This is a genomic window from Rhizobium sp. BK049, from assembly GCF_014193135.1.
Classification (GTDB): Bacteria; Pseudomonadota; Alphaproteobacteria; order Rhizobiales; family Rhizobiaceae; genus Rhizobium.
The window spans coordinates 57,337-114,581 of record NZ_JACHYV010000004.1 but is presented as its reverse complement, the minus strand read 5'-3'; the positions used below and the strand labels follow the sequence as shown (position 1 = coordinate 114,581).

The 57,245-nt window shown below is 60.0% G+C and carries 53 protein-coding genes, 1 tRNA gene, 3 pseudogenes and 1 riboswitch (2 of these 58 only partly in view); of the genes and pseudogenes, 31 read left to right on the top strand and 26 right to left on the bottom strand.

Features of this window, described 5'->3' with window-relative positions; genetic code table 11:
- From FHT70_RS05770 to FHT70_RS05755, 4 genes and pseudogenes are all read left to right on the top strand, one after another.
- A pseudogene (locus FHT70_RS05770) lies at positions 1-701 on the top strand (cellulose biosynthesis cyclic di-GMP-binding regulatory protein BcsB); it begins 1,728 nt to the left of the window's first position.
- Positions 698-1,744 (top strand): glycosyl hydrolase family 8, encoded by a 1,047-nt coding sequence (locus FHT70_RS05765; RefSeq protein ID WP_183699499.1) that lies wholly within the window; start codon positions 698-700, stop codon positions 1,742-1,744. The pseudogene FHT70_RS05770 and the gene FHT70_RS05765 overlap by 4 nt, the downstream one beginning before the upstream one ends.
- Positions 1,741-4,101 (top strand): cellulose synthase, encoded by a 2,361-nt coding sequence (locus FHT70_RS05760; RefSeq protein ID WP_183699497.1) that lies wholly within the window; start codon positions 1,741-1,743, stop codon positions 4,099-4,101. Before FHT70_RS05765 ends, FHT70_RS05760 begins: the two co-directional genes overlap by 4 nt.
- A gap of 77 nt (positions 4,102-4,178) precedes the next feature.
- Positions 4,179-4,847 (top strand): HAD family hydrolase, encoded by a 669-nt coding sequence (locus FHT70_RS05755; RefSeq protein WP_097598412.1) that lies wholly within the window; start codon positions 4,179-4,181, stop codon positions 4,845-4,847.
- A gap of 250 nt (positions 4,848-5,097) precedes the next feature.
- Here the strand turns inward: FHT70_RS05755 and FHT70_RS05750 are convergent, their stop codons facing one another.
- A complete protein-coding gene (locus FHT70_RS05750; protein WP_097598411.1) occupies positions 5,098-5,478 on the bottom strand; it encodes a hypothetical protein in 381 nt (126 codons plus the stop codon).
- A 367-nt stretch (positions 5,479-5,845) separates the two neighbouring features.
- Here FHT70_RS05750 and FHT70_RS05745 point away from each other — a divergent pair, with 367 nt between their 5' ends.
- The gene (locus FHT70_RS05745; RefSeq protein WP_176536257.1) at positions 5,846-6,169 is read left to right on the top strand and encodes a hypothetical protein; all 324 of its coding nucleotides are present in this window, start codon (positions 5,846-5,848) and stop codon (positions 6,167-6,169) included.
- A tRNA-Pro gene (locus FHT70_RS05740) sits at positions 6,160-6,236 on the top strand. The genes FHT70_RS05745 and FHT70_RS05740 overlap by 10 nt, the downstream gene beginning before the upstream one ends.
- An 81-nt stretch (positions 6,237-6,317) precedes the next feature.
- On the opposite strand, the gene FHT70_RS05735 is transcribed toward FHT70_RS05740, so the two are convergent.
- Positions 6,318-6,950, bottom strand: coding sequence for a class I SAM-dependent methyltransferase (locus tag FHT70_RS05735; protein WP_085777731.1), 633 nt, complete (start codon positions 6,948-6,950; stop codon positions 6,318-6,320).
- Between the two features lie 541 nt (positions 6,951-7,491).
- Between FHT70_RS05735 and FHT70_RS05730 the strand changes: the two genes are divergently transcribed.
- Complete coding sequence (locus tag FHT70_RS05730) at positions 7,492-7,713, top strand: hypothetical protein (protein WP_097598409.1); 222 nt, start codon at positions 7,492-7,494, stop codon at positions 7,711-7,713.
- 80 nt (positions 7,714-7,793) lie between these two features.
- On the opposite strand, the gene FHT70_RS05725 is transcribed toward FHT70_RS05730, so the two are convergent.
- Positions 7,794-7,973 carry a DUF982 domain-containing protein gene (locus tag FHT70_RS05725; protein WP_183699706.1) on the bottom strand — a complete coding sequence of 60 codons (180 nt, stop codon included), beginning with the start codon at positions 7,971-7,973 and terminating at the stop codon, positions 7,794-7,796.
- 237 nt (positions 7,974-8,210) lie between these two features.
- On the opposite strand from FHT70_RS05725, the gene FHT70_RS05720 reads away from it, so the two are divergent.
- Entirely contained in the window at positions 8,211-8,423 is a 213-nt protein-coding gene (locus FHT70_RS05720) for a hypothetical protein (protein ID WP_064801730.1), read from the top strand.
- A gap of 54 nt (positions 8,424-8,477) precedes the next feature.
- Here FHT70_RS05720 and FHT70_RS05715 read toward each other — a convergent pair whose 3' ends face one another.
- Both FHT70_RS05715 and FHT70_RS05710 read right to left on the bottom strand, forming a co-directional pair.
- A complete protein-coding gene (locus FHT70_RS05715; RefSeq protein ID WP_097598408.1) occupies positions 8,478-8,771 on the bottom strand; it encodes a helix-turn-helix domain-containing protein in 294 nt (97 codons plus the stop codon).
- Positions 8,772-8,841: 70 nt separating this feature from the next.
- A complete protein-coding gene (locus FHT70_RS05710) occupies positions 8,842-10,023 on the bottom strand; it encodes an ROK family transcriptional regulator (RefSeq protein ID WP_183699495.1) in 1,182 nt (393 codons plus the stop codon).
- Between the two features lie 359 nt (positions 10,024-10,382).
- On the opposite strand from FHT70_RS05710, the gene FHT70_RS05705 reads away from it, so the two are divergent.
- Complete coding sequence (locus FHT70_RS05705) at positions 10,383-12,140, top strand: glycogen debranching protein (protein ID WP_183699493.1); 1,758 nt, start codon at positions 10,383-10,385, stop codon at positions 12,138-12,140.
- Between the two features lie 32 nt (positions 12,141-12,172).
- Here the strand turns inward: FHT70_RS05705 and FHT70_RS05700 are convergent, their stop codons facing one another.
- Positions 12,173-12,775: a GNAT family N-acetyltransferase gene (locus FHT70_RS05700; protein WP_183699491.1), complete on the bottom strand. Its 603-nt coding sequence runs from the start codon at positions 12,773-12,775 to the stop codon at positions 12,173-12,175.
- Between the two features lie 166 nt (positions 12,776-12,941).
- On the opposite strand from FHT70_RS05700, the gene FHT70_RS05695 reads away from it, so the two are divergent.
- The 3 genes from FHT70_RS05695 (at position 12,942) to FHT70_RS05685 (ending at position 16,141) form a co-directional block, all read left to right on the top strand.
- Positions 12,942-14,288: an extracellular solute-binding protein gene (locus FHT70_RS05695; RefSeq protein WP_085777737.1), complete on the top strand. Its 1,347-nt coding sequence runs from the start codon at positions 12,942-12,944 to the stop codon at positions 14,286-14,288.
- Positions 14,289-14,413: 125 nt separating this feature from the next.
- The gene (locus FHT70_RS05690; protein WP_183699489.1) at positions 14,414-15,295 is read left to right on the top strand and encodes a sugar ABC transporter permease; all 882 of its coding nucleotides are present in this window, start codon (positions 14,414-14,416) and stop codon (positions 15,293-15,295) included.
- 12 nt (positions 15,296-15,307) lie between these two features.
- Positions 15,308-16,141, top strand: a complete 834-nt coding sequence (locus FHT70_RS05685) for a carbohydrate ABC transporter permease (protein ID WP_183699487.1) — start codon at positions 15,308-15,310, stop codon at positions 16,139-16,141.
- A 20-nt stretch (positions 16,142-16,161) separates the two neighbouring features.
- Here the strand turns inward: FHT70_RS05685 and FHT70_RS05680 are convergent, their stop codons facing one another.
- Genes FHT70_RS05680 through FHT70_RS05665 form a run of 4 tightly spaced genes read right to left on the bottom strand, consistent with a single transcriptional unit; the run spans position 16,162 to position 20,766 of the window.
- Complete coding sequence (locus tag FHT70_RS05680; RefSeq protein WP_097598402.1) at positions 16,162-17,406, bottom strand: O-antigen ligase family protein; 1,245 nt, start codon at positions 17,404-17,406, stop codon at positions 16,162-16,164.
- Positions 17,403-18,965 carry an undecaprenyl-phosphate glucose phosphotransferase gene (locus FHT70_RS05675; protein WP_183699485.1) on the bottom strand — a complete coding sequence of 521 codons (1,563 nt, stop codon included), beginning with the start codon at positions 18,963-18,965 and terminating at the stop codon, positions 17,403-17,405. The genes FHT70_RS05680 and FHT70_RS05675 overlap by 4 nt, the downstream gene beginning before the upstream one ends.
- Before the next feature lie 55 nt (positions 18,966-19,020).
- Positions 19,021-20,187: a glycosyltransferase gene (locus FHT70_RS05670; protein ID WP_183699483.1), complete on the bottom strand. Its 1,167-nt coding sequence runs from the start codon at positions 20,185-20,187 to the stop codon at positions 19,021-19,023.
- Positions 20,188-20,190: 3 nt separating this feature from the next.
- Positions 20,191-20,766 carry a polysaccharide biosynthesis/export family protein gene (locus tag FHT70_RS05665; protein ID WP_183699481.1) on the bottom strand — a complete coding sequence of 192 codons (576 nt, stop codon included), beginning with the start codon at positions 20,764-20,766 and terminating at the stop codon, positions 20,191-20,193.
- Between the two features lie 188 nt (positions 20,767-20,954).
- Here FHT70_RS05665 and FHT70_RS05660 point away from each other — a divergent pair, with 188 nt between their 5' ends.
- Entirely contained in the window at positions 20,955-23,120 is a 2,166-nt protein-coding gene (locus tag FHT70_RS05660; protein WP_183699479.1) for a Wzz/FepE/Etk N-terminal domain-containing protein, read from the top strand.
- 29 nt (positions 23,121-23,149) lie between these two features.
- Here FHT70_RS05660 and FHT70_RS05655 read toward each other — a convergent pair whose 3' ends face one another.
- Positions 23,150-24,391 carry a GNAT family N-acetyltransferase gene (locus tag FHT70_RS05655; protein ID WP_097598397.1) on the bottom strand — a complete coding sequence of 414 codons (1,242 nt, stop codon included), beginning with the start codon at positions 24,389-24,391 and terminating at the stop codon, positions 23,150-23,152.
- Between the two features lie 118 nt (positions 24,392-24,509).
- On the bottom strand, positions 24,510-24,719 hold the full coding sequence (locus tag FHT70_RS05650) for a DUF2842 domain-containing protein (RefSeq protein ID WP_097598396.1): 210 nt from the start codon (positions 24,717-24,719) through the stop codon (positions 24,510-24,512).
- A gap of 114 nt (positions 24,720-24,833) precedes the next feature.
- Between FHT70_RS05650 and FHT70_RS05645 the strand changes: the two genes are divergently transcribed.
- Positions 24,834-25,937 carry a COX15/CtaA family protein gene (locus FHT70_RS05645; RefSeq protein ID WP_097598395.1) on the top strand — a complete coding sequence of 368 codons (1,104 nt, stop codon included), beginning with the start codon at positions 24,834-24,836 and terminating at the stop codon, positions 25,935-25,937.
- A 22-nt stretch (positions 25,938-25,959) separates the two neighbouring features.
- Here the strand turns inward: FHT70_RS05645 and FHT70_RS05640 are convergent, their stop codons facing one another.
- The 7 genes and pseudogenes from FHT70_RS05640 to FHT70_RS05610 form a co-directional block, all read right to left on the bottom strand.
- Complete coding sequence (locus FHT70_RS05640) at positions 25,960-26,751, bottom strand: sulfite exporter TauE/SafE family protein (protein WP_183699477.1); 792 nt, start codon at positions 26,749-26,751, stop codon at positions 25,960-25,962.
- A gap of 4 nt (positions 26,752-26,755) precedes the next feature.
- A complete protein-coding gene (argC, locus tag FHT70_RS05635) occupies positions 26,756-27,688 on the bottom strand; it encodes an N-acetyl-gamma-glutamyl-phosphate reductase (RefSeq protein ID WP_183699475.1) in 933 nt (310 codons plus the stop codon).
- 61 nt (positions 27,689-27,749) lie between these two features.
- A complete protein-coding gene (gene speB, locus FHT70_RS05630) occupies positions 27,750-28,712 on the bottom strand; it encodes an agmatinase (RefSeq protein ID WP_097598392.1) in 963 nt (320 codons plus the stop codon).
- 207 nt (positions 28,713-28,919) lie between these two features.
- Positions 28,920-30,102 (bottom strand): annotated as a pseudogene (cml, locus tag FHT70_RS05625) (CmlA/FloR family chloramphenicol efflux MFS transporter).
- A gap of 306 nt (positions 30,103-30,408) precedes the next feature.
- Positions 30,409-30,876, bottom strand: a complete 468-nt coding sequence (gene rpsI / locus FHT70_RS05620) for a 30S ribosomal protein S9 (protein WP_011424897.1) — start codon at positions 30,874-30,876, stop codon at positions 30,409-30,411.
- A gap of 2 nt (positions 30,877-30,878) precedes the next feature.
- A complete protein-coding gene (gene rplM / locus FHT70_RS05615; RefSeq protein WP_011424898.1) occupies positions 30,879-31,343 on the bottom strand; it encodes a 50S ribosomal protein L13 in 465 nt (154 codons plus the stop codon).
- A 292-nt stretch (positions 31,344-31,635) separates the two neighbouring features.
- A complete protein-coding gene (locus tag FHT70_RS05610; RefSeq protein WP_183699473.1) occupies positions 31,636-32,535 on the bottom strand; it encodes a LysR family transcriptional regulator in 900 nt (299 codons plus the stop codon).
- Positions 32,536-32,606: 71 nt separating this feature from the next.
- On the opposite strand from FHT70_RS05610, the gene FHT70_RS05605 reads away from it, so the two are divergent.
- Both FHT70_RS05605 and FHT70_RS05600 read left to right on the top strand, forming a co-directional pair.
- On the top strand, positions 32,607-32,837 hold the full coding sequence (locus FHT70_RS05605; RefSeq protein ID WP_183699471.1) for a DUF1127 domain-containing protein: 231 nt from the start codon (positions 32,607-32,609) through the stop codon (positions 32,835-32,837).
- A gap of 82 nt (positions 32,838-32,919) precedes the next feature.
- Positions 32,920-33,747, top strand: coding sequence for an enoyl-CoA hydratase (locus tag FHT70_RS05600; RefSeq protein ID WP_097598390.1), 828 nt, complete (start codon positions 32,920-32,922; stop codon positions 33,745-33,747).
- Here FHT70_RS05600 and FHT70_RS05595 read toward each other — a convergent pair whose 3' ends face one another.
- Together FHT70_RS05595 and FHT70_RS05590 are read right to left on the bottom strand one after the other, a co-directional pair.
- A complete protein-coding gene (locus tag FHT70_RS05595; RefSeq protein WP_097598532.1) occupies positions 33,748-34,584 on the bottom strand; it encodes an EamA family transporter in 837 nt (278 codons plus the stop codon).
- Positions 34,585-35,057: 473 nt separating this feature from the next.
- Complete coding sequence (locus FHT70_RS05590; RefSeq protein WP_097598389.1) at positions 35,058-35,381, bottom strand: hypothetical protein; 324 nt, start codon at positions 35,379-35,381, stop codon at positions 35,058-35,060.
- A 116-nt stretch (positions 35,382-35,497) separates the two neighbouring features.
- Here FHT70_RS05590 and FHT70_RS05585 point away from each other — a divergent pair, with 116 nt between their 5' ends.
- Both FHT70_RS05585 and FHT70_RS05580 read left to right on the top strand, forming a co-directional pair.
- Positions 35,498-35,926, top strand: coding sequence for a CoA-binding protein (locus FHT70_RS05585; protein WP_097598388.1), 429 nt, complete (start codon positions 35,498-35,500; stop codon positions 35,924-35,926).
- 119 nt (positions 35,927-36,045) lie between these two features.
- Positions 36,046-37,329 carry an O-acetylhomoserine aminocarboxypropyltransferase gene (locus FHT70_RS05580; RefSeq protein ID WP_183699469.1) on the top strand — a complete coding sequence of 428 codons (1,284 nt, stop codon included), beginning with the start codon at positions 36,046-36,048 and terminating at the stop codon, positions 37,327-37,329.
- Between the two features lie 158 nt (positions 37,330-37,487).
- On the opposite strand, the gene FHT70_RS05575 is transcribed toward FHT70_RS05580, so the two are convergent.
- Together FHT70_RS05575 and FHT70_RS05570 are read right to left on the bottom strand one after the other, a co-directional pair.
- A complete protein-coding gene (locus FHT70_RS05575) occupies positions 37,488-37,997 on the bottom strand; it encodes an NUDIX domain-containing protein (protein WP_210282739.1) in 510 nt (169 codons plus the stop codon).
- A gap of 139 nt (positions 37,998-38,136) precedes the next feature.
- Positions 38,137-38,379, bottom strand: a complete 243-nt coding sequence (locus FHT70_RS05570) for a BON domain-containing protein (protein ID WP_097598385.1) — start codon at positions 38,377-38,379, stop codon at positions 38,137-38,139.
- A gap of 625 nt (positions 38,380-39,004) precedes the next feature.
- Here FHT70_RS05570 and FHT70_RS05565 point away from each other — a divergent pair.
- From FHT70_RS05565 to FHT70_RS05535, 7 genes are all read left to right on the top strand, one after another.
- Complete coding sequence (locus FHT70_RS05565) at positions 39,005-39,199, top strand: hypothetical protein (protein WP_064711990.1); 195 nt, start codon at positions 39,005-39,007, stop codon at positions 39,197-39,199.
- Positions 39,200-39,301: 102 nt separating this feature from the next.
- Positions 39,302-39,526 carry a hypothetical protein gene (locus FHT70_RS05560; RefSeq protein ID WP_085777758.1) on the top strand — a complete coding sequence of 75 codons (225 nt, stop codon included), beginning with the start codon at positions 39,302-39,304 and terminating at the stop codon, positions 39,524-39,526.
- 416 nt (positions 39,527-39,942) lie between these two features.
- Entirely contained in the window at positions 39,943-40,449 is a 507-nt protein-coding gene (locus tag FHT70_RS05555; RefSeq protein ID WP_183699467.1) for an AAA family ATPase, read from the top strand.
- Between the two features lie 93 nt (positions 40,450-40,542).
- Positions 40,543-40,929 carry a VOC family protein gene (locus FHT70_RS05550; protein WP_183699465.1) on the top strand — a complete coding sequence of 129 codons (387 nt, stop codon included), beginning with the start codon at positions 40,543-40,545 and terminating at the stop codon, positions 40,927-40,929.
- A 246-nt stretch (positions 40,930-41,175) separates the two neighbouring features.
- Positions 41,176-41,487, top strand: coding sequence for a DUF982 domain-containing protein (locus tag FHT70_RS05545; RefSeq protein WP_097598381.1), 312 nt, complete (start codon positions 41,176-41,178; stop codon positions 41,485-41,487).
- 255 nt (positions 41,488-41,742) lie between these two features.
- Entirely contained in the window at positions 41,743-42,096 is a 354-nt protein-coding gene (locus FHT70_RS05540) for a cupin domain-containing protein (protein WP_097598380.1), read from the top strand.
- 233 nt (positions 42,097-42,329) lie between these two features.
- Positions 42,330-44,456, top strand: a complete 2,127-nt coding sequence (locus tag FHT70_RS05535; RefSeq protein WP_183699462.1) for an EAL domain-containing protein — start codon at positions 42,330-42,332, stop codon at positions 44,454-44,456.
- 61 nt (positions 44,457-44,517) lie between these two features.
- Here FHT70_RS05535 and FHT70_RS05530 read toward each other — a convergent pair whose 3' ends face one another.
- Complete coding sequence (locus FHT70_RS05530) at positions 44,518-45,762, bottom strand: cytochrome P450 (protein ID WP_183699460.1); 1,245 nt, start codon at positions 45,760-45,762, stop codon at positions 44,518-44,520.
- A 144-nt stretch (positions 45,763-45,906) separates the two neighbouring features.
- On the bottom strand, positions 45,907-47,160 hold the full coding sequence (locus FHT70_RS05525; RefSeq protein WP_183699458.1) for a GGDEF domain-containing protein: 1,254 nt from the start codon (positions 47,158-47,160) through the stop codon (positions 45,907-45,909).
- 390 nt (positions 47,161-47,550) lie between these two features.
- Here FHT70_RS05525 and clpP point away from each other — a divergent pair, with 390 nt between their 5' ends.
- The 6 genes and pseudogenes from clpP (at position 47,551) to FHT70_RS05495 (ending at position 56,716) form a co-directional block, all read left to right on the top strand.
- Positions 47,551-48,180 carry an ATP-dependent Clp endopeptidase proteolytic subunit ClpP gene (gene clpP / locus FHT70_RS05520; protein WP_038688182.1) on the top strand — a complete coding sequence of 210 codons (630 nt, stop codon included), beginning with the start codon at positions 47,551-47,553 and terminating at the stop codon, positions 48,178-48,180.
- 302 nt (positions 48,181-48,482) lie between these two features.
- A complete protein-coding gene (gene clpX / locus FHT70_RS05515) occupies positions 48,483-49,760 on the top strand; it encodes an ATP-dependent Clp protease ATP-binding subunit ClpX (RefSeq protein ID WP_004680013.1) in 1,278 nt (425 codons plus the stop codon).
- A 402-nt stretch (positions 49,761-50,162) separates the two neighbouring features.
- A complete protein-coding gene (gene lon, locus FHT70_RS05510; protein ID WP_085777766.1) occupies positions 50,163-52,580 on the top strand; it encodes an endopeptidase La in 2,418 nt (805 codons plus the stop codon).
- Positions 52,581-52,786: 206 nt separating this feature from the next.
- Positions 52,787-53,062, top strand: a complete 276-nt coding sequence (gene hupB / locus FHT70_RS05505; RefSeq protein WP_003558438.1) for a DNA-binding protein HupB — start codon at positions 52,787-52,789, stop codon at positions 53,060-53,062.
- 117 nt (positions 53,063-53,179) lie between these two features.
- A riboswitch (FMN riboswitch) is annotated at positions 53,180-53,332 on the top strand.
- 192 nt (positions 53,333-53,524) lie between these two features.
- Positions 53,525-54,424, top strand: a complete 900-nt coding sequence (locus FHT70_RS05500; protein WP_183699456.1) for a DMT family transporter — start codon at positions 53,525-53,527, stop codon at positions 54,422-54,424.
- Between the two features lie 92 nt (positions 54,425-54,516).
- Positions 54,517-56,716: pseudogene (locus tag FHT70_RS05495) on the top strand (esterase-like activity of phytase family protein).
- A gap of 226 nt (positions 56,717-56,942) precedes the next feature.
- On the opposite strand, the gene FHT70_RS05490 reads toward FHT70_RS05495, so the two are convergent.
- On the bottom strand, positions 56,943-57,245 hold the 3' portion of the coding sequence (locus FHT70_RS05490; RefSeq protein ID WP_183699454.1) for an aldo/keto reductase. Its footprint extends 684 nt past the window's final position; the window shows 303 of its 987 coding nt (coding positions 685-987); its start codon lies beyond the right edge, outside the window; it ends in the stop codon at positions 56,943-56,945.

Here is a 57,245-nt window from a genome sequence, read left to right as displayed (position 1 = left end):
GTCATCCGATCGCCCTCGAAACCGTGGCCTCGCCGAATACCATCGGCGATCGGGACGCCATCTTCATCGGCTCGATTTCGCAGATGCCGGCAACCGCGTTGACGCAGGCCAACATCTCGACGGCGAGCCAAGCCTCGTGGCGTCCGGTGGCCGACACGCAGCCAGGCGTCGTCGATACCGGCACGGCCTTCGAGGAGTGGAATTCCAAGGTGAGCGGCGGTATCTTGCGCAGCCGCATCACTGCCTTCCGTGAATGGCTGGGGCGCAATTTCGATATCACCCGCAGTTCGCTGCAGTTTATCCCCGGCGCCGAGAAGGTCTTCACCCCCTCCAACGCCGACACGCTCGTGATTGCGCAGGGCTCCAGCCCTTTGGGAGAGGGTACGTGGACCGTGGTGGCGGCACCCTCGGCGAAGGATCTGCGCGAAGGGTTCGAGGTGCTGACCGGTCAGCTGAACTGGCCGCAGATATCAGGCCATATCACCACCTATTCGAGCAAGACGGGCAAGATCGATACGGTGCCCGTCACCCGCTTCGATTTCGTCCCGTCCACGCCTTGGTCGATCGCCAATTACCGCTTGATCGCCGCCAATTGGTTGTCGACGAATATCCTCTCCTATGCTTCGCTGCTCGTCGTCTTCGTGCTGCTGATCGGCGTCGCTACCTCGCGCATGCTCAAAACGCTGGGCCGGTCCAAATGAGGTGGTGGCGCGTGCTTCTGCTTGCGGCGACGGTTACATTCGCCTCCGTAAGCCCGTCCGCCGCTGCACAGCAGGCGATGATCAATGCCGATGCGTGGTCTGCCTATAAGGCGAAATTTCTCGATGCGAGTGGCCGGATCATCGATAACGGCAATGGCAATATCAGCCATAGCGAAGGACAGGGCTATGGCATGCTGCTCGCTTATCTCTCGGCGAGCCCCGCGGATTTCGAGCAGATCTGGTATTTTACCCGTACCGAGCTGCTGTTGCGCGACGATGGCTTGGCCGTCTGGAAATGGGATCCCAACGTCAAGCCGCACGTGACCGACACCAATAATGCCACGGATGGCGACATGCTGATCGCCTATGCCCTGGCGCTTGCCGGCACCGCATGGAAGCGCAACGACTATATCCTCGCCGCCTCCCGCATGGCGCAGGCGTTGCTTGCGAAGGCCGTCGTCCACTCGGCGGGCCGGACGCTGCTGATGCCGGGCAGCGAAGGTTTTGGCGCCGCCGATCGTGACGACGGCCCCGTCGTCAATCCTTCCTACTGGATTTACGAGGCAATGCCTGTCATGGCAGCGCTTGCTCCCTCCGATGCCTGGAAAGAGCTGTCGGACGATGGCGTGGCGCTGTTGAAGACGATGCAATTCGGTCCGCGCAAGCTTCCTGCCGAATGGGTCAGCCTCAGTGGCCCACCGCGACCGGCAGAGGGTTTCGACGCCGAATTTGCCTATAATGCCCTTCGCATCCCGCTCTATCTCGCGCGCGGCGGCATCACAGACAAGGCGCTGTTGAACCGCCTGCGAATGGGGATGTCGCAGAATGGCATTCCGGCCACGATCGATCTGACCACAGGCCGGCCGAAGACCGTGTTGCTGGATCCGGGTTATAGAATTGTTAACGATGTTGTGGCCTGTGTAGTCGACGGGACCAGGCTGCCGGTCTCGGCTCTGCAATTCGCACCCACGCTCTATTATCCGGCCACGCTTCAATTGCTGGGGCTGGCCTTTATCGGGGAGAAGCATCCGGAGTGTCTGTGAAAGCTTCTCTCGTGGCGATGTCAGCGGCAGTCGTGGTGGCGACCCTCGTCACCGGACTGAAGGATCGTGGCGCCCTGCAGCAAAAGCTCGGCCTTGGCTCCGCAGACAGGCCGGGGCCGGAGCTGTTGATGATGGGCCGCATCAAGCCGGACGACGCTCCCGCGGGCAATTCCGAATTCAATGCCGAAACCGTCGCCGACAGGATCGAAGCGATCACTTCGTCACCGGCACCGGGCAGCGGTGAGTCGAATGTCGCTGCAGAGCAGCCGGCAGCACCGCAACCCGATGCGCCTCAGACAGCTGCGGAGCCGGCCCCGGTCGCGCCGCCGATCGTTTCCGAGCCGCCGGCGCCTCAAAAGGCTGCGGCGTCCGCGCCGCCTGCCGTCGATGAAAGCGCGCTTCGCTATTTTGCCAGCCGGGGCGACAAAGTGCGCCTGCAGGCCGAAATCTCTCGGCTTCAGGCGCTTTATCCCAACTGGGTTCCGCCGGCCGATCCGCTCGCCGTGCCGCAAAACGGCGACAAGCAGCTCGAGGCCATGTGGAAGCTTTATTCCGATGGCCGCTATGCCGAGTTGCGCAAAGCGCTCGCCGACCGTCAGGCCGCCGACGCCGGATGGCAGCCGCCGGCCGATCTGCTCGAGCGGCTTGGTGTCGCCGAGGCCCGCTCCCGCCTCATCAACGCTTCGGATCTCAGGCAATATGCGACCGTGGTCGATATCGCCGCGGCGACGCCGAGCCTGCTCACCTGCAGCGAGGTCGACGTGCTCTGGCGTGTCGCCGAAGCCTTCATCCGGACGGAGAGGGCGCAGCGCGGGCAGGATGCTTATGCCTATATCCTGAAGAACTGCACCGACGCTGCCGAACGGCAGGCGACGGTCGAAAAAGCCTCGACCCTGCTCGACTACCAGCCGATGCAGGCGCTGCTGGCGCTGGAAAAACCAGCTGTCGACGGCAGCAGGGAATTCGATGCAATCCGCGACAACCTTGCCCGACGTTTCGTCGCTGAAAGTAACGACGATCCGAAGCTCGCCATTGCGCCGAACTATATCGCTCACCTCGAAAAGCTTGCCGAAAGCCAGGGACTGGCCTCCGATGCGCTGCTGCTCGGCTGGCACCAGCTTCGCCGCAACAACCCTGCCGATGCCGAAAAGTGGTTTCGTGCCGCCCGCGACAGGGAGGATACGGCGGCCGCCTCGCAGGGGTTGGCGCTGGCGCTGATCGCCCGCAAGGCGCCGCGGGAAGCCGAGGACGTGATGTTCCGCTGGCGCGCCGATTCCGATGATGCGACCGCGACCTATCTTGCCGCCACCGCCAACCTGATGGCGCTGCAACCGCCGGCCGATCTGACCGAGGAAGTGCTTCATCGGATCGCAGCCGAAGTCATCGCCCGGAAATATGTGCCGACGGCGCAGCAGTTCGGCTGGTATGCCCGTTCTCTCAACCAGTTCCAGACCGCCGCGCGCTGGTTCGAGACCGCGCTGGCCTGGAAACCTGACGACGAACCGTCCGCCTATGGCCTTGCCGTCACGCGTGAGCAGCTGAACGACCGCAAGGGTGTCCTCGACCTCCAGCGCGGCTGGGCCGGCCGGTCGGCGCGAATCGCCAATCTTCAGGACACTTCCTTGCCGGCGTCGAGCGCCGATACGCAGCCCGCAAAAGCGCCGCTCGCGGCGCAGCAGCCGGGCCAGCCGGCAGAGCCGCAGCGTCCGGCAGCTTCCACGGCGCCGGTTCCGACTGAGCCGCCGACTGTGCGGCAGCCGGAACCGGAGGTCGCCATCCGCGCCGCAAGGCCGGCGATGCAGACGGTGACTGTCGAGCGCGGTCCGCGCCAGGCGCGGGACTGTTCGACGACCATCGACGCCGGGCGATTGGGGCCGGGCGAGGCGCTGTCGCGCGGCTGGTGCCTGATGGATATCAACCGGCCGATGGAGGCGGTCTCGGCCTTCGAGACGGCGTTGCAGAGCCCGGTCCGCAAGATCCGCGAAGACGCAGCCTATGGTCAGAGTCTCGCCTATCTGCGCGCCGGTCTTTCCAGCAATGCCGCCGTCGCGGCAACCAGGGCGCCGCAGAGCCGCCAGCGCGCTACCGAACTGCAGGTGGCGATCCTCGCCGATCGCGCCTTGTCGGCCTTCGACGCGGGACGTTACCGTGAAACCCTCATCTATCTCGATCAGCGCGCCCAGTTGCAGCAGGAGCGCATCGATCTGATGGTTCTGCGCGGTTACTGCTATCTCAATCTGAAAATGTATGATGACGCGATGCGGATCTTCGAAGCCGCCGCCGCAACCGGCAATCGCGACGCCGCACGTGGTCTGGCCGATGTTCGCAACGTCACGCATCCCGATGTCAACGACTGACGTTGACGCCGTCGCCGCTCTCGGCTACTCGCCTGCCGGAGAGGCCCGGGCTGCCTCGTGCTCGCAAGGAAACACCCGTGTCCGGTCACCACGACGTCCTCGACAGATCCTATGACGCCTTCCTCTTCGATATGGACGGAACGCTGCTGAATTCCATTGCCGTCGTCGAGCGCGTCTGGAGTGAATGGGCAAGACGCCATGGTTTCGAGCCGGAGGTTTTCCTGAAAACGATTCACGGCATCCGTGCCTCCGACGTGATCCGCGGCCTCGGCTTGCCGGGTGTTGATCCGGCGCACGAGGCGGATCTGCTGCTGGCCGAGGAGATGGAGGACGTCGCCGGCATCGTCGAAATCCCCGATGCCGTCCGCTTCCTCAACGCTATCCCCGACGGCAGATGGGCGATCGTCACCTCGGCGCCGATCGAACTCGCCAGGCGCCGCATGGCTGCAGCTGGCATTCCGATGCCAAAGGTGATGATCAGCGGTGAAACTGTCAAATCGGGCAAGCCGAGCCCAGAAGGTTATCTGCTCGGTGCAAATCGCCTCGGCGTCGATCCCGTGAACTGCCTGGTCTTCGAAGATGCAGTTGCCGGCATTCTTGCCGGCGAGGCCGCCGGCGCCGATGTCACCGTCGTCACCGAAACCCACGCCACGCCTTTCGAAACTCCGCATTTTTCGGTTGCCAATTATCGGGCGTGGCAGCCTCGCCAGACCGCCGAAGGCCGGCTGAAGGTCGTCGCAATCTGAACGTTACCGGGCGAACTGATGTCAGTGGAATCATATTGACGTAAGAGACTTCCGCCTGATTGACTTGCAACGGTGGGTTGAGTTCGGTTTAAAAAGTCGGTCGCGATCCCGACCAGGGTGGTCCTGTGCAGCCCTCGGCGCTGTGCTCCATGTTAGCGTCGATCAGCACCCCAGCTACCGGCGTCGCTTCGAAGCGAAGCGCAGTGTCCGGCCTGGCGGGATTGCCATCATGCCGAGCACGGCGCCCGTCCTATTTCTCAGCGCGGTTGAGGAGAATGCGCATTTCGTCGAAGCGGCGCTTGCGGTCACCGTCATCGGCGTTCGGTGAATAGCACGTGCTCGACACGCAGAAGCCCGCCAGGTTGTGCGGCTTGTCCGCCTTGTCGAACTCGCATTCGAATATGTCGGTCATTTCGGCCGGCGCGGTTCCCTGCCGCGTCGAATAGGACATGCGGACACCCGGCGGCTTCAACTCGGGAAAGGATTGCACGGTGCCGATAGCGAGCTGATCGGTCATGAAGAAACTCTTTGCCACGGATTTGCAGGTATCCTCGAGCTCAGGCGACTGCGCCATCGCATCAGCGGGTAGGGCGAACGCGGCAAAGGCAAACAATATGATCGGCTTACGCACTGCGACTTCCTCCACTGTCTCTGTCGATTGAGGTAGAGCAGTGAGACCAAAAGCAAATGGTGGTCTGACCGCGGTGAATCAAACAACCCCACCATGTCCGCATGTGGTGACATCGGACTTCAGGCTCGGTTTCGCGATTGTTTTTCGACATCAAGAGTCTGTTGGCGATCAATAGCCTTTAGCCGAGCCATTATCTGCAAACAGCTTCTTCCTGGCATACCACTCGCATTCGAAGTTTTGCGAACCGGCGAGAAACACGTGCACATGATGCTCCGCACCGCCGGTTTCCACCTCGACACCTCGCGTTGGATTTGTGAATGTAACTCCGGTAGGCGCATCAGTCGCACGACACAAGCGCGAGCATCGGTTGGCGGTAGTCAAAGCCATCGCTGATGAAAAGAAAGCTGCAATCGCCAAAGGTCGGGCGCAGATTGCAAATGAGCTCGCTTCTACTGCAGACGACGAGACTCCGTCATTGAAGGCTGAGCACGCCTTGCGTTTCAAATGGAAAGGGTGGTCAACGAATTCGCCATCGGAAACATCGCGTGGGACTTTCGGGGGACTGTTTGCGCCGATCTGTGCTTTTCGACGGCTTCCGTTCTATTTTTATTCCACGACCCTCATTTTCCCCTTGCGCTATGAAGGCCGATTTCATAAAGCAATCAAGCCGTTTCGGCAGGTCGGGGCGTAGCGCAGCCCGGTAGCGCACTTGACTGGGGGTCAAGGGGTCGCTGGTTCGAGTCCAGTCGCCCCGACCATTTATCCCCTTGAAATCCCAGTCAGAACATCACGATAAATGTGAGTGCAGCGCGTGCGTGGCTGCGGTAGAGAACGGGCCGTCAGTGCGGTTTCTGCGCGATTGCAATCATCGATTTTGCCAGAAGCGGAATTCTTCCGACATATTCGAAGTCGACGTCTTCGAAACCTGTGTCGAGCAGCAGCGTGCTGAGCGTCCCCGGGGACCAGAATTTGATGTGGCCATGCTCTTTGAGCGGCATGAAATGGTCATCCATCTTTCCGCTTACGGCCAAAGCCAGATTTTTCCAGTAACCGTGAAAAGGCGTCGAGACGACCGCAATGCCGCCCGGTTTCACCAGATCGTACATGGTTGCCGAGAAAGCCTTCGGGTCGTAAACATGCTCCACCACCTCTATGCTGATCACCGCATCGAAGGTCCCGTAGCGGCTGGAAAGATCGTCGTAGCCGGAACCGATTTCCAGCGGAAGATCGGGATGGACCGCTTTCGCTTTCGCAATACCGTCCTCCGACGGATCGACGCCCACGACGTCGTAGCCTTTCTCCACAAGCACCGAGGCAGCGCCGCCGGTGCCGCAGCCGAGATCAAAGACCGCCGTTTCGCTAGCCTCGTGGAAAGTGTTTTCAAGAACATCGACAACGGTCGGCAGGATATAGGAATGAGCAGTCGTCGGCTTGGCGTGAACATAGGTAGTAGCGTCCAGTTCGATAGACATTTTACCTCCTGAAAAAATTGCACGTGCCGAGGCAATGGTACGGCGGACTTTGACGGCAGTGTGGTGCCGTTATGGTAATAAGGTGATCAACGCCGGTCGGCATTCGCCGCATCCTCCGATGCCCGTCGGCCGAACCGCTTTAAGCTCCTCTTCACCACGATGCGAGTGATGGTCATGCTCGCGGCGGGAATATCCCGGAGCTGATTGACAGTTGAACGCGAAGATGCTGAAAACGGCCGGACTTCGGATCCATGTCATCAGGTGGAGAAAATCGTCAGTCTATCTGGTTTGATTTTGACCACGTGAAGTAAATCATGTGATGAAATGCTGCCTTGACGGGAGTGGTCGAAAAATAGCTTTTCTGGTTATTTTTGAAACCCATCAATAGACGGACGAAAAGCTGTCTATTTTGTTAAGACTGTACAGAGTTTTAGGCCGACAGGCTTGGTTTTGAATTTCAGAGAACCTTTTAGCGTTTCGCATTTTTGCGAATATGTGTAGATTAGGACTGTTCCTCTCAGAGATTGCCTGGTGCGAGCGCATGGTGGATATGAACCAGACTCTAACTTGCAGGCAGGCCCTTGCCGGTGCTTTCCAAGCTCTGTCGGACGAGGCGGTCAAGGCCGGTTGGTCGGAGGGCGACGTCGCCCTCGCGCTTGCCGAACTTGCCGAGGAACGAGTGATGGAGCTGACCGCTAAGGTGATCACCGAAGGCTTCATCGATCCGCCGTTCATCGCCGCTGGCGGCCGCTGCAAGGGCTGAAGCACGTTACGGCAACGCCGGGATCAGGATCAAGCCGCGAACAGCGAATTTGAAAAAAGCGCAACACGCCTGAGCCGCTCTCACACCGATAATCCTGTGGCCTTCGCCGCTGTGACAAAGGAAACTCCTGTGGCGTGCGGGCTGCGCAGCCGATCGAGCGCATCAGGACAATATTGGAGCTCAACGCGATAATCGCGCCCCCGCTTGCCCGGCCATCGGTTCAGATATTCGACGGCGTCGCGGGCGGTGGAAACGATCAGGCTGGTGGCTGGAGATAAGACTTGGACGGGGAGGGAAAGTGTTTTTTACTCAACGTTGCATTCGCAGATCCCTCCTGCAAAACACGCTGCACGCGCGGGGAGGAAAATTTCTTCCGCAGGAATTTGCGCAGTTGCTAAAGTTAGGACCCTCACGCATAATAACTTCATTGCCGGTTGCGGAGGGCGGCCGGCGATGCAAGCGTGTAGGCGTTTGCCCTCGGAGGGAAGTGCGGCGTGATGTTACGATCATCAATTCATCCGCATGATCTACCGCTCTTTTCGGAAGATCTCGACCTGCTTTCGCAAGTGCTCGACAAGGTCTGCGACGAACGCGGCCTGGTCAGAACGACGCCGGAAGCCGAGAGGATCGGTGCGGTTATCATTCAGCTTTACAGGCAGGGCGTGAGAGACGGCGGCAAACTCGCCGACCTTGCCAAGACCTATCTCTGATACCTGGTTCCCGCAATAAAGGATGGGACCGCGAAACCTGACGGATAGATCTGGTCAGTCATCATTGGCGGCATTGAGATTTTCCGGCCGGATGCCGTCATCGGTTGATGTGCGTGCCCGCAACCGGATGCCGGGACCGCCTTCATCTTGATTGCCGCTCGACAGGAAGATGATGCCATGCGCCTCGAGGGTACTGCGCACGTCGAACAGCGCATGCGGCTCCCCCTCAAACTCGCCCTTTTCCAACGCCGTCACGATCTCGACCGGCAGGCCGCTTGCGGCGGCGAGCTCTTCGATGCTCATTCCGATCATGGCGCGCGCGCCGCGTATCTGCGTTGCTGTGATCATGGCGCAAAATCTAGCGCATTTGCCGCGCTTCGCAAGTGGCGCAGCGGCCGATTGCGACCTGCCGTAATGTTCAAGCCTCCCGCAATTTTACACCGAACAGATCGTCATGCATGCGCTCGACGGCGATCCCCATGCCTCCCATGAGGGCGGCGCGGTTGCCGAAGCGGCTGATCTCGATGCGCGGCGGGTAGGGGGTGCAACGCGGCAGAAAACCGCGGATGGCGTTTACGAGTTCCGGCCTTGCACCAATGCTGCCGCCGGTGATCACCAGCTCGGGGTCGAGAGTTGCTCCGATGGCGGCAATAGCGATGGCCACCAGCCTCGCCGTTTCTTCGATTGCGGCGATAGCGCTCGTTTCGCCTGCATTGAACGCCGCGAAGAGGTCGGCCACGGTAGAAGCGTTGCGGCCGCCGAAACCGGTATAGCGCCGCAGCATCGCAACGCTGCCGACCGCGCTCTCGAAGGTTCCCAGTGTAAAACCGCCGGGATCAAAAGCATCGCCGCCGAGTGGAAGATAGGCGATTTCGCCGGCCGCGCCACGGGCACCACGCAACAGCGCGCCATTGGCGATAATGCCCATGCCGACGCCGGTGCCAAGCGCCACGAAAGCAAAATTGCCGACATCGACGCCGTGTCCCCGCCATCTCTCCCCTTGCGCGGCGAGGTTGACGTCATTTTCGATGATCACCGGTATGCCCATCTTGTCGCTGAACGATTGCCGCAGATCCATCGCGTCCACGCCGGGAATATTCGGCGCCACATTGATATGTCCGGTAGCCGGATCGAGAACGCCGGGACTGCCGAGAACGACGAGACGCAGCTTGTCGGCAGTCGTCCCTGCCGCAAGTGCGAGTTGAGTGATCAGGTCGCTGAACTGGTTGACGAGATGCGGTCCACCGCGTGGATCGGTGGGCATTTTGGTTTCCGCAACGACGTTGCCCAACAGATCGCAGATAGCCGCAGCGATCTTGGTGCCTCCGAGATCGATGGAGACAGCCAGGCCCGCGCTTGCGTTGATTTCATAGATGATCGCATTCCGGCCGCGACGACCATCGGTCTGCCCGACAGCTTTCAGCCACCCTTCATCCTCAAGATCGCGCACGACATCGGAAATCGTCTGTTTCGATAAGCCGGTCAGCTTGGCAATATCGGCGCGAGAGATCTTCCCCTTGGCCAACACGGTCCGGATCACCGCGTTGGTCGAGATTTTTCGTGCGATGGGAGTCTGTACGATAGAAGAGGTCGTTGCCATCCGGCTGCTCGTTCCAATTAGTTCGAGGTGTATCCCTAATGTAAGGTCGGTCCGGTTCTCAACCATCGCGAAATGGCGGGTTTAGTCCTCAACCCTCGTTTCGTTAGCCGAGTTCAGTACACGGAAGTCGACAATTTGTCTACGTCCTTGACAAAAGAGGAGCCGCCTGTAGGCTGGGGATCAACGCGTAATCACATGCGCGATTGAAGAGGGTCGTGGACAAGTATGCACCATACATATTGTCTGGGTCAGCGCGCACGCGCCAAGATCGCCCGAAGAGGAATCGGCTCAGGCTGGTTCGGCTGTTTCTCCGTTTCGCGTTCTACGGGTTCCTCAACGCGGCTGTCGGGGACCTGTGTATGATAAAGCCCTCGACGGATGGACAGCTTTCAGCCGACGCCGGCGTATTGCTACCTATAATGGCGCCACGCCTTCAGGCGGATGTTCATCCGGACGGATATGCCGATCTTGCCCTTTGGGGTGCCGGCAGCTTGGGGCGCGTGCGGTTTTCTCCGATCGCCGGCCCATATAGTTACGCTCCGAACCGGCTCGTCTCGAAACAGGGCGGTGTTTTCGTCGCGCAGTCGCTGCCGGTGATGCTGATCAAAGGAGTGAGCCTGCAGGGCGTCTATCCAGCGCGCCGTTGCGCCTGGTGGCACGAGCCTGATGGGCGAGACGCGAAAGCGAAGGTGTCCCGCAGCGGCCATCGGCAGATTTTCGAAATGGGCTGGGGCGCCCTTATCGTGGAAGCTCAAGAGTCCGATCTGCGGATTGCCGGCGGTGCCTCGAGAAATGAAGCCGAGAGAGCGCTCGATCTCACCAGTGAAGCCATTATCACCGAAGCCGAGGAATATGTGGCGCGTTGCGACATGATGCCTGAGGCCGACCCGCTGATGCGCAGCATGGTCAGCCAGGGCATACATGCGGCCCTTTCCAGCATAAGGCGCGACGAAAACGGCGCCTTCGCCGGCCTTGCCGCCGGACAGGCCTATAGCGCTCCGGCGCGGACCTATTACCGCGATGGCTATTGGACGATGCAGCCTCTTCTGACGCTTGCTCCGGAGGCGGTGCGCGACGAGATCCGGCTGCTCGCCAAGGGAATCCAGCCCGACGGAGAGGCCCCGAGCGGCGTTATTCTGACGGGACCGGCGCAATCAGATGCCTGGCAGAGCTTCGTCGCTGACTGCAAGGCCAATCCCAAAAACCACAAAAGAGCAGTTCCGGAGTATCATAATCGTTCGCAGGATTGGTGGAGCGACCACTTCGACAGTCCGCTTTTCTTCATTCTTTTTCTGGATGATTATTTCGGCGTTACGAAAGACGTGGCCGAGGTGCAGTTTCATTGGCCGACAGTGAGGGCGATCATGGATCGCTATGTCAGTCTGGCCGGTCCCGACAGCGTTCTGCCGCTGAAGCCGCGCAACGACCGAGATTGGGCCGACAATGTCTTCCGTGACGGCCTTGTCTCCTATGATCTCGGCCTCTTCGTCGGCGCGATGGATGCGGTGGCGAGACTGGGCGAGGGGCACGATGCGAGCCTTGCCGAACATGCGCGCAAAACCGCAATGCTTGCTCGCCGGGAAATCGAAGCCAGGCTCTTCGTGCCGGCAACGGGAGGATATCTCGACTACGGAACGCCTGGCTCTTTTGTCGAGGATCATCTGGCTCTCGACAGCCTGACCTTGTCGCGATTTAGTGCTATTTCAGAGGAGAAGGCTGTCGGTCTCCTGAGAGCGTTTGAAACCAGACTGGAAACGCGTAACAATCAGGAACAGCCCTATGGCAGTTGGGGTGTGATGTGCGCCTATCCACCATTCAAGCGGCAAAGTGATTTGCGATCCAAGACCGCCTTTCCCTACCGCTACCATAACGGCTCGGACTGGCCTTATTGGGACGGCGCCTACGCCGAAGAACGCCTTCGCCACGGACTTGGAGGCGCGCGCTACGCATTGACGCGCTGGTGGGAAACCTGCCTCGACAACGGCTGGATCGGCGCGGTGGAATATTTCTCGCCGCCTTACGGGCGCGGCTCGCTGCTCCAGGGCTGGAGCGCCATGCCGGCGGCGGTGGTTCTCAAATATGGGCTGGACGCCGCAAATGCGGAGCCGATGTCATGAACTCTACGGCGTCGTCGGCTCTAGCCGAATCCCTAATCGATCAGCATTGCGAAGGCGACGCCGCCATCCCGTTCGAATTCCGAAAAGCCGAGGTGGCGGTAGAAGCCCCTGGCGCGTTCGTTGTTCGGATCGACGCCGAGATGTACAGCTCCGACCCCATGATCCTTGAGCGCCTGAAGCTCGGTGCTGATCATCCTGCGTCCCCAGCCGGCTGCCTGACGCCCGGGAAGAATATTGATGTGGAGATGCGCGGGGTACTTGTCTTGAAGCCACGCCGTTCCGCTGCGGGGATTGTGAATTCGCTCGATCACGTCGGCGTCGCGCGGAAGGGCGGGCGTCAGTCCCGCGATCTCCCGGCGCACGAACGGCCACCAGTTCGCCTGCAAGTCTCTGTCGAACGCGCTGGTATCCGGAGTGCCGACGACATAGCCGACCGGGCGGTCGTTCTGGACGAGAACAAAGGCGAAGTCTTTGGCGAATTTGAGATAGGGTACCGACCAGATGTAGCCGGGCAGATGCGGGTCGCTGTAAAGCGCGCTCGCATCGTCTCCGCCATTCGCGGTTTTCAGGCAGATGTCGAAAAGGGCGTCGATATCCGCATCAATCGCCGGACGGATGAAGCAATTGGTGTCCATCACATTGCCACCTCCTGCGGGGCTTTGTCATTTCAGGCCGCGAGAAGGCTGATGCATTGATGATTACCTCAGATTCGCCAGCCCGGCAAAGCTCTGAGGGAAGAAAACGTTCGGCCGGTGCGTGGCGCCCGGCCTGAACGGGGAGTGGAGAATAAACCGAATAAAGGTGGAACAGAGGAGAAGTAGCGTGAAATCGATCAACATTCTGTCGGCAAGCCAATGGAAGGCAGCTGTCGCGCTGACCGGCGCTGCGCTTGTAAGCTTCAGCCTTTCGGCGGCGGCGCGCGCTGACGATCTGGCTGTATGGGACGACCAGACTTATGAAGGTCAGAGTGCGGTCATCGAGCAACTGAACAAGGACTTCGAGGCTGCGCATCCCGGCGTTACGATCAAGCGTACCGCCCGCACATTCGATGACATGAAGTTGACGCTGAAGCTTGCGGTTTCGGCAGGCAACGGCCCGGTCGTCACGAAAGTCAACCAGGGCGCCGGCGATATGGGCGCGATGGTCAAGGAAGGACTGCTCCTGCCGGTTGACGACTACATCAAGAAATACAGCTGGGATAAGCGGCAGTCCGATTCCGTGCTGGCGCGAGATCGCTGGGATGGGCCAAAGTTTGGCGTCGGTAAGACCTACGGCATATCAGGCCTCGCCGAGATCGTCGGCCTATACTACAACAAGAAGATCCTCGACGATGCCGGCATAGCGCTGCCGAAGACTTTCGAGGAACTCCTGGCCGATCTCGACAAGCTGAAGGAAAAGGGCGTTGCGCCATTCATGATGGGCAGCGCAAAGCAGCATCTGGCCCTGCACATGATTGGCGCCATCGATCAAGCCCATATCGACGCAAGCAATCGCGCCGAGCTTGATGATCTGATCTATGGCAGGGGAGGCTCCTGGAACACCAAGGGCAACATCGAATCCGCAAAACTGGTGCAGAAGTGGGCGCAGGGCGGCTATTTCTATCCCGGTTTCGAGGGCATTTCGGGTGACGACGCCGTCCAGCTTTTCATATCAGGGCAGGGCGCATTCCTGATCTCGGGAACCTGGTATTTCGGTGATATGCAGCACAACCAGGATATAGGCTTCATGGCCATTCCTGCCCCGAAAGGCATTACCAAGCCGCTGAGCGTCGGCGGCGTGGATCTTGCCTGGGCGATAACGAGCCTTGCCAAAGATCAGAAAACGCAGGACCTGGCCGGTGAATATATCGACTACATGGTTTCGGAAAAGGCTGCCGAAACCTGGGCCAATGCCAGCTATCTTCCGGCAACGTCGCTTGCGGCGGATGCGAAGCCCAAGCTCACGCCGCTGCTGAGCGCCGGCATCGAGATGTGGAAGACGCTCAACGCCAATGATGCTCTCGGCCACTATCCCGATTGGTCGAGCCCGACGATGTTGAAGACAATCGACGATAACACGCCGCTTCTCCTGTCCGGCAAGATCACGCCTGAAGCCTTTGTCGATGCCATGGACAAGGATTATCAGGCTTACCTGAAGGGTCAGAAATAAATGGCGCGGACGCAGGCCGCGACCTTCCGCGGCCTGCGTCCCGTCGACATCATTTCAAGAAATCAGCGCCGCGATCTCAGGCTTGCTGCACGACGACCATAGCTTTGGCTTCATGGAGTACCGGAATGAAGCGCTCCCCACTTGATGGCTCCGAACATACCAATTGGATCTATCTCTTCCCCGGATTGCTGCTTTACGCGGCCTTTGTCTTCGGGCCGATTGTCGCGGCTCTGGGGTTGAGCCTGACCAGTTGGGATGGCTTGACCGTGCCCAAATGGGTTGGCCTCGGCAATTACATCGATCTCTTTTCCGATGATCGTTTTTACATCGCCTTGCGCAACAATGCCGAGCTGATGATATTCTACTGCGTCCTGCCGCTCGGGCTCGGCATAGGTCTTGCCGCCTGCGTCTGGAATCTGAAGCAACGGGAACAGCTCGCTCTGCGGACATTCCTGTTCCTCCCATATATCATGCCGACTGCCGTGTTGGGCATCATCTGGGCATGGCTCTACAATCCTGCATTCGGCCCGTTCAACCAGTTTCTGAGAGCAGTGGGCTTAGGCATGTTCGCACTCCCTTGGCTGGGAGATTTCAACTTCGTGCTTCCCGCGGTCGGGATCGTTGCCACCTGGTATTTCTTCGGTTTCTGCATGGTCATTTTCCTCACGGGAATTCAGCGCATCGATCCATCGCTCTTTGATGCTGCCAAAGTCGATGGCGCTTCGGCGCGAAAGACGTTTTTCTGGATAACCCTGCCGCTTCTCATGCCGGAGATCAGGGTGGTTTTGCTGCTGACGGTCATCGCCTCGATCAAAAGCTTCGACCTGATTTTTACAATGACCCGCGGCGGACCCGCCAACGCCACGCTCGTACCGAATATCTACATGTATCAGCTCGGTTTCGAGCTCAATCGGTTCGGCGCGGCTGCGGCCATCGCCATTGTCGGCGCGCTGCTGACATTCGCAATCAATTTTGCAATTCACCGGCTGGTGGGCTCGAAAAAGTAAAGGAATGGCTTGATGAGCCGTAAGTCCAACATTCCCGCCGCCCCGCTCTTTCTTCGCCTTGTCCTCTGGCTTCTTGCAGCTGTAACGATCACGCCGTTCCTGCTTCTGCTGCTGACCTCGATCAAGAGCAAGGCCGACGTTCTGCAGGGCGCATTCGCGCTGCCGGCCTATCCGCATTTCGAAAATTACCTCGATGCCTGGAACGCCGGGCATTTCAACATCTACTTCTGGAATTCGATCATCGTTGTCATTCCTGTCGTTGTGGCAAGCGTCCTTCTGGGCCTGCTGACGGGTTTTGCCTTCGCTTATCTGTCCTTTCCGCTAAGGCGCACCCTGTTCGCTATCCTGACACTCGGCATGATGGTGCCGGCGGAGGCCTTCATCATCCCGCTTTATTATGAAATGCGGTATCTTGGGTTGATCAACACCTATGCGGCCGTCATCGTGCCGCAGATCGCGATGTCGATACCATTCTCGACGATCTTTCTTGCCAGCGCGATGCAGCAATTGCCGGAAGAAATTCTGGAAGCGGCCGTCCTCGATGGCGCGGGGCGATTCTATATTTTACGCAAGATCGTCGTACCGCTGATGGTGCCGGCGATGTCGACACTGGCGCTGTTCCTCTTCATCTGGACCTGGAATGAGTTTCTGATTCCGTTCATTTTGGTGAATGACGACGCCTATCGGACGCTGCCCCTCGGTATGCTGTTTTTCCAGGGGCGCTATACCGTCAACACGCCGGTTCTGACCGCCGGGGCCGTCATTGTCATCGCCCCGCTAATCCTGACCTATCTCGTTTTCCAGCGGCGGTTTATTGCCGGCCTGACGGCAGGCGCGACGAAATAGGCCCGTGATCAGGCGGCAGACTACGCCGTTCCTTTGGGAGTTCGGCCTCGCCTGTGGCGCACTTCCAGCGCCGCGCAGCCCCAGACCGTGCCGAAGAGCAGATAGACATGGCGCCAGTGGTCAATGTCGATGACGTTGCCGATCGCCGCGTGGCCGAGAACGGAGATCCAGGCAATCATCAGGAAGGGTTGCCAGGGCCGGTCGTGAAGCAGGTTCCGGAAACCCAGGATGAGCGTCCAGAGGAGCATTCCGACATAGCTGACGAAGCCGAGCCAGCCATAGGAGGTGAGCGACTTCAGCCAGATGTTATGCTCGTCCTCGGGAAACATCGTGCCGAACACGAGCGGGCCGATGCCGAGCGGGCGCTCCATCATCATGGTGAAACCGATCCTGTGGCGCTCGAAACGGCCGAGATGTTCGCCGTCATACTGCTGCACAAGCTGGGCGCGTGTCGAAAACAACTCCGCGACCTTTGGGATCTGCAGCGCCACGAGCAGCGATGCGACCAGCAAGATGATCGCGGCCAGCGACAGGATCAGCACTCGCAAGCGGAAGGCGCCGCTGCGCTCCTTCAGCAGCATGATGAAAATCAACAGCATGACGCCGAGCGCAAAGAGACCCCAGGCGGCGCGGGAAAAGGAGAGAAATATGCCGAGGGCAATCACGAGAAGGGCCGCCGCCTTCAACGGCGATTTCTTCAGATCGCCGACCAGAATGCCGTGGACGAGATGGAGCGACGGCGGCACCAGGAACGGGCCGAAGACGTTCGGATCCTGGAACGCGCCTTTGGCGCGATCATAAAGAGTAAATACTTCCGAGCCCGGAAAGGCGTGGAAATAGCCGAGCACGCCGAGCGCCGACGTGACGACGGCAGCCATGGTCCAGGCGTTGAAGATCAGCGGCAGCCGCTTATGGCTGTCCTCGATGATCGCCGCGTAGAAAACCGCGGTCAGCGCCAGGAACGTCGAGACGGCAATATACATCGGTGCCGTTGCGAGGTCCTTCATCTGGGTCAGCGACAGCATGCCGCCGATATTGAAAGTGAGCAGCAGGGCAAGCAACGGCGCAACGCTGCGCGAAATTCTGAGGCCCAGGATGAACCAGAGGCCAATCAGCACCGCCATCCAGAGTTCATAAGGCGCCGGCTCATCGATGACAAACCCGGAGAGGAAAACGCCAAAGGCAACGAAGGCCGAGCCGATGAGCCCCAGCGCCGCCCGTTGCGGCTGGGCGACACGCGAATATGTCGCCTCGACCGCGCTCAATAGGCGTTTTCCGTGTTGAGCAGCCGGATCGGCGTCAGGAATAGGATTTTGAGATCGAACCAGAGCGACCAGTTCTCGATGTAATAGAGGTCGTAGGCCGTGCGGAACTTGATCTTCTCGTCATTGTCGACCTCGCCGCGCCAGCCGTTGATCTGCGCCCAACCGGTAACGCCCGGCTTGACGCGGTGGCGGGCGAAATAACCTTCGACGACATCGGCAAAGGCGCGGTCGCGCGCCTGGGCAAGAACCGCATGCGGACGCGGACCGATCAGCGAGAGATCTCCCCGCAGCACGTTGAAAAGCTGCGGCAGCTCGTCGATCGAGGTTTTGCGGATGAACCTTCCGACGCGAGTGACACGCGGGTCGCCCTTGGTCACCGCGGCCTTGCCCGTAGGATCGGCCATGTTTGTGTACATCGAGCGAAACTTGAAGACGTTGATGACTTCGTTGTTGAAGCCGTGACGCTTCTGCATGAAGAAGACGGGGCCTTCCGAGGTCGCCTTGATGGCGACCGCGGTTGCGGCCATCAGCGGCCAGAGCAGCGCAAGCGCGACCAGAGTGAAAAAGATGTCGAAGCCACGTTTGGCGACGGAATCCCAGTCGCGGATCGGCATCTTGAAAATGTCGAGCATCGGAACAGCGCCGACATGCGAATAGGCGCGTGGCCGGAAGCGCAGGCGGTTGGCGTGCGCCGCAAGCCGGATATCGACCGGCAGGACCCAGAGCTTCTTCAGGAGATCGAAGATACGCGCCTCAGCCGAAAGTGGCAGGGCGATGATCAGCATGTCGATGCGCGTCAGCCGCACGAATTCGACGAGTTCCGCCACTGTGCCGAGCTTCGGGTAACCGGCGACCATGATCGGCGAGCGTTTTTCGCCGCGGTCGTCGAAGATGCCGCAGATGCGGATGTCGTTGTCGGCCTGTTGTTCGAGGATGCGGATCAGCTCCTTGGCCGGTTCGCCGCCGCCGACGATGACGGCGCGCCGCTCCATGATGCCGTTGCGCGCCCAATTGCGGATGCCGTAGGCGACAAGGAAACGCTCGGCAGAGAGAAACAGCACCCCGGCGGCAAACCAGGGAACATAGACATCGGCCATCGCCCATGTCGTGCCGCGGATGAGCGTGAACAGGCCGATGGTAAGGGCAAGCGCGATCGTCCAGGAGACGAGAATACGGGGCATCAGCCGCAGCTTCGCCCGGAGTGCGGGAATGGTGTAGGTGTCGGCAAGTTGCAGGACGATGACGGTCGAGGCCGAAGCGATCGCGGCCATGCCTGCCCGCACCAGCAGGGGATCGCTGCCGTCGCCCGGCCAGAAGTAGTGGACGATCAGGGCAATCAAAAAGAGCGCCAGGAATTCCAGCAGCCGCAATTGACCGATAATAATGACAGGCGAACGGGTACCGTCGCGGAACTGTTCGGCGATCTGCCGGGCATAAGGATTGATTTCGACCGGTTCGGCGGAGTGCGCCTGACCTGCGTTGCGGCGCGCCTCGATGTCGGAAATTTGCTTGCGCAGCGCTTCCACGTCGAATTGATCGCTCTTTTCCAATTTGTTCATGGGGTTTTATCGCTCGTTGTCAGCAAGCGAATACCAGAAAGCCCCTAAGAAATATTTACAGGGCGACCGACACTGCCTGTCCGGCGGGATTGACGAGTTCATGGTACAGCTTCAGCACATCCTGAGCCATCACCGTGGAGGAAAACACGGCCTTTACCGCCTCATGCGACGGCATTGTTCTGGCGTGCCAGCCCGGCGTGCTGAGGGCTTCCGCCATGACGCGGGCGAGATCGTCGGAATTGCCTGGCTCGACAAGAGCCGGACTGTCCTTGCCGAGCACCTCGGGAATGCCGCCGACGCGGCTGGCGATGATCGTCTTGCCGGCTCCCAGCCCTTCGAGCACGATATAGGGCATGGCTTCGGCGCGAGAGGGGACGACGAGATTTTGCGCCATGGCAAAGGCTTCGTGGATACGCATTGCCGGCAGCATGCCGATCCGTTTGCCGAGGCCGCGCTCGATCATCATCTCGCGGTAGCGGTCCCGGTCAGGTCCGTCGCCGATCATCAGCGCCGAAAGGGGCCTGCCGAGCAGCCGCTCGGTCTTGGCGAAGGCATCGACAAACAGATCGGGACCCTTGAGGTCCCGAAGCATTCCGACATAAATGAAATGCACGGCATCCGACCGGGTGTGGATCGGCTCGAATTCGCGCTCTCCGATGCCGTTATAGATCAGTTTCGTCTTCGTCCGCGGCTTGCCCACCTTACGGGTATAGGTGTCGCGCTCGTATTCGCAGATGAAGACCAGCGCATCGGTGAAATATTCCAGCAGGCGCTCCATCCTGAGGACGAACTGTCCTGTGAATGAGGAGCGCGAATAATGCAGGCTTCCGCCATGCGCGGTATAGAGGCGGGCTACGCGATACCTGTTCACCCGCAGGGCTGAGCCGGCAAGTCGCGCGAGCACGCCGCCCTTGGCGCCGTGCCCGTGCAGCACATCCGGCCGCAAACTTTTAATCTTCTTGTACGTATCCCACATCGTCGCGATATCGGACGGGCTGACCGAGCGGCGGATCGGCACGCGCGTCAGGCCGAGCGACAGATATGGGCGGATATCGTCGAACAGTCTGTCCTCGTGCTCGCCGCCGGTCGAGCTGTCGCAAAGGATGCCGATGTGATGGCCCGCCTTGCTGTGCTCCTCGACCAGATCGCGGACATGGCGGAAAATTCCGCCGACCGGCGACCTGAAGCAGTGGAGAATGCGGAGCGGCCTCTCTCTTGTCATTGCTCAGAAGAGCCGTTCGCGAACGTAGATCGTGTCGCCGGCGATGATCGGGCCGGATATGCTGATGCGACCGGTCAGGACCTGTCCGTTTATCTTGCGGGTAACGTCGACCATGCTTTGGTTGGCGCGGCTGGAGAAGCCGCCGGCAACGGCGATGGCATTCTGTACGGTCATGCCCGGAACATAGGCATATTGGCCAGGCTGCCCGACTTCGCCCATGATGAAGATCGAACGGTAGCGGTCGACGTCGATGGTGACATCGGGATCGCGAAGATAGCCCTGCTGCAGTTTCTGGGCGATCTGCCCTGAAAGTTGCTGCAGGGTTCGGCCGCGGGCAGGGACCTGACCGATGAGGGGGAAGGCGATATAACCGGCCTGATCGACGGTGTAGGTATTGGTCAGGCTCTGCTGGTCGAACACGGTGATGCGCAGCCGGTCGCCGCTATCAAGCGTATAGGGCTGGATGGTCGCCTCGTTGAAGGCTTTCGGAGCCGGCTTATACGTCGTGCATCCGCCCAATGCCGCCGTGATGGCTGCAAGGCTCAGGGCCAAAAGGATATTGGGCGGGGCGACAGACATCCGCTTGTGCTCACAGAAAATGAACTCGGTGCAGCCGTTATCGATCCGTTAGGGTTAATGCCGGGTAAAAGGCGTATGACAATTCGCAGTTCTTTGCCGATCGCCGCTATTTCTTGGCAGGATCACCATTAACCGTTGCGTTACCATGGTCGTTTACGCTTGCGGCACGTTTGTTGTGGAGTAAGAGCATGTCCGGCGTAGTGCGTGATCAGGATGTGGACATCGACCTCGGCCAGCTGGTTCGCGCCGTCTGGGCGCGCCGGCTCAGGATTTTGACGATCACGCTCGCGGCGGCCGGCGTCGCCTTTGCCGGCGCCAAGATCATCTCGCCGCAATATCGCAGCGAAACACGCATCCTCATCGAACCCCGCGCGCCGGCCTTCGCCAGCACTCAGCAGGCGAACGAAGCCGGCGCCGGGCCGCTGATGGACGAGCTGAATATCGCCAGCCAGGTGCAGCTCCTGCAATCGGCTGATCTCCTCAAGAAGGTGATCAACGACCTGAAACTCTACAATCTGCCGGAATTCGACGATGCCGCCAACGGCTCGGCGATGAGCAGCATCCTGGTGAAGCTGCATTTGAAGAAGAATCCGATCGAGAACCCGCCGGAAGAACGGGTAATCGACGCTTTCGTCGAGCGGCTGCAGGTCTACCAAGTGCCGGGTTCGCGCGTCATCGGCATCAATTTCACGTCGAAGGATCCGAAGCTCGCGGCCGCCATCCCGAACGCCATGGCGAATGTCTACCTTTCCACCCAGAGCGGCGCCAAGCTCGCCTCCAATTCGGAAGCAACGCGCTGGCTCGAGCCGGAGATCGAAAACCTGCGGCAGAAGGTCAGCGAGGCCGAGAAGAAGGTTGCCGAATATCGCACCAACCACGGTCTGCTGCAAACGAACGGCACGACCACATTCCCCGCCCAGCAGCTTAATGACATCTCCGCAGAACTCACCCGCGTGCGGGGCGACAAGGCCAATGCCGAGGCGAGGGCGCAGGCGGTGCGCAATGCGCTGTCATCGGGCGAAGCCTCCGATACGCTGCCTGACATCATGTCTTCCCAGGCGATCCAGCGGCTGAAGGCGACGGAATCGGGCTTGCAGTCGCAAATATCGGATCTGCAAACCAGCCTCCTCAACAGTCATCCGAGGCTGAAGAGCCTGCGCGCCCAGCTCTCCGATATTCGCGGCCAAATCCGCCAGGAGACGCAGAAGATCCTCGCAAGCATCGAAAATGAGGCCAAGGTTGCCGACCTCCGCGCAAGCGAACTCGAGCGCCAGAAGGACGCGGTTCAGGCCAACAGCGCCCGTGCCGGCGAAGACGAGGTTGGCCTCAACGCGCTGGAGCGCGAGGCAAACGCCCAGCGCCAGCTGCTCGAAACCTATCTGGTGCGTTACCGGGAGGCCGCCTCGCGCGCCGACAGCAATTCCAGCCCGGCGGACGCCCGTATCGTTTCCCGGGCAATCGAGCCGGTCGATCCCTATTTCCCGAAGGTGGTGCCGATCGTTGTCGTCGCCGCCGTCGCGACGCTGATCCTGAGCGCCATCGTCACCATGCTCGCCGAACTCTTCAGCGGTCGGGCGCTTCGTGCCGTCGATATGTCCCGTGACGCAGTCAAGGCGGAAACGGTCGCGGAAGACAGGGAAGTGGCGCAGGCCGCCCCGGCCGCCAGAAGGCCCGTCCAGCCGAGCATGCTCGCCGTTGTCACGGAGGATGACGGAAAGGACGGGATCGAAGTAACGGCGGCCGCCGCAGAGGCGCCGGAGGACGACAATGAATTTTCCATTGCCTCCGTTGCGGACTACCTCACGGGCAGCCGCGCGCCGCTGGCAATCGCCATATCTCCAGCTGGTGACAACGGTTCGGCGGCGACTGTTGCGTTGACGCGCATGCTCGCCGGTGCCGGCCGCCGCGTCATTCTGATTGATATGACCGGCTCCGGCTATCCCACAGAACTGATGGCTGAGGACCAGACAGCTCTTGGTGTCACCGATCTGCTGTGCGGCGAGGCCGCCTTCGGCGACACGATCCATGGCGATCGGCTTTCCGATGCCCATCTGATCCCGCAGGGCCAGAGCGACGTGCGCCGCGCCATGCGCGGTGTCGACCGGCTGTCGCTGCTGCTCGATGCGCTCGCCGCCGCCTACGACGTCGTGGTGGTCGAATGCGGTGCGGCCGATGTCGCCGGCGTCTCGCGGCTGACGCGCAGCCGGGATGTTGAAATTATCCTCTCCCTGCCGCAGCTAGAGGAGACGATCTTCGTTACCCTGATGACGGAGTTCCAGGCGGCGGGCTATCAGCGCGTCGTGCTGATGTCGGGCGGCCAAGCGGACGAGCAGGAGCTCGGGCAGGCTGCCTAGAGCATGTCGCGCGAAAGTGTTCAGCGATTTCAGCCGATCCGTGCGCGGATGCCCTGGGCCAATTTATAGAGTTTGGGACGCGCCTTGATATGCGCCTTGCTACGGGTGACGATCCGGTGCGCGGCGCCTGCGGCGACTCCGAACGGCGAGACCGGCAGGACCACGTCATAATGCTCGGTCTCCACTGGTGCCCAGGAACGCTTATAGGTCTGGTCGCCGAGGCCGAAATCGAACAGCGCGACACCTCTGCCATGCAGCCCTACGATCGCCTGCCAATATAGGAACTCGCCGGGGCTTGTATCCGGTACAAGGTCTTCGTCGATCGCCCCGAACTGGCATATGACATGGTCGCCCTTGCGCGAAATCCCTGATATCGCGGCGATCCCGTCTTTATTTTCACCCTTCAGCCGCAGCGCATGCATCTGCAGGGCGAAATATTGTCTCGCATCATCTCGCTTGTCGATGAGGCCGTGCAGGAAGGCCTGAGTTTCGCGATCGGCGAAGACGTCGGGCAGGCCAAGGCTCGCGAAGCGGGCACTCTTCAAACGGAAGAAGATGTCGAGCAGGTGGTGTTGCTCTTGCGATGTTTGTGGAATGACGTAGTCGACGCCCCCGGCTGCTTCCAGACGCCTCGACTGAACGCGGAATTTCTTACGTCGGCTCTTGGCGTTGAGCTGCTTCAGCGTCTCCTCGAAATTGGAGAGTAACGGCAATTGATAGGCGTGGTTCTGGTTCTGCACCATCGGCAGCCCGGTGAGCGGGGTCTGCCGCCCGCGCCATTCAAGCGGGACGTTTTGCAGCAGCAGCAGATCTGCATGGCCCTTCAAGGCCTGCCGAAGCTGCGCCGCGAACTTTTGCGCGTCGATGCTGCCGCCACTTTCGGCAAAATTGCCAGAGAACAGACCGGTATTGATATTGCTGTGATCGGCAGCGATGAACTTTGCGACGGTCAATCCACGGAATTTGACAATCTCGATCGGCAGAATGAAGGCTGTCTCGCCGGCATAGGTGCCCTTGAGAATTACCAGCGGCCGCTGAAAGGCATTGACCCAGGCGGCGCACCAATCATAACTTTGATGAAGCGAATGGAGATCATCGACCTCCAGAGCCCGCCAATCATCCTCCAGTGGCTGCATCGCGTCGAAAACCGAGATCTCGATTTTTGCCATGGCAAGTTTCATACTCACCTGGCGTAGGCGTGAGATCGCCATATCGGCCAGCGCGCCATCATCTGACGACTGTTCATCAATATCGAGCTTTTGCGTCTGCACGGGAACTCTCCGGTCAAAATGCTGAACGGGAAGGTAGGTGTGCAGGACATATATTTGGTTTAACCGCCACCCATCCGCGGGGTTTTCCGCCGATCACGGTTATTCGGCCGTTAATGGCCTACTGTTGCCGCGGCCCGGCCATCCACTTGATGATCACCATTGCCGGCAATACCCAAAGCAGGCCGGTCAGCAGGAAATAGAGCAGGTGCCCCCACCAGGCGGCGTTGCCGAGCGTCGCCACCGCGATCGTGTTCGCCACCAGCGCATAGACGAGCACAAGCACGATGATAAGGATCGTGCCGATGAATTTGCGAAGGCGGACGGGCATTGTTTATCTCTTGTATGGGTAGCGCGGAGCGGCGCGACGGCATGCCGCAAAGCTTCGGGGCTTGTTTTGCATGAGCCGGTGGGGCAAATCAACTGCCGGATAGAAGGAGACATCATGGCCGTCGCGAACCTCACCACGGAACAGGCGATCCTGAGCGAAGTATGCAAGCAGAAACGCAACCGCCGCGCCTTGCGGCTGTGGCTCGGCTTTGTGCTTTTGGCGCTCTTTTGTCTCGTGCTCGTCGGAGGGGCAACGCGGCTGACCAATTCCGGCCTCTCGATCACCGAGTGGAAGCCGATCCATGGCGTCGTTCCGCCGCTGTCGGCCGCGGAATGGGAAGAGGAGTTCCGCCTCTACCAGCGCATTCCCGAATTTCAGCAATTGAACAGTTCCATGACCGTCGACGAATTCAAGAGCATCTTCTGGTGGGAATGGGCGCACCGGCTGATCGCCCGCGGCATCGGCGTGATCTTCGCGCTGCCGCTTCTTTTTTTCTGGCTGACGGGGCGGATCGAGAAACGCCTGCGCTGGCCGCTCGTCGGCATCCTGGCGCTCGGCGGCCTGCAGGGTTTCATCGGCTGGTGGATGGTGTCCTCAGGCCTTTCCATTCGCACTGATGTCAGTCAGTACCGGCTGGCGACACATCTCGTCATGGCCTGCCTAATCTTTGCCGGCTGCATGTGGATCATGCGCGGGCTGTCGCCGCACTCCAACGATCCGGCGCCGGCACGCAGCTCGCGCGGCTTCGCTGCCGTGATCGCCATTTTCGCGCTGTTCCAGATCTATCTCGGTGCCCTGGTGGCGGGACTCGATGCCGGTTTTTCCTACAATACCTGGCCATTGATGGATGGCGCCGTCATTCCCTCCGATCTGCTCATTCAGCAGCCCTTCTGGATCAATGCCTTCGAGAACCCGAAGACAGTGCAGTTCATCCACCGCATCGGCGCCTATACGCTCTTCGCACTGGTGCTGATCAACATGGTGATCGCCCTTCGCGCCGCACCCTGGACCACCCATGCCCGCCGCGCCGTCGTGCTTTTCGCGCTGGTGACCGTTCAGGCGGCGATCGGCATTGCCACGCTGCTGATGCAGGTGCCGCTTCACTGGGGCCTGCTGCATCAGGCCGGCGCGCTTGTTGTATTCGGTTTCGCCGTCGCCAACTGGCGTGGCTTTTACGGCGAATACCCGCACGAGACGATGATCACCGAACGCGATTGAAAGCGGGAGGCTGTCATTCGTTCTAACGCAGCACGCCGTCGAGCAGCGGCATGCCGATGATGGCTGCCGCTGCGATCAGCATGTAGCAGGCGATGCGGAAGGTCCGCTCCTCGGCAAGCCCGAACAGTTTCGAGCCGCCATAGAGACCCAGCGCATAACTCGGCAGGATAACGACGGTGAGGGCGAAGACAGCGGGCACGAACAGACCGCCGATATAATAGCTGATGGCGCTGAAGACGGACGAGATCGAAAAATACAGCACGACATTCGCTCTGACGCGCGCGAAGTCGCTCTTGCCGCCGAGCCAGTAGGCAACGACAGGCGGTCCGCCGAGCTGCGCGGCGCCGCTGAAAAGTCCGGCGATCAGGCCGACGCCGCTGCTGAGCGGCGCTGACGGCGCGCCTTGGTAGCGCCATCCCGATAGGAGAAGCGCGAGCAGGCTGATGGCGATGATCGTGATGCTCCAGCGCAGCAGCGTCGGGTCGAGCAGCGCCAGCAGCGCCGTGCCGGCCGGGACGCCGAGTGCCGCACCAGCCGCCATGACGAAAACTTCGGACCGGTTGGCGTCGCGCCAGGCGGGCGGGATCATCCCAAGTGTGGCGATGCCGTCGATGACGAGCAGGATCGGCGAGACCAGCTTCGGGCCAACGATGGCGCCGCCGAGCGGGACGAAGATCAACGCTGCGCCGAAACCGGAAAAGCCGCGGGCTAGCCCGGCTATCAAGGCAACCGCCACCAGCGCATAAATGCCGTGACCGGGCAGGGCGGCGGCAAGCCACGTCTGCATGTCGGCGACAAGCCTATCCAGCATCATGGCCTTAGCTGGCGAGCATCAGGTCCATGTTCTGCACGGCAGCACCCGAGGCACCCTTGCCGAGGTTGTCGAGCAGCGCCACCAGATTGACCTGGGAACCACCCGGCGTACCGAAGACGAAGAGTTTCATCGTGTCCTTGCCCTCGAGCTCGACGGCGTTGACGCGGGGGAGCGCCTTGCTTTCGGCGAGCGGCACGACGGTGACGATGCCCTGTCCGGCATAATGGGAAACCAGTGCCGCGTGGATGCTTTCCATCGTCGCGCCCTCGGCGAGATCGTCGAGATGCAGCGGCACCTGCACGATCATGCCCTGTGCGAATTTGCCGACCGACGGCGAGAAAATCGGTGCGCGGTCGAGTAGGCCGTGCACGGTCATCTCCGGCACATGTTTGTGAGTGAGCGGCAGGCCATATAGGAAATGCGGCGCGGTGATCGCATCCGGATGATCCGGGTTTTCCATCTGCGCGATCATCTGCTTACCGCCGCCGGTATAACCGGAAACCGCGTTGACCGTCACCGGATAGCCATCCGGCAGAATGCCGGCGGCGCGCAGCGGCCGAATGAGGCCGATCGCGCCTGTCGGATAGCAGCCGGGATTGGAGACGAAACGGGCGGCCTTGATCTTGTCGGCCTGTGCACCGTCCATTTCGGCAAAGCCATAGGCCCAGCCGGAATTGACGCGGAAGGCCGTCGAGGTGTCGATAACGCGGACGTTGTTGTTGCCCGAAACCATCTGAACCGCTTCCTTCGACGCGTCGTCGGGCAGGCACAGAATGGCGATATCGGCGGTGTTCAGCATGTCCTCGCGCATGGCGGCGTTGCGCCGCTCGTCCTCGGGAATGGACAGAAGCTCGACATCGCGGCGGCTGGCCATGCGCGTACGGATCTGCAGACCCGTTGTGCCGTGTTCGCCATCGATGAAGATTTTCGGTGCCATGTTAGACCTGCGCTTTCAATGGGTTCTGAGGATTTCCGGATTCAATTTGAACGATGATAAATCAGCCTTGTGACGCCGCAATGGCGCGCCGCTCGGCATGAAGGCCAAGCATATACATTGCCACCGTTGCCCCCGCAATGGCGGTGATATCGGCATGGTCGTAAGGCGGCGCCACTTCGACCACGTCGGCGCCGCGGATATCGAGTTGGTGCAGACGCTGCAGCACCGAGAGGATCTTGGCGCTCGACGGACCGCCGGCAACCGGCGTGCCGGTGCCTGGGGCAAAGGCAGGATCCAGGCAATCGATATCGAAGGTGAGATAGGCGGGGGCGCCGCGCGTATGAGAGATGATCGCTGAGGCAATGTCGCCGCCGCTCATCTCCTCGACCTGATGACCATAGAGAATATTGATGCCGCAATCCTCCGGCGCATGGGTACGGATGCCGATCTGAATCGAGCGGTCGGGATCGATGATGCCTTCACGCACGGCACGCGCCACGAAGGAGCCATGGTCGATGCGCCGCTCTTCGTCGAACCAGGTGTCCTGGTGAGCGTCAAACTGCACCAGCGCGAGAGGCCCGTGTTTTGCCGCATGGGCTTTCAGCAGCGGCCAAGTGACGTAATGATCGCCGCCCAGCGTCAGCAGAAAGGCGCCGCTGTCGAGGATCGCATTGGCCTGGCGTTCGATGGCGCCGGGCGTGTCCTGATGGTTGCCGTAGTCGAGCAGGCAATCGCCATAGTCGATCACCGCCATGTCGGCAAACAGTTCGCGGTTGAAGGGATATTGCGCATCGTTGTCGAATATCGCCGAGGCGCGCCGAATCGCCTGCGGGCCGAAGCGCGTGCCCGGTCTATTCGATGTGGCGGCGTCGAAGGGGATGCCCCAGACGGCGACATCGACGCCGGCAAGTTCTTTGGTGAAGCGGCGGCGCATGAAGGACAGAGCGCCGGCAAAGGTGGGATCGCTGGCGGCCGAAGTGAGGTTGGTCGCTGTGAAGGCATGATCGATGGTCTTGTTCGCCAAGGGGGGCTCCTTCTCTGTCCGCGCGAGCATAATCGCATTCGATGTCGACCTTATATCGCCTGGCCACCGGTCACGACTGCCCGATCCCCGAAAAGGAATGGATGTTTCCTTTCGGGGCAGGTAAGGGGTAGGCGAGGTGCGCCGAGATTTCAAGCGATCCCCGCTTGACGGTCGCTCTGCGGTTGGCGCTGCCGCAATTCTGCGGCCTCAGACGGCCTTCCGGGCAAGCTGGCGCAATCCAGCCAGGGTTATCAGCGCTGCCGCCCCGGTATAGGCCGCCAGCGGCCAGGCCGTGTCGCCGTCGAGCAGAATCACGAACAATGTGCCTGCAGCACCGACCATCGACGCAGAAGTAGAGCGCCACGGCCGTTCCCGCGCTATTGCCGAATGCGGCAAGCGCACCATTGGCCGTAACGGCTGTCGCAAAGACAATGCCGATGGCGATGATCCACATCGGCAGAATGAGGCGGACAAGCGGTTCCTGCAAAAGCATCTCTCCCATGGCAAGCATCACCGCGCCGACAAGCAGCAGCGCCATGCCTCTTGCGAGGCTGCCTGCGATGCCCCAGCGTGTGACGAAGCGTTTGGCAAGGCGCGCCGTCACAATCATCACCAATGCCACTGAAGCAAAGATGAAGCTGAAGCTGATGCCGGAAAAACCGGCCCGATCGATCAGGATACGGGGCGCGGTCGAGAAGAAGACGAAGAAAGCTCCCATCGCTGCGCTGAAGCCGGTCGTGTAGATCCAGAAGGGAAAGCTCGCGAGGATCGGACCTATTGCGATGGTTGTCGCCGACGTAACCGGGCGGGTTTCATGCCAGCGCATGCTGGCATTGAGAGTTGCAATGATCGACAGCAGGCCGATGACGAGAAAGATGGCTCGCCACCCATAGTGGTCGGCAATCACCGCGCCGACGACCGGCCCGAACGCAGGCACAAGCGATAGCAGCGAACCGAGCAGGCTATAGATCACGCTGCTTTCCGGCCGCTCGGCGTAGACGTCGCGCACTGTTGCGAAGGTGGCGACAAGAGCCGCCGAGGCGCCGATCGCCTGCAACAATCGCAAGGCCACGAAGAGAAGTGCGGATGAGGCCCCGGCAAGCAGACAGGACGCAAGGGCAAATAGTGCCGCCCCGCCGATCAGCACGGGCCGCCGCCCGACGATATCGGAGATCGGACCAAAGACAATCTGGCCGACGCCGAGCACAAGCATATAGAGGCTGAGGGTCAACTGGATGACTTCAGGCGAGGTGCCGAGCGCCTGGGGCATCGTCGGCACAACCGGTAGATAGATGTCCATGGCAAGCGACGCCAGGATGTCGAAAGGAGCCATCAGCAACAAGCTTGCCGGCACGGAATAATTCCACAACGGAATTTTCTGATAAGACATGGGTAAGATCCGCTCAAATGATTTTCATTCGGCGGCGATCTGTCTTTCATCAGTATCGGATTTGCTGGGACAGATGCCGCAACAACAGCGCAAAGTTGTTGCGGCTTAGTTGTCTGCGGACTTGGTTGTTCCCATGATGCGACCTTGATTGCGGCTCCGCTCGTTTGCGAAGCGATCTGTCGGATTTCTACCAGCAGAACCGGAGTGCGGCAATGGCGACCGGCGAGGCGATGCCGGAATTCCTCAAACGCCTAAACAAAAAGGCCGGGTTTCCCCGGCCTTCGTAATTCCGTCTGTCCGAAACGATTAACGCTTGGAGAACTGGAAGGAGCGGCGGGCCTTTGCCTTGCCGTACTTCTTGCGCTCGACGACGCGGCTGTCACGGGTCAGGAAGCCGCCCTTCTTCAGTACCGAGCGCAGGCCCGGTTCGAAGTAGGTCAGCGCCTTGGACAGGCCGTGGCGAACAGCGCCGGCCTGGCCGGAAAGACCGCCGCCGGCAACGGTTGCGATGATGTCGAACTGGCCGTCACGGGCAGCCGCGACGATCGGCTGGCGCAGGATCATCTGCAGCACCGGACGGGCGAAGTAAGCCGTGAAGTCCTTGCCGTTGACGATGATCTTGCCGGAGCCGGCCTTGACCCAAACGCGGGCGACGGCGTCCTTGCGCTTGCCGGTCGCGTAGGAGCGGCCGAGCGAGTCGACCTTGCGGACGTGGGCCGGAGCGGCAGCTTCGGAAGACGTGCCGAGATCCTTCAGGGAGGAGAGGTCAGCCATGATCAGGCGCTCCTTACGTTCTTTTTGTTGAGCGCGGCGACGTCGAGGGCGACCGGCTGCTGGGCTTCATGGGGATGGTTCGGGCCGGCATAAACGCGCAGGTTCTTCATCTGGCGACGGCCGAGCGGGCCGCGCGGAACCATGCGTTCGACGGCCTTTTCGAGGACGCGCTCGGGGAAGCGGCCTTCGATGATCTGGCGCGCAGTGCGCTCCTTGATGCCGCCGGCATAACCGGTGTGCCAGTAGTAGACCTTGTCGGAATACTTCTTGCCGGTGAAAACCACCTTGTCGGCATTGATGACGATGACGTTGTCGCCGTCGTCAACATGGGGCGTGAAGGTTGCCTTGTGCTTGCCGCGCAGGCGCATAGCGATGATGGAAGCGAGACGGCCAACGACCAGCCCTTCGGCGTCGATGATCACCCACTTCTTCTCCACCTCTGCAGGCTTCTGTGAGAAGGTTGCCATGTCAATACTCTCTTTTAGGACCCTTGGCCCGAGGGCTTTAAGGGCGTTTCTTGTTGCTTGGATTGGCAAGCGCGAACCTGCCAAAAAGAAAGCAGCCCGGACAGGCTGCGTTCTGTCGCGGTGTATAAAGGCAATGTGACACAGGGTCAATATCGGCTTTCTCGACGGTCGGAAAAAAGAACAAGTGAAAACAAACGTTTAGTTGTGTGGTGTTGTGATACCACACAAATCGGGCTGAATATTTGCCCGTTTAACGTTTCAGCGTTGCGCCGCCGTCGGTCGAAAACCATCGCTAATCCTCAAAGGAACGCAGGCTTTTTATCATTTCCCGGAGGCCGCGTGTCAGATGTTTGTCCCGGCGAAGAACCATGCCGAGGCGGCGTGTCAGCTTCGGCTGCAGCGACGATGTCGTCAGCAGACCGCCGCGGTCGCGCTTCACCGCTAACCCCGGCAGGATCGACCAGCCGAGTCCGACGGCCACCAGTTCCTTGATCGCTTCGATACTGCCGAACTCCATCGCCGGTCGGATCCTGATATCCGGGGCGGCTAGCCACGCGTCGATTGCCCGCCTCGTATTGCCGCCCTCGTAAAGCAGCAGAGTCCTGTCGCGCATGAAGGCCGGGTCCGGTCCACCCTTGGGCACGGGGCTGCCCGCGGGGGCGACAGCCAGCAATTCCTCTTCGTAGAAGGGTTCGATCTCGAAGTTCCGTCCCGATGCCGGCAGGGCCACAACGGCGATGTCGAGGCTGTTGGCTTCCAGATCGCGCAGGATATCGTCGGCATTCCCGATCGAGACGGTGATTTCGAGGCCAGGCATGGACTGCCGGGCGGCGGCGATGGCGCGGGGAAGCAGATGGATCGATGCCGTGCCGCCGCTGCCGATGCGCACCCGGCCGCTGGCGCCATCCCTGTGGGGCATCATCGCTTCTTCCGCCGCGGCTGCCTGCTGAAGCAGACGCCTTGCATGCGAAAGCAGGTCGATGCCCGCCGCCGTCGGTTGCGCCCGCCGCCCGACGCGCTCGATCAGCCTGACGCCGAGCCGCTGTTCGAGCCCCTTGATCTGCAGGCTGACGGCCGGCTGCGTCATGCCTTCCTTGTCGGCCGCAGCCGTAAAGCTGCCGAGGTCGGCGACATTGATGAAGGTCGCAAGCTGATCGAGATTGAGGAGCATGCCAAAGAAATCCTTATGCATATAATAATACCCATAAGCTTCTTTCGCTGCGTCTTCCAGCGCATCTTTCGTCCGTCAGGAAAGGATGAAGGATGACCGTGGAATTCGACGAAAGCTTGGAGATACCTCTCAGCGCCCTTCGGCTGAAACGCCGCGAGAGGGCGCGCTGGGGCAGGCGGCTGCTGGCGGCCATAGTGTGTCGGCTCGAAAAGCGTCGCAGCCGCCGCAAGCTGTCGGAACTCACGGATGACGAGCTTCGCGATATCGGTCTGACCCCTGCGCAGGCGAAGGCAGAGCGATCGAAATCATGGTTCTGGTTTTGACTGCGACGGCGTATCCTGCTCGAAATGGGCGGCGCCGTGTGGCAGAACGGCTGTGTGGAAATCGAGCGCAGGGAGCAGCATCATGGCTGAAATCGTATCCTTCCGAAAGGAAGCGGACAGGACCGACGGATTGTTGCTCCGCTCGTTGCGCGACGGCGTGCTGCGGCTCATTCTTAACGACCCGCCGGCTAATGCGCTGTCGATCGCGCTTCTCCAAGCGCTGATGGCCGAGCTCGAAAAGGCGGAGGCGGATTTGGATGTGCGCGTCGTCGTCATCGCCTCGACCGGCGCCGTTTTTTCCGCCGGCCACGACCTTAAGGAACTCACGGCTCATCGCGTCGACGAAGATCAGGGCGCTGCTTTCTTCGAGAAAAGCTTCAGGCTCTGCGCCGATTTGATGCTGAAGATTGCGCATCTGCCAAAACCTGTCATCGCCGAGGTCGATGGGCTTGCAACGGCTGCCGGCTGTCAGCTCGTCGCATCCTGCGATCTGGCGATCTGCACCGACACTTCGACGTTCTGCACGCCGGGCGTCAATATCGGCCTGTTCTGTTCGACGCCGATGGTGGCCGTTTCCCGTGCCGCGCATCGTAAGCAGGCTATGGAGATGCTCTTGACCGGTGAGACGATCGACGCCTCGACCGCCAAGGATTTCGGCCTCGTCAACCGCATCGTGCCGAAGCAGTATCTTGCGCAGGTCGTTTCCAAATATGCCGCCGTGATTGCCGGCAAATCGCCACTGATCCTGAAAATCGGCAAGGAAGCGTTTTATCGGCAGCTCGAACTGCCGGTGGAGGCGGCCTATGATTATGCCGCTATGGTGATGGTGGACAACATGCTGACGCAGGACGCGCAGGAAGGGATCGGCGCCTTTCTCGGCAAGCGCAAGCCGGAATGGAAGGGCGAATGATTAGGCGAGTTTCAGAACCAGCACGCCGACCGCGATGACGACGCCGGCGACGTAACGCCAGATGCCGGCTTTTTCCTTGAAGACGGCAACGGAGAGCACCAGCGCAAAGAGGATCGAAGTTTCCCGCAGTGCGGCAACGGTCGCTACCGGCGCCTTCGTCATCGCCCAAAGTGCCAGCCCATAAGATGCAATCGATCCCGCGCCGCCGATCAGGCCGCGCCACCAGTTTCGGCGAACGTGATGCAACACCGTCAAGCTGCCGCGCTGGGATGCCGCCCAGGCAAACAGCAGTATCGGCGGCAGCAGCGACATCCACAACGTATAGGAAACCGCATTGCCTGAAAGGCGTGCGCCGATGCCGTCGACAAAAGTATAGCTGGCGATGACGAACGCATTGGCAATCGAGAAGGCGACCGCATGGCCGCTGCTGCGCCGAGTCTCCAGGGCGAGCGTCAGGACGCCGGCTGAAATCGTCATGATGCCGGCAAGAGCGGCGCCGGAAAGATGTTCGCGCAGGACGATGCCGCTTGTCGCGGCGACCAGCAACGGCGCGCAACCACGCATCAGCGGATAGACGAGGCCGATATCACCGGCTCGGTAAGCGGCGGCAACCAGCTGGAAATAGGCGAACTGCAGGATGGCCGAGGCGCCGATGAACGGCCAGGCCGCGCTTTGTGGCAATGGCAGAAATGCCAGAAACGGCAACGCGGACACTGCGCCGCCGGCCGAAATCAACGCCGCATCCAGGGATTTATCGCTGCCCGCTTTGACAATCGCGTTCCATGTCGCATGCAGCAACGCACCGAACAGAACGAGCAGGATGACGTCGAGAGGCAAGGGATAAATCCGGTGCTGCGGAAGAAGGCGAAGCGCCTCGCCCCGACGGGGCAGAATTCTGTAAAGACAACTGATATTTGCACGAAAATGCATTGCCGCGGTCGCGGATGCGTTCTCGGCTCCAATATCATCCTTTTAATTTGCAAACAATGGCGGGGTATGACGACAAGTTTTACGTGCGCGCGATATGCGTTCAATCCACGCGATCTTCTCAACTATGAGATGTTTCTAATGGACGAGAGAACATATGGTGACCTTATGGGGAATGGAAGGGGAAAGCAGCTGAGGGAATTCCATGGCGGATCTTTCTATGCTGCTGAAATACAGATATTCTTCTATAACTTTGATATACGCGAAAAAAGAAGCTTCAGATTGTATGTTCTCAGAGAAATCGCATCGCGCGATTGAACTGGATGCCTGTTTGCAAGCGCGGAAGGCGATCGGCGCCTGCAGGGGTTGCGGCGGCGGGGAGGTCAGAGCTGATGATGCGGAACGAAGAGCATCCCGTCAAGGTTGTCTAGGCTTTGGCAGTTCAGAACCGGGCAGCGTGGATCGTCCTTTGTCGGGATATGGGTCCATTCCGCATAATCGGTCGCGTCACAATAATTGCTGTTGCGCACGTAGCGATCATAAAGCGGCAGCCCGCGGGGAGATTGGTAGCGGAAGATCACGGCGCCCTCATTGTGGATGGCCGCCCGCACGCCGGCGCAGCTCATGGTGAGCGGATTGTAGCGCGAGATCGCTACTGCCGGTGATGCGGCGAGCACAAGCATGAGGGCAAGAGCAATTTTTCTCATTGAATCATCCTCAGAGCCATTCAACTCTTATATACGCAAACACGTGCAGCCGGTTCTGCCGAAATGCAAAAAAATGCTGGCAGGCTCAAAGGCGCTGCCGGAATGGAGAAACGGAAATGGATCACGACGCCTACACGGATGATTATCTCGCCGGAATCCTGCAGTCGGTAAAGACCATCGCGCTGACCGGTGCCTCGCCCAATCCGGCCCGGCCCAGCAATGGCGTAATGGGCTATCTGCTGTCGCGCGGCTATGAGGTCATACCGGTCAATCCGGGGCAGGCGGGCAAACAGATACAGGGCCGCACCGTCTACGCCCGTCTTGCCGACGTCCCGGTGCCGATCGATATGGTTGATGTCTTTCGCGCCGCCGAATATCTCGATGGGGTCGTTGAGGAGGCGTTGGCGCTGAGGCCGTTGCCGAAGGTGATCTGGGCTCAGCTTGGCGTCCGCAACGATGCCGCGGCGGCAAAGGCGGAGGCTGCCGGCATTAAAGTGGTGATGAACCGCTGCCCGGCGATCGAATATCCTCGTCTCATTGCCTGATGGGGGCTGGCCTGAGACGGATTTTCCACCGAACGCCCAAGGGTTGAAACGGATCGCGGTTAACTTTCGTCGGCGACAAGCTATGATCCTGCCCTGTGAGCAACAATTCGGAGGGCGACATGGCCAAGAACGATCCTGGATTCAACACCTTGGCAGTCCACGCAGGCGCACAGCCCGATCCGGCTACCGGCGCACGGGTGACGCCGATCTACCAGACGACCGCTTTCGTCTTCAACGATTCCGATCATGCCGCCGCCCTCTTCGGCCTACAGGCCTTCGGCAATATCTACACCCGCATCATGAACCCGACGCAGGCCGTGCTCGAGGAACGCGTCGCCGCGCTCGAGGGCGGTACGGCGGCCCTTGCCGTCGCCTCCGGCCACGCGGCGCAGATGATCGTCTTCCACACCATCATGCGCCCGGGCGAAAACTTCATCGCCGCCCGCAAGCTCTATGGCGGCTCGATCAATCAGTTCGGCCATGCTTTCGAGAATTTCGGCTGGCAGGTGCGATGGGCCGATTCCGCCGATCCGGCGAGCTTCGAAAGCCAGATCGACGACAAGACCCGCGGCATCTTTATCGAAAGCCTTGCCAATCCGGGCGGCACCTTCGTCGATATCGCCGCCATTGCCGACGTTGCGCATCGCCACGGCCTGCCGCTGATCGTCGACAACACGATGGCAACACCCTATCTCATCCGTCCGATCGAGCACGGCGCCGATATCGTCGTGCACTCGCTGACCAAATTTCTCGGCGGCCACGGCAATTCCATGGGCGGCCTTATCGTCGACGGCGGTACCTTCGACTGGTCGAAGTCAGGCAATTACCCGATGCTGTCGAGCCCGCGGCCGGAATATAACGGTATGGTTCTACACGCGACTTTCGGCAATTTCGCCTTCGCGATCGCTGCCCGCGTGCTCGGCCTGCGCGACCTCGGCCCAGCGATTTCGCCCTTCAATGCCTTCCTGATCCTCACCGGCATCGAAACACTGCCGCTCAGGATGCAGCGCCACAGCGACAATGCCATCGCCGTCGCCCGGTGGCTGAAGGCGCACAGCAAGATCGCCTGGGTGAATTATGCCGGCCTCGAAGACGATCCGAACCATGCCATGCAGCAGCGTTATTCGCCGAAGGGCGCAGGCTCTGTCTTCACCTTCGGCGTCCGGGGCGGTTATGAGGCTGGTAAGACGCTGGTCGAAGGAGTTGAGCTCTTCTCCCATCTTGCGAATATCGGCGACACCCGCTCGCTCGTCATTCATCCGGCCTCGACGACGCACCGGCAACTGAGCGACGAGCAGAAGATCGCCGCCGGTGCCGGACCCGACGTGGTGCGGCTTTCCATCGGCATTGAAGACGTCAAGGACATCATCGCCGATCTAGAGCAGGCGCTCTCGAAGATCTGATTGTCCTGGCTGCCGTGGCCTCGCTTTTGCGCGTCAGTCGACATCCCCGACACCCTGGAATAGCTGGCGCAGGGGCTGGCCGATCTGCTGCGCGATGTGAGACCAATCGCCCTCAGGGCAGCAGCCCGCAACTACTCGTTTCCTCCAACAAGGCCTGGTCAATCGGTCTGATTGTGGTCACGAACGCTTTCAAGTATGCCTTCCCGAACGACAAGGGCGGAAGCGTTGAGATTACGCCGGCCATGGAAGGACCAGACATAATTATTGCAATGGAGGACAACGGGGCGGGCTGCCCAGCAACGGAACGCAAAGCCGCTCCAGAACTCCGCTTTCGGAATATCGACCGCAAGGCCGCTTCCCGATAGGATATTGACAGTAACGTGGTATTGGGTGCCGTTACTCTCTTTTTCGTATTCGAAATGACCCACTGGCTTCGTGACCGCCGAGCCAATTATTCCGGCTTCTTCGAAAGCTTCGCGCTCGGCGGTCTGGGCACTGGCCTCGCCATCCTCGGTCGTGCCTTTGGGAATCCCCCAGTCACCTGTGCGTTTGCTCCGCACAAGCACTAGAGGCGTTTCGTCCGCCCGAGCCGTCAGGCAAACTCCCGCAGCCTGGTACACGGTCCGCCGCGGCGACGTTGTACGTACCGTTGTTTCGCGCTCAATCAATATAGTGTCGGCCGATTTCCTGCGTCGCGGTGATGGGACAGCTCTATGTCACAAACATGTCATATAGCCAGGCGGATAAGGCGGCGGCGAACCGGCGGTGAGCACAAGACCGGTGGGAAAGTTCCCGCTTGCTGACGCGTTACCCGTTTATCTCTTCCCGGTCCTGCATCCTATCATGCACGTTCTCCGGGCCCGCGATCAAAGCGGCGATCGCCGTCGCCTTCTCCCGATCACCGTAGCCGGCCACATAGCCCTCCAACAGGACGCTTCTGCCGACCATGCTTACAGAGATGGACGAGCTTTCCAGCTCTGGTTCCGCTGACACCGCGGCCTGCACGCTCGCAAGCTGATCGTTGGCTAGGCTTTCAGGCTCAAAGCTCATGGCATTCCTCCTTCGTGATACGAAGGAAACAGCGAACTGGTAATTTGGTTCGCGATAGGGACTTAGGTCCGAGAAGCCATGCCGGAAGGCGTACCGCCATCATGAAGGTAGGTCCCGACAGCTTCTGGAAGGCAGCGCAGGAGCGGATCATCGCCCCTGTTATGCCGGTTAGCCCCGCAAACATTGGCGCTAGCTATCGTTCGTCCTGGGTTTTCGACCTGCCCAATAACGGCCCTGTCGCTTACGTCGGTCCCACCAGCCGGCCTCGACGACAGGTTGGATGAACGTACATCATCTATAACTTCGCACCTGCGGTAATTGTCATACGATTTAAAACGCTAAATAAATACAAAAATCAGTTGCTTACTTGAAATTTCTCGACTACGTTTTTTAGCGAGAAGTTCCGAAATATCGGCGATTGTCGGCGCTGCTCAGCGATCGTTTGACCTCGCTTGAGGGAGGATCATGACTTTGTTTGTCCGTCTTCGTTTCTTCGCGGTGGTGCAGCGAATGCGTGATCTCGTCTCGATCCGATACCGACCTACGACGGCAATCTGACGCGTCGTAAACCCTTTGTTCCACTTTTCTAAGATGGTGCTCCCGTGTGGCGCTCCCGAGGTTTGTTATGCAAAAGCAAGCTGTCGTATTCAATGGTCAGGAAGTCGGGATCGCGGTTCCCGTGGAAAACCGCCTCAAATTCATCGCTGTCCGCTTCAATGTCATCGACTTGGACAACAGGCTCTTCGACACGGTTACTGAAATCCGGCGCGCCATTACACAGCATCTGGCCTCCAGCGGTCGTGCGATCATCTCGCACTGAATGGCAGGAGATATTCTTCAACGTCACGGCACAAATGGGATTGCAGGCTCACTTGTAAAGCCCTGCAAAGCTGCCGCGTTTCAACTTGTGAGGAGATGAGGAATGTTGATCACGAGCGTCCAAGAAACAGAATGGGCCGTGCTCTCGCTGTCCGTTCAATCTTGGTTTAGGCACTACAAGGCCAAACCGGACGACAAGACATCGGAAATGATCTGCAGCGCGGCAATCGACCTTTTCAATCGCGGCCATCGCACCCAGGAGGAACTCACCAGTATATTAATCGCGCGGTTCCCCCTGATCGCGCCTGCGCCCGCAGCCCTCCATTAATCGCTCCGAGGCATGGGAACATCGCAAATCTCAGCGCACTCGAAATCGGATACGAGACCAGTAACAAAGTCTAATAGGCGATAGATGGTGCTTCTCTGATTGGCGGAGTTAGGTCACACGACTTGTTCGTATTTTGGCGGGTCGCCTCAGTTCTTGACCGAGGGCCTCCAGCGCCTGCTCACGTGACGATGGTGCTGCGGTAGTCCAAGAGTTCGCGCAATAGCCTCGCGACCGAAGACGCCGGCGCGCTCGATGAACGATCTAAGGCGTTTCGCCTTTGAAGTGCCGCGTCCGTTGAAGAGGCGGCTCTCGCTCGCCTTCGCGGCGGACGTCGTAATGTCGGCCCGACGATCTTTGGAATACGACCGACGCTACCTTGCTGATACCTTTTGCTGACTGCCGTGGATGGAGCAATCATGCCTGTCGTCATTTTCACTGGCGCATCGGGGGCCGGAAAAACGACAATCGCCGAAGCTGTTGAGCGGCTGCATGGGCAAGAGATCGACGTCTTTTACCAGGACCGCATCGGCGTTCCGCCCGTCGAGGAGATGGTTGATCAATTCGGCTCTGTCGAAGGATGGCAGAGAGAGGCCGTTTTCGAATGGATGGCTCCACTGTCGCCGCTCCTGACAAAGGGGCGCAGCGTCCTGTTTGAGGACCAGGCGCGCTTTTCCTTTCTGGCCGAAGCTGCCGAACGTGCCGGGATCGGTTCGCATTCCTTTCTCTTGATCGATTGCGACGACGAGGCCCGAGCCAGGCGCCTTTCGATTGATCGAGGCCAGCCTGAGTTGGCAAATCCGGATATGATGAACTGGGCCGCCTTCCTACGGCATGAAGCAGCGGCATACGGCTGCGAAATTCTCACATCGAACCTGACGCTGGAACAGGGAGCGGAACGAGCCCTTTGCGAATTGCGGCGGTAGCCTGTTTGATCCGGACCAGGCAGTTGAAGTTTGGCCGTTCCAGTGCGGCGTTCATCTGCTTGTTCTGCTAAAAGCATAGAGAGGGAGGCCCAGTTGCACCTGACTTTGGAGTTGTTTGTCCAAACGCCTCAGACATCGATTGATTTCTACCAGCGAGTCCTGGGCTTTGAAGTCGAGGGCTCGGCGAGCACGGAATATACAACGCTGAGAAACGGCGACGCCGTTATCGCGATTAATTCGCGAAGCGTCCTTTCGAGCGATCATCCGTTACGCGGCGAAATTGGCAACAGGGTCGGCCTCAGGGTCGAGATCGTCTTGAAGGTCACTGATGTCGAGGATGCCTATCGCAAGGCGGAAGAGAGCGGCTGGCCGCTTTCCGCCCTCGCCATGCAGCCTTGGGGACTGCGCGATTTTCGCCTTGTCGACCCCGACGGCTATCATGTCAGAGTGACCAGCACCCGCAGGAACGGATCATCATGACGGCTGTGGGCTTCGTGCCAAACGCTGAGCGGCTGCGCTTCGGTGGCGACCAGTTGCAAATCGGTCGGAACAATTGCTGCCGAGCCTCAGGGCGCTCGGATAGGAGGCCTTGAGCCCTTTTCTTTAGTTCCCGCTACTTCACGGTGAAGCAGTTTTATTGCTCAGTTTTCAATTCCAAATTTCAGAAAACAAGCGTATGTTGCGCGGTTAGGATTGCGGTAACCATGCCTTGAGGGGTCGGGGACGATGTGCTGGAATACATCAGGGGCATTCACGCCGGTCGCGCTTGCTTTGCGCGGTCCGGCAACACGCAAGATCGTCCGGACGCTCGGCGATGCGGCACATCTCCTGATCAACGATTGGCCTTCTGATGACGGCGAGGAATACGTCGCTGCCGTAAAAGCCTGTGTCGATGCAATTACCGGCAAAATTAGCCCGGAACGATTCCGCGAGGCGCTTCTGCTTGCAGCCCATGAAGCGGGTATCGCTGCTCTGACAATTGTCCCCCTCGGAGTGACAGAGCGGCGACCGGACCTGCGCTCAGCCGCGCCAAGATAGCCCCTCTTTCAAGCGGCTTCTGTCAGCCTGGCATGCGTCAGATACGACCGCTGCCAAGGCAGGCAAAATTCTCACGAACTGAAAGCATTGCCGTCAATTCTAACCGCGATCTTCACAAATGTCGCTGAAGGTGATGGGAAAAGGGCTCAGTTCCCAAGGGCGGTCAATGCCCTGTGCGACGAGAGACAAGTTGCAAAGATTTCGAACATTCGCGCGCAGACGTTTGCCGCGAAAGACACTGGCGACGGAGGGTTTATGATGGTTGCGGCGAATTTCATCACCTTCAACATCGATGGCGTCGAACCCGAGTTCGGCGCCCCGGAGGCCGCTCGGATCGTCTCCGGCGATCCGCAATTTCGCACCTGGAATCTGGAGGAGATCGACGGCGGTCTTTATTCCGGAATCTGGGAGGCAACACCCGGCAAATGGCGGATCGTCTACGAGGAGTGGGAATATTTCAGCCTGCTGTCAGGCCATTCGATCGTCACGGAGGACGACGGTGAGCCGGTTCATCTCAAGGCGGGTGACCGGATGATCTTGAGACCGGGCTTCAAGGGAACCTGGGAAGTCGTTGAAACGACTCGCAAGGACTATGTGATCAAGGTCTGAACAGCGGCTCAGAGCCGACTCTCACGTTGGCGGGCCTGTCCCGCTTTGCTGCGATTGTGACCCGTTTCTCCTGCAATAACCGCTTCCCCTCCGCCGATAAAAGGCATTTGATGTTGCCTATTAATCGAACCTAAATCGTCAAGTGCTAGACCTTATCTGCAGCGCATTGCGGACATGATGTCTCCTGCCGTCACTATAGACATGGCCTTGAAATTCATCTTTTCGGGATTGGCATGTCGTCGAATCTTGCGGGTAGGCACGTTCGGACCCAAACGTCTTCCATCATTGCGACCACCGTTTTCTTCCTTGTCGTCGCGCTCGTTCTGACCGGCCTCATGGCCCACGTCGTGCTCTCGATGACCCGATCGGCGAACGAAATCGACGATGCCAGGGCCAGTCGCGCCTCACGCGCAGCGATCGCAGCCTTTGTCAGCCGCCTGAGCGCGACGACAACCGACAACGCCGTATGGGATGATGCCTATAAGGCGATCGCAACTCCCGGAGCCGCGGATTGGGCTTATGAGAACTGGGGAAAGACCAGCGAGGATTACCCGCTCTATGACGGTGCCATCGTGACCGGTCCCGATCGCTCGTCGATCGTCTCCGCCTATGCCAAAGGCGAGCCCTTCCAGCCAAGCGCCTTTTTCGGCGAAGCTTTCTACCGGCAGATCAATACGGCCATCGATTTCCCACAGGCGCCGGTGGTCAATTTCATTAAGACGGAAACCGGCATCGCTGTCATCGCATCACAGCCAATCCAGCCTTTCGAGAAAGAAGGCGAGCTTCCGAAGCTCAGCGTGCTGAGCTTTTACAAAGAGTTCAACTCGGACGTTCTCAATACGCTGTCAAACGAACACGAACTCGAGGGCTTGCGCCTTGCTGCAGCGCCCGAGCCAGGTCTGCTCAACACGCCGATCACGGACATGAAGGGCGGTGTCATTGGCCATCTCGTCTGGCCGAGCAAAGCGCCGGGAAGCGCTGTGTTCCAACAGGTCTATCCCTTTGTTGCTGCCGCTACCATCATCCTCGTGCTATTCCTGGCCGGCGTTCTGCTGGTGGGCGCATCCGAGGCGCGGCGTCTGCGTCAACTGGCGCAGGCAGCGATTTTCGAAGCCAATCACGATAGTCTGAGCGGCCTCCTGAACAGGCATGGGCTTCTCTGCATGTTGGAAGACCTCGAAGGCTCGGACCTTTCACTGCCCAGGCTCTATCTGGTCGATCTCGATGGGTTCAAGGCGGTCAATGACGCCTGGGGCCATGCGGTAGGGGATGATTTGATACGGATGGTCTCTAAGGCGCTGATCGCCTGTCATCCCGAAGTCGTTGCTGCGGCTCGGTTAGGGGGGGACGAGTTCGCTCTTGTCCAGATCGGCACTGCTCCGCGTCACGAGATAGAAGACACGATTTTGGCGCTTTTTGCCGAACCCTTCAAAATTGAAGGGCGAACGATCGAGGTTGGAGCGAGCATCGGCGCTGCTGCCCGTGACGAAGACATTGAGCCGCTGGAGCTTTTGCGCAGGGCTGATATGGCGCTCTACCGCGCCAAGGAAAATGGCAAAGGCCGGGCGATCGAATATGACCCCGAACTGGATCGGGAGCGCCAAAGGATCGCCGAACTGGAAGCTCTGTTGAAGAGTGCGATCAGCAATGGCGCGATCGAAGCCGTATTCCAGCCTCTCGTTTCTGCGACGACCGGCGCGGTGACCGGTCTTGAAGCGCTCGCCCGCTGGCGGACTGCGACCGGAAATATCAGTCCGGAAATTTTCATTCCCCTTGCCGAAAGATGCGGCCTCATCGATGCGCTCGGCAGTCATATGCTGAAAACATCGATCGAGCACGCCAGAAATTGGCCAGGTATGGCCCTGTCCGTCAACGTCTCGCCGGTTCAGCTCTGCAATCCGGAATTTGCCGCCGACGTGATCTCCCTCCTGCAGGAACTCGATTTCGATCCGAGGCGGCTGACGTTGGAAATCACCGAAGGCGTCCTCATGACCAATCCGGATCAGGCGCGTCGGTCGATAGATCACCTCAAAAAGGTCGGTATCAAATTCGCGCTCGACGACTTCGGCTGCGGCTATGCAAGCATCGGCGCATTGCGGCAGTTCGGCTTTGATCGGATGAAGATCGACCGCTCGCTGGTCTCCGCTCTCGACCAGGCCTCGAATGGCGCCGATGTTCTCAAGGCGACCATCTCTTTGGCGACCGCTCTGCAGATTCCCGTTACGGCGGAGGGCATCGAGAATAGCCGTCAGGCGGCGATCTTGCGGGAGGCCGGCTGTGACCAGCTGCAAGGCTATTTGATCGGAAAACCGATGTCGGCGCTCGACATATCCAGCAGGCTTCAAGAACAGGCAGCGTAATGCCGCGAGATCGCGGCAGCAGGCTGGGCGGAACTTCGGCCGATCTGGGATACTGTGCCGATCACCACCGGAGATCCAGGCGGTCGAGCCCGTGGAAATGATAGACGTCCTTGACGAGGGGCGTCTTTGCCAGCCTGAGGCCGGGAAGCCGTTCGAACAGGATCGGCACCGCGACGTTAAGTTCCAGCCGCGCCAATGGCGCGCCGATGCAGAAATGGATGCCGGCGCCGAAGGAGAGGTTCGGCGCCTCGTTGCGGTCGGGCCGGAAGGCGAGGGGATCGGTGAATTTCGCCGGGTCGAGATTGGCGGCGGCGAGGATGAGGCTTACCTTGTCGCCGCGCTGGAAGGAGACGCCATCGATCTCCGCGGGCTCGAGCGCCCAGCGCTGGAAGATGTGGACGGGCGCGCAGATGCGCAGGGTCTCCTCGATGGTGCGCTCCGTCGCCGCATCGTCCCGGAAGAGTTCTGCCGGATCTCGACCGCTGTTGAGGATGGTGTGCACGGAGTTGCCGATCTGGTGCACGGTCGCTTCATGGCCGGCATTGAGCAACACGATCGTCGTTGAAATGAGTTCTTCTTCAGTGAGATACTGGCCCTTGTGCTCCGTGCGGATCATGTGGGTCAGCAGGTCATCGCGAGGCTCTGCCCGGCGTTCGGCGATTGCCCCTCTGACATAGTCGGAAAATTCTCTGGCCGCCCGTTCGGCCTCTTCTTCTTGCTGGCGTGTGCGGCCGAACATGTACATGCGCACATAGGCATGCGACCAGGCGAGCAACTGCGGCCCCATATCGTCGGGGATGCCGATCATGCGGGCAATCATCGTCACCGGGATGATGTCGGCAAAAGCCGAGAGCAGCTCGACTTCGCGCTTCTCCGCAAAGCCGTCGATCAGCCGATTGGCAAGCTCGACAAGCTCCGGCTTCATCTTCTCGACATGACGGGAGACAAAGGCGCGGTTGACGAGCGTGCGCAGACGCGTGTGCTCCGGCGGTTCCAGCTCGAGCAGGGAGTAACGTTCCGAGAGATCGAAACTTTCAAGATGCGGCATCGGCTCGGCGAGGCCTAGCTCCTCCCGGCTGGCGATATGGAGGATCTGCCGGCCGAAGCGGCGGTCGCGCAACAGTCCGTTCACATGGTCGTAGCCGGTGAAGAACCACTGTTTCTGCTCCTCCCAGTAAAAGGTCGGGCAGTGGGCGTGAAGAGCCGCATAGACGGCGTTCGGATTGCCATAGAAGGCCGGGTTGCGAGCATCCAGCGAGACATGGCGGCTGGCGCGATCGATCGAGAGAAAGGGCGGTATGGTCATGCGTTGAGGCTTAACGGATTTCTCCGACCTGTAAAAGATGCGGGAGAGAAAGGCCGGCGGAAGCCGGGCACGCCCGATCAGACGCGCTGACCATATCGAGATTTTTGTATAAGCCTGGGGAATGAATCTGTTTCAGACTTGCGGCTAACCGGCCCGTGACAGCGTGCCCATGCGTCGCAGCGCCTCGACCTGGTCGTCGACCGTGGGCACGAGTTCGCCAGCGGTGGTGCTCGGCGTGGCTGGCGCTGGAGCCGCCGCTTCCTCTTCGCCGAAGGTGACCGTGCAATTGCGGCCGGCGGCCTTGGCCGCATAGAGAGCCCGGTCGGCGGCTGAGATCAGTTTGTCGATATTGGCTTCGATCGAGGAGGCGAGCGCGATGCCGATGCTCACCGTGACCGGAACGATTGCTTCGCCAGTGCTGACGGGAAGGCGGCAGAATTCGGTACGGATCGCTTCGGCGATCGCCTCGGCTTCCGTCTGATCCGCGACGGCTGCGAAGGCGGCGAATTCTTCCCCGCCCATGCGGCCGAAGATGTTGTTTGGAATATATTGCCGGGCCATGCGCGCGAAGGCGGTGAGCACCGCGTCGCCGGATTGATGGCCGAAACGGTCGTTGACGCGCTTGAAATGATCGAGGTCGAAAAGGATCACCGCGACCTCCCGCTGCTCGCTATGGGCTCTCTCCTGGATTGACTCGAAATAGCCGAGCAGGCCACGGCGGTTGAGCACGCCGGTCAGGGAATCGGTCAGCGTCATGGCGCGCAGATGCCGTTCGGAGCGCTCCATCACCAGTCGACAGGTAAGCGCGAAGGCGATGGTGAGCAGGAAGGCGCTTGCCATGGCCGAGACGCCGCCGAGATTAGTTGCCTCGATATCGCTCGGCAGCGTAACCGCCATCGTCAGCGCCGAGCCGAAACACAGGCAGCCCTGGATGACGAACACTCCCATAAGCTTAGTGCGGGTGCGCTCACGGCGGATGTCGCCGGCGGCCACCGCCATGGCCAATGCCGTGGCGCCCGTCGCCGAAGCGAGATTATAGAGCACGACGCGGTTGGAATAATCAGTGTTGACCCAGGGCAGAAAGACCCCGGCCAGCCAGATTGCCGGCGGCAGCAGAGCCCACCATTCCATCTTCTTGCGGTCGAGTGCGAGAAAACCCGCCACCCAGGCGCTCTGGCCGAGCAGCGCGATGGCATTGCCCACCTCGATGGAAAACAGGCTGGGGATTTCGCTGCGCAGCGAGATCATCGCAAAGCCTATGGCAGTCAGAAAGAAGCCCAGGCCCCAATAGAGATAGGCTTCATTTCTGACATTGTGGCGCCAGGCGACGAAGAGCACCAGAGCGAGTGTCATGGCCTCCGAACACCAGATGGCGAGACCTGTAGCGATATTGAACACGGCAGCAACCCCTTGCCCGTCGACCTTGTCTGTTGGCCCGCATTCTTGCGGAGGAAGCTCGCCACTTCCTTAATGTCGTTGCACTGCGGCATGATTTTCGGCCGGTATCTGGCGATAGGCTTTCCGTTGGGTAAACGTGCTTGAGCGCTGTCGAATGGAGTTCCTTCATTCTGTCATGGAGAAAAGCGAGGGGAGACGACATCGAGGGCTCGCGGCCGACAGGAGTTTGCGAGAAAGAGGCTGTCGGCGCCCAAGCCCTGGGGCCCTGCCCCGTCTTCTTAACGTTATCCCAATGCGTGTCTTGAAGAGGAGGGCAGGGACACTCTATGTAGGGATAAGACATTTTCTTTGATTCCCGGCGTGCCGGCATGACGTTGACAAAGGACGCACATGAGAAACCCAGTTGATACCGCAATGGCCCTCGTGCCGATGGTCGTCGAACAGACCAACCGCGGTGAACGCTCCTACGACATCTATTCCCGTCTGTTGAAGGAACGCATCATCTTCCTGACCGGCGCCGTCGAGGATCACATGGCGACGCTCGTCTGCGCCCAGCTTCTCTTCCTCGAGGCGGAAAACCCGAAGAAGGAAATCGCTCTCTACATCAATTCTCCCGGTGGCGTCGTCACCGCGGGCATGGCGATCTACGACACTATGCAGTTTATCAAACCGGCGGTTTCGACGCTCTGCATCGGCCAGGCCGCGTCCATGGGTTCGCTGCTGCTGGCGGCCGGCCATAAAGACATGCGCTTCGCCACGCCGAATTCCCGCATCATGGTTCACCAGCCCTCGGGCGGCTTCCAGGGCCAGGCCTCGGACATCGAGCGCCACGCCCGCGACATCCTAAAGATGAAGCGCCGGCTGAACGAGGTCTATGTCAAGCACACCGGCCGCAGCTACGAGGAAGTTGAAAAGACGCTCGATCGTGACCATTTCATGGATGCGGACGAGGCCCAGGGCTGGGGCGTCATCGACAAGGTTCTGACATCACGCCTCGAGATGGAAGGCGAGCAGGCCTAGTAATTAATTGGGATGGTGTTTTCCTCGCCACAGTTCTATCTCATTTGTGATCGAACAAGGCTTTCAACTGGCGACGAAGACGCTAATAGTAACTATTAATGCTATGTTGAATTTTTATGACATAGCATTTGGCATTCGAAGGGGAATTCGTTGCCACCGGAACCCTGACATGGTTGATTGGGACCGGTTTGTAGCCCCTGAAGCCCTTCTCGGCAAAGGCTCCGGAAACGGAGTGCCGCCAGGAGCTGATAGAGTGGACCGCGATTTCGCCTTGAAATGCGGCGTGCTGGAAGGAAAGTGATATGAGCAAGGTCAGCGGCAGCAACGGCGGCGACTCCAAGAACACCCTCTATTGTTCGTTCTGCGGAAAGAGCCAGCACGAAGTCCGGAAACTGATTGCCGGACCGACCGTCTTCATCTGCGATGAATGCGTCGAATTGTGCATGGACATTATCCGCGAGGAGAACAAGTCCTCGATGGTCAAGTCCCGCGACGGCGTCCCGACGCCTCAGGACATCATCAAGGTCCTCGATGAATACGTCATCGGCCAGCGGCAGGCGAAGAAGATCCTGTCGGTCGCCGTTCACAACCATTACAAGCGCCTGGCGCACGCCTCCAAGAACGGCGAAGTCGAGCTGGCGAAGTCCAACATCATGCTCGTCGGACCCACAGGCTGCGGCAAGACCTATCTGGCCCAGACGCTCGCCCGCATCATCGACGTTCCCTTCACCATGGCGGATGCGACGACGCTGACAGAAGCAGGCTATGTCGGCGAGGATGTCGAAAACATCATTCTGAAGCTCCTCCAGGCGGCCGACTACAACGTCGAACGCGCGCAGCGCGGCATCGTCTACATCGACGAAGTCGACAAGATTTCGCGCAAGTCCGACAATCCGTCGATCACCCGCGACGTCTCGGGCGAGGGCGTGCAGCAGGCGCTCTTGAAGATCATGGAAGGCACGGTCGCTTCCGTTCCGCCGCAGGGCGGCCGCAAGCACCCGCAGCAGGAATTCCTGCAGGTCGACACGACGAACATCCTGTTCATCTGCGGCGGCGCCTTCGCCGGCCTCGACAAGATCATCTCCGCCCGCGGCGAGAAGACTTCGATCGGCTTCGGCGCGACTGTGAAAGCTCAGGACGATCGCCGCGTCGGCGAAGTCCTGCGCGAACTGGAGCCGGAAGATCTGGTCAAGTTCGGCCTCATTCCCGAGTTCATCGGCCGTCTGCCGGTTTTGGCGACGCTCGAGGATCTCGACGAGGACGCGCTGATCCAGATCCTATCCGAGCCGAAGAACGCGCTGATCAAGCAGTATCAGCGGCTGTTCGAGATGGAAGATGTGGAACTCACCTTCCACGAGGATGCATTGCGTGAAATCGCCCGCAAGGCGATCGTGCGCAAGACCGGCGCCCGCGGCCTTCGTTCGATCATGGAGAAGATCCTGCTCGACACGATGTTCGAACTGCCGACGCTGGAAGGCGTGCGCGAGGTGGTCATCTCGGAGGAGGTGGTGCGCGGCTCGGCTCGTCCGCTCTACATCTATGCCGATCGTCAGGAAGAAAAAGCCAACGCTTCCGCGTAATCTTATGGTTTTCGCACCGTTATTTTAAGGGGCTTGCCATGGGCGAGCCCCTTTCTATTTGAAAAACCATGCGAGGCGCTGTTAGTATTTTGCCGGTGGGAACTGGAGCTTGCCTTTGCCGATGTTGCGCAAGGGGCGGTGCTTGCAATGATGCAGTGATTCCGTGAGTGTATTGCTGGCGTTGTATTTAGCCGGGTCGGAAGTGGTAAGCGCCGGTCCAGCCACGCGTTTCATAGTGCTGGTGTTCCGTTGTAACGAAGCTGTCATATACGGGGAACGCGGGCGTTAGCGTGGCTTGAAAAGCATAGTAAGAACCTCCACTTGTAGGCCAAGTGAGAGTGCCGGCCGATCCCAAGCGGCCGTGCAAAGAGCCCGGTAACGGGACGATGGAAAGGATAAAAAATGACGAAGAAAACGTCTGTAGCGAGCAGCACTGCCTACCCTGTTCTGCCTTTGCGTGACATCGTGGTTTTCCCGCATATGATCGTGCCGCTGTTTGTCGGACGGGAAAAGTCGATCCGTGCGCTCGAAGAGGTCATGGGCTCGGACAAGCAGATCATGTTGGTGACGCAGATCAACGCCAGCGACGATGATCCGGACCCTTCGGCGATCCACAATGTCGGCACCGTGGCAAACGTGCTGCAGCTGCTGAAGCTGCCTGATGGCACCGTCAAGGTTCTGGTCGAAGGCCGCGCCCGCGCCGAGATCGACACTTATACGAGCCGTGAGGATTTCTATGAGGCGCTCGGCCATGTGCTCGAGGAGCCCCATGACGATCCTGTCGAACTGGAAGCTTTGTCTCGCTCGGTCGTTTCCGAATTCGAAAGCTATGTGAAGCTGAACAAAAAGATTTCGCCGGAAGTGGTCGGTGCCGCCAGCCAGATCGACGACTATTCCAAGCTCGCCGATACGGTCGCCTCGCATCTGTCGATCAAGATCACCGAGAAGCAGGAGATGCTGGAGACGACGAGCGTCAAGCAGCGTCTCGAAAAGGCTCTCGGCTTCATGGAAGGCGAGATCTCGGTGCTGCAGGTCGAAAAGCGCATCCGCTCGCGCGTCAAGCGCCAGATGGAGAAGACCCAGCGCGAATATTATCTCAATGAGCAGATGAAGGCGATCCAGAAGGAGCTCGGTGACGGCGAGGAAGGCCGCGACGAGATGAGCGAACTGGAAGAGCGCATCTCCAAGACCAAGCTGTCCAAGGAGGCCCGTGAAAAGGCGGAGGCGGAGCTGAAGAAGCTGCGCCAGATGAGCCCGATGTCGGCGGAAGCCACGGTCGTGCGCAATTATCTGGATTGGCTGCTCGGCATTCCGTGGGGCAAGAAGTCGAAGATCAAGGCCGACCTCAACAATGCCGAGAAGATCCTTGAGGCCGATCACTTCGGTCTCGACAAGGTCAAGGAACGCATTGTCGAATATCTCGCCGTGCAGGCTCGCGCCACCAAGATCAAGGGCCCGATCCTCTGCCTCGTCGGCCCTCCGGGCGTCGGCAAGACCTCGCTCGCCCAGTCGATCGCCAAGGCGACCGGCCGTGAGTATGTCCGCATGGCGCTCGGCGGCGTTCGCGACGAAGCCGAAATCCGCGGTCACCGCCGCACCTATATCGGCTCGATGCCCGGCAAGGTCATCCAGTCGATGAAGAAGGCGAAGAAGTCCAACCCGCTCTTCCTGCTCGACGAAATCGACAAGATGGGCATGGATTTCCGTGGCGATCCGTCTTCGGCCCTGCTCGAAGTGCTCGATCCGGCGCAGAACTCGACCTTCATGGACCACTATCTGGAAGTCGAATACGACCTGTCGGATGTGATGTTCATCACGACCGCGAATACGCTGAACATCCCTGCACCGCTGATGGACCGCATGGAGATCATCCGTATCGCCGGCTACACCGAAGATGAAAAGCGCGAGATCGCCAAGCGGCACCTGCTGCCGAAGGCTATCAAGGAACATGCGTTGCAGCCGGAAGAATTCTCGGTCAGCGACGATGCCCTGATGGCGATCAGCCAGCAGTACACCCGCGAAGCCGGTGTCCGCAGCTTCGAACGCGAATTGATGAAGCTCGCCCGCAAGGCGGTCACCGAGATCATCAAGGGCAAGACGAAGTCCGTTCACGTGACGGCCGCCAACATCGCCGACTATCTTGGCGTCCCGCGCTTCCGCCATGGCGAAGCCGAGGGCGAGGATCAGGTCGGCGTCGTGACCGGCCTTGCCTGGACGGAAGTCGGCGGCGAGCTGCTGACCATCGAAGGCGTGATGATGCCGGGCAAGGGCCGCATGACGGTTACCGGCAATCTGAAGGACGTCATGAAGGAATCGATCTCGGCGGCGGCTTCCTACGTCCGCTCGCGCGCTGTCGATTTCGGCATCGAACCGCCGATGTTCGAAAAGAACGACATCCACGTGCACGTGCCGGAAGGTGCGACGCCGAAGGATGGCCCGTCGGCCGGTGTCGCCATGGCAACCGCCATCGTTTCGATCATGACCGGCATCCCGGTCAACAAGCATGTGGCCATGACCGGTGAAATCACCCTTCGCGGCCGGGTGCTGCCGATCGGCGGTCTCAAGGAAAAGCTGCTGGCAGCGCTTCGCGGCGGCATCAAGAAAGTGCTGATTCCGGAAGAAAACGCAAAGGACCTGGCGGAGATTCCGGATAACGTGAAGAACAGTATGGAGATCATCCCGGTCTCGCGGATGGGCGAGGTGATCAAGCATGCGCTGATCCGTCGGCCGGAGCCGATCGAGTGGGATGGCACGGTGGAAACGCCCGTCATCACGTCGGTCGAAGGCCTCGATGATACGGGCGCAACGATCGCGCATTGAGTGGCGTTTGCCACATTTATGCCCGATTGAAGCAAAAGACGCAAAAAGGCTGGCGGAAACGCCAGCCTTTTTTGTGAAAACGTCATGGAGACGCTTGCTTTTCCTTGATTTGCAGGGCTTTTGGGTTCCCGGCGGGCCTGATGAAACCTATTCTGCGCCTAGCTTAGATTTGAGTCGTTTCATACCATTTAGAAAGGGGTGGAAACATGAACAAGAATGAACTCGTGTCCGCAGTGGCCGAAAAGGCAGGACTGACGAAGTCTGACGCGGCTTCCGCTGTTGACGCGGTTTTCGACGTTGTCCAGGCCGAACTCAAGAACAAGGGCGATATCCGCCTCGCTGGTTTCGGCAGCTTCACCGTTTCTCATCGCGCTGCAACAAAGGGCCGCAACCCGTCGACCGGCGCTGAAGTCGATATTCCAGCCCGCAACGTGCCGAAGTTCACGCCCGGCAAGGGCCTGAAGGACGCCGTCAACGGCTGATTTGATCGTCCGGCAGTCGTAAACGAGAACGGCTGAGCAGGATTTCGAGGGGTTCGGCGCTGCCGGACCCCTTTTGTTTTGCCGCTTGCCGTAGGCAGCGCCTTGTTTTACGAACGATGCTGTTCTCAGGGCGGGGTGAATGTCCCCACCGGCGGTAAGGGCTGTGGCCCGAGCCCGCGAGCGCCTTCTCAAGCTTCGGCCGGGGAAGGGGGCAGCAGATCCGGTGCGATTCCGGAGCCGACGGTATAGTCCGGAAGAAAGAGAATGAGCATGGCCGTGAGCGGGCAGGGGACTGCCGGCCTCTGCGCGCCGTCGCCTCATGCGTCCTGATTTATGTTGGTCGCCTGCATAATTCCTTAAATCGGAATCGATTTAAGGATGAACTATGCAGCAATTAAAAGCGCTAGAGCGTCTTTTGCGCGTCTGGAAAGACGCGCGGCGCTGTAGTTCCGGATGGAAGACATGAATCAGAATTCCCTTGCAGTCTCGCAATCTCGCGCCGTTGCCGGCGCTGCTTTCATGGTGCTTGGAGGCGTCGCCTTCTCGCTGCTCAACGTCGTCACCCAGTGGCTGACCATGAAGCTCGCCTTTCCGCCGGCCTCCGCAGCCTTCTGGCAATATTCCTTCGCCTTACTCTTCTCCTTGCCCTTCCTGCGCAAATCAGGCCTTTCGGCCATGCGTACGGACCATCCCTGGCGACACGTCGTGCGCGTCCTCTTTGCCGCGCTTGGTGTCGAGGCCTGGGTTTCCGGTCTTGCCTCAGTGCCGATCTGGCAGGCGATCGCGCTGGTCATGACCTCGCCCTTCTTCATTATCCTCGGTGCCCGCCTGTTCCTCGGTGAGCGCGTCGGCCCGGCCCGCTGGGCAGCGACTGGTGTCGGCTTTGCTGGCGCGATGATCATCCTCCAGCCATGGTCTGATAGTTTCACCTGGGCGGCGCTCCTGCCGGTGCTCTCGGCGCTGCTCTGGGGTGCCTCCTCGCTTATCACCAAGAGCCTGACCGGTATCGAGAGGCCAGAGACCATCACCGTCTGGCTGTTGGTGCTGCTGACGCCGATCAACGGCGGTCTGGCACTTGCGGCGGGCTTCGCCGTACCGACAGGCACGACACTCGCGCTCTTCCTTCTGGCAGGCCTCCTGACGGTCGTGGCGCAATATCTGCTGACCCTAGCCTATGCCAGTGCCGACGCCGCCTATGTCCAGCCATTCGATGATCTGAAGCTGCCGCTGAACGTGCTCGCCGGCTGGTTGTTTTTCGGTTATGCGCCGGCCGGTTATCTCTGGCTGGGCGCCGCGCTCATTCTTTCAGCGTCGCTCTTCATCATGCGAAACGAGATGCGCCGGGAAAGTCGGCCGGCCTGACGCCGATCTCTGAAAACGCGCGGGCTGTCATGTCTCTGTCATGGCAGTCCCGCAAAACCCCTCTGTTCGATCTTTCGACATTGGGGGATTTCATGACAATTTTATCGCGCAAGGCAGCGCTCGCTTCTGTGCTTCTCGCATCCGTTGCCGTCCAGGCCGCGGCCGAACCGGTTTTCAACCGCATCGCCTCCTTCCCGGTCGCCCAGAACCTGCCTGCTGACAAGGACAAGCTTTCGCCGACATCCGCGGAAATCATCACCGCAACCGACGACGGCAACACGCTGATCTATAGCGACAGCCCGCTCGGTGCGATCGGCTTCATCGACATTACCGACGCCAGGGCCCCGAAGGCCGACGGTGCGATGATGATGGACGGCGAACCGACATCGGTCACCTCGAGCGCCGGCAAGGCGCTTGTTGCCGTCAACACTTCCGAAAGCAAGGCCAAACCCTCCGGCCGCCTCGCGATCGTCGACGTGGCGACGAAAAAGATTGAGCACACCTGCGATCTCGGCGGCCAGCCGGATTCGATTGCCCTCAACAAGGACAAGACGCTCGGCGCCATCGCGATCGAAAACGAACGCGACGAAGAGGTCAATGACGGCAAGATCCCGCAGATGCCGGCCGGCGAGCTCGCCGTTTTCCAGGTCAACAACGGCACCGTCGACTGCGGCACCATCAAGCATGTGGCGCTGAATGGTCTCGCCGGTGTTGCCCCTGAAGATCCGGAGCCGGAATTCGTCGCTTTCAACGGCCTGAATGAAATTGCCCTGACGCTGCAGGAAAACAACGGGATCGTCATCATCGACGCCAACACGGCTCAGGAGAAGACCCACTTTACCGCCGGCAGCGTCGATCTCTCCGGCATCGACACGAAGCGCGACGGCGCCCTGAAATTCTCGAGCGAATCGAAGGGCGTGCTGCGCGAGCCGGACGCCGTGAAGTGGCTGGACGACAACCGCCTCGTCGTCGCCAATGAAGGCGACTATCAGGGCGGCTCGCGCGGCTTCACCATCTTCGACAAGACGGGCAAGGTCCTCTACGAATCGGGCGCATCCTTCGAACGCGCCGTCGCCCATATCGGCCATTATCCGGAAAGCCGTTCGGGATCGAAGGGCGTCGAGCCGGAAGGTCTCGAAGCCGCCAAGTTCGGCGATGACCAGTATTTCTTCCTGCTTGCCGAGCGCGCCTCGGTCGTCGGCGTGTATAAGGATACCGGCGCCGACCCCGAACTCGTGCAGCTTCTGCCGTCGGGCATTTCGCCGGAAGGCGGGATCGCTATCCCCCAGCGTAATCTCTTTGCGACCGCAAATGAACTCGATCTCGGCAAGGGCGGCGGAGTGCGCTCGCACGTAATGATCTACGAGCGCTCGGAAGGCGAAAAAGCCTATCCACAGATCGTCTCCGCCGAGAAGGACGGCAATCCGATCGGTTTCGCAGCGCTTTCGGGTCTCGCCGCCGTTCCCGGCAAATCGGGCATGCTCTACGCCGTCAGCGACAGCTTTCTGGGCTCGCAGCCGACGATCTACACGATCGACGCAACCAAGAAGCCGGCCGTCATCACCGACGCCCTCGTCGTCAAGCGTGACGGCGCTCCGGCCCAGAAGCTCGACATCGAAGGCATCGCGGTAGCAGCCGACGGCTCCTTCTGGCTCGCCTCGGAAGGAAACAGCGAGCGCCTCGTCCCGCATGCGCTCTACAACGTCAATGCCAAGGGCGACATCAAGGCCGAGATTGCTCTGCCTAGGGAACTCGCCGCCAACGAAATTCGCTACGGCTTCGAGGGTGTCACCATTGTCGGCACCGGCGACGATGCCACGTTGTGGATGGTCGTCCAGCGCACAGTGGAGTGACGACGAGAAGGGCTTCGTCAAGCTCGTCTCCTACAATCCGAAGAAAAAGGAATGGGGCGCCGAGCGCTATCCGCTCGACAAGACGGAAAGCGGCTGGGTCGGCCTGTCTGAGATCTCCGCCCACGGCGACAACGTTTACATCATCGAGCGCGACAACCTCGTCGGCGACGCCGCCAGGCTGAAGAAGCTTTACAAGGTGGCGATCTCGGAACTGAAGCCAGCCAAGCTCGGGGCCGAACTGCCGGTCGTGAAGAAGACCGAAGCACAAGACTTCCTCGACGAACTCAAGACCGTGACGAACGGCTATGTGCTCGACAAGCTCGAAGGCTTCACCTTCGACGCCTCCGGCAAGCCTTACGCTGTCACCGATAATGACGGTGTGAGCGACTCTTCCGGCGAGACCTTGTTCTTTCCGGTGGAGCTGAGTGCCACGAACTGAAAGCTGCCCCTCACCCTAACCCTCTCCCCGTTAAAACGGGGCGAGGGGACGTGCCAAGCGCAACGTCGAGGTGAAGGAAGCACGTGCGGCATATCCCTTCGCCCCGCTCGCGGGGGTCCGGAGGACGGGTCGAAACCGGTGGCGCGACCCCGGTCGGTGGCGGCAGACAGATGAGGGGCCGCTCTCGGCTCGCTGCAGCCTTCAATAAAAGCGACTCGCTCCAGCCTTACCAGCGCTGATGCACATGCGGCGCGATCAGCCGATTGTATATCTCGCGCGTCCCCACCATGAGCTCGGGCGAGAGCGGCGCGAGATCGGCTGCGGCCGCATTGGCTCTCGCCTGTTCGGCATTGCGGGCGCCGGGGATGACGACAGTAACGGCTTCAGCCATCAGGATCCAACGCAGCGCGAAGGCGGCCATAGTGACGCCGGCCGGCACCAGCTTGCGCACTTCCTCGACCGCCTGCAGCCCGACCTCGAAAGGTACGCCGGCAAAGGTCTCGCCGACGTCGAAAGCTTCGCCGTGGCG

Coding starts and splice junctions, on each gene's coding strand:
- FHT70_RS05765 (WP_183699499.1), top strand. CDS start 698: ATGAGGTGGTGGCGCGTGCTTCTGCTTGCGGCGACGGTTACATTCGCC.
- FHT70_RS05735 (WP_085777731.1), bottom strand. CDS start 6,950: ATGTCTATCGAACTGGACGCTACTACCTATGTTCACGCCAAGCCGACG.
- FHT70_RS05730 (WP_097598409.1), top strand. CDS start 7,492: ATGGTGGATATGAACCAGACTCTAACTTGCAGGCAGGCCCTTGCCGGT.
- FHT70_RS05720 (WP_064801730.1), top strand. CDS start 8,211: ATGTTACGATCATCAATTCATCCGCATGATCTACCGCTCTTTTCGGAA.
- FHT70_RS05715 (WP_097598408.1), bottom strand. CDS start 8,771: ATGATCACAGCAACGCAGATACGCGGCGCGCGCGCCATGATCGGAATG.
- FHT70_RS05710 (WP_183699495.1), bottom strand. CDS start 10,023: ATGGCAACGACCTCTTCTATCGTACAGACTCCCATCGCACGAAAAATC.
- FHT70_RS05705 (WP_183699493.1), top strand. CDS start 10,383: ATGATAAAGCCCTCGACGGATGGACAGCTTTCAGCCGACGCCGGCGTA.
- FHT70_RS05700 (WP_183699491.1), bottom strand. CDS start 12,775: ATGGACACCAATTGCTTCATCCGTCCGGCGATTGATGCGGATATCGAC.
- FHT70_RS05690 (WP_183699489.1), top strand. CDS start 14,414: ATGAAGCGCTCCCCACTTGATGGCTCCGAACATACCAATTGGATCTAT.
- FHT70_RS05685 (WP_183699487.1), top strand. CDS start 15,308: ATGAGCCGTAAGTCCAACATTCCCGCCGCCCCGCTCTTTCTTCGCCTT.
- FHT70_RS05675 (WP_183699485.1), bottom strand. CDS start 18,965: ATGAACAAATTGGAAAAGAGCGATCAATTCGACGTGGAAGCGCTGCGC.
- FHT70_RS05670 (WP_183699483.1), bottom strand. CDS start 20,187: ATGACAAGAGAGAGGCCGCTCCGCATTCTCCACTGCTTCAGGTCGCCG.
- FHT70_RS05665 (WP_183699481.1), bottom strand. CDS start 20,766: ATGTCTGTCGCCCCGCCCAATATCCTTTTGGCCCTGAGCCTTGCAGCC.
- FHT70_RS05660 (WP_183699479.1), top strand. CDS start 20,955: ATGTCCGGCGTAGTGCGTGATCAGGATGTGGACATCGACCTCGGCCAG.
- FHT70_RS05650 (WP_097598396.1), bottom strand. CDS start 24,719: ATGCCCGTCCGCCTTCGCAAATTCATCGGCACGATCCTTATCATCGTG.
- FHT70_RS05645 (WP_097598395.1), top strand. CDS start 24,834: ATGGCCGTCGCGAACCTCACCACGGAACAGGCGATCCTGAGCGAAGTA.
- FHT70_RS05640 (WP_183699477.1), bottom strand. CDS start 26,751: ATGATGCTGGATAGGCTTGTCGCCGACATGCAGACGTGGCTTGCCGCC.
- argC (WP_183699475.1), bottom strand. CDS start 27,688: ATGGCACCGAAAATCTTCATCGATGGCGAACACGGCACAACGGGTCTG.
- rpsI (WP_011424897.1), bottom strand. CDS start 30,876: ATGGCTGACCTCTCCTCCCTGAAGGATCTCGGCACGTCTTCCGAAGCT.
- rplM (WP_011424898.1), bottom strand. CDS start 31,343: ATGGCAACCTTCTCACAGAAGCCTGCAGAGGTGGAGAAGAAGTGGGTG.
- FHT70_RS05610 (WP_183699473.1), bottom strand. CDS start 32,535: ATGCATAAGGATTTCTTTGGCATGCTCCTCAATCTCGATCAGCTTGCG.
- FHT70_RS05605 (WP_183699471.1), top strand. CDS start 32,607: ATGACCGTGGAATTCGACGAAAGCTTGGAGATACCTCTCAGCGCCCTT.
- FHT70_RS05600 (WP_097598390.1), top strand. CDS start 32,920: ATGGCTGAAATCGTATCCTTCCGAAAGGAAGCGGACAGGACCGACGGA.
- FHT70_RS05590 (WP_097598389.1), bottom strand. CDS start 35,381: ATGAGAAAAATTGCTCTTGCCCTCATGCTTGTGCTCGCCGCATCACCG.
- FHT70_RS05585 (WP_097598388.1), top strand. CDS start 35,498: ATGGATCACGACGCCTACACGGATGATTATCTCGCCGGAATCCTGCAG.
- FHT70_RS05580 (WP_183699469.1), top strand. CDS start 36,046: ATGGCCAAGAACGATCCTGGATTCAACACCTTGGCAGTCCACGCAGGC.
- FHT70_RS05570 (WP_097598385.1), bottom strand. CDS start 38,379: ATGAGCTTTGAGCCTGAAAGCCTAGCCAACGATCAGCTTGCGAGCGTG.
- FHT70_RS05565 (WP_064711990.1), top strand. CDS start 39,005: ATGCAAAAGCAAGCTGTCGTATTCAATGGTCAGGAAGTCGGGATCGCG.
- FHT70_RS05560 (WP_085777758.1), top strand. CDS start 39,302: ATGTTGATCACGAGCGTCCAAGAAACAGAATGGGCCGTGCTCTCGCTG.
- FHT70_RS05555 (WP_183699467.1), top strand. CDS start 39,943: ATGCCTGTCGTCATTTTCACTGGCGCATCGGGGGCCGGAAAAACGACA.
- FHT70_RS05545 (WP_097598381.1), top strand. CDS start 41,176: ATGTGCTGGAATACATCAGGGGCATTCACGCCGGTCGCGCTTGCTTTG.
- FHT70_RS05540 (WP_097598380.1), top strand. CDS start 41,743: ATGATGGTTGCGGCGAATTTCATCACCTTCAACATCGATGGCGTCGAA.
- FHT70_RS05535 (WP_183699462.1), top strand. CDS start 42,330: ATGTCGTCGAATCTTGCGGGTAGGCACGTTCGGACCCAAACGTCTTCC.
- FHT70_RS05530 (WP_183699460.1), bottom strand. CDS start 45,762: ATGACCATACCGCCCTTTCTCTCGATCGATCGCGCCAGCCGCCATGTC.
- clpP (WP_038688182.1), top strand. CDS start 47,551: ATGAGAAACCCAGTTGATACCGCAATGGCCCTCGTGCCGATGGTCGTC.
- clpX (WP_004680013.1), top strand. CDS start 48,483: ATGAGCAAGGTCAGCGGCAGCAACGGCGGCGACTCCAAGAACACCCTC.
- lon (WP_085777766.1), top strand. CDS start 50,163: ATGACGAAGAAAACGTCTGTAGCGAGCAGCACTGCCTACCCTGTTCTG.
- hupB (WP_003558438.1), top strand. CDS start 52,787: ATGAACAAGAATGAACTCGTGTCCGCAGTGGCCGAAAAGGCAGGACTG.
- FHT70_RS05500 (WP_183699456.1), top strand. CDS start 53,525: ATGAATCAGAATTCCCTTGCAGTCTCGCAATCTCGCGCCGTTGCCGGC.